The sequence below is a fragment of the Streptomyces smyrnaeus genome (assembly GCF_017676345.1).
GTDB lineage: Bacteria > Actinomycetota > Actinomycetes > Streptomycetales > Streptomycetaceae > Streptomyces > Streptomyces smyrnaeus.
Genome location: NZ_JAFFZM010000006.1, coordinates 169570 through 226405, shown reverse-complemented (window position 1 = coordinate 226405; position 56836 = coordinate 169570). Strand labels below are relative to the sequence as shown.

The 56836-nt window shown below is 72.2% G+C and carries 48 protein-coding genes (1 of these 48 cut by a window edge); 23 read left to right on the top strand and 25 right to left on the bottom strand.

Going from position 1 to position 56836, the window contains the following annotated elements:
• The first annotated feature begins 284 nt into the window (after positions 1-284).
• Complete coding sequence (locus tag JW613_RS12450) at positions 285-1469, top strand: C40 family peptidase (protein ID WP_372447935.1); 1185 nt, start codon at positions 285-287, stop codon at positions 1467-1469.
• Positions 1470-1495: 26 nt separating this feature from the next.
• On the opposite strand, the gene JW613_RS12445 is transcribed toward JW613_RS12450, so the two are convergent.
• Positions 1496-2323 carry a protein phosphatase 2C domain-containing protein gene (locus JW613_RS12445; RefSeq protein WP_209210852.1) on the bottom strand — a complete coding sequence of 276 codons (828 nt, stop codon included), beginning with the start codon at positions 2321-2323 and terminating at the stop codon, positions 1496-1498.
• 650 nt (positions 2324-2973) lie between these two features.
• On the opposite strand from JW613_RS12445, the gene JW613_RS35735 reads away from it, so the two are divergent.
• A complete protein-coding gene (locus tag JW613_RS35735) occupies positions 2974-5763 on the top strand; it encodes a nitrate- and nitrite sensing domain-containing protein (protein WP_307865871.1) in 2790 nt (929 codons plus the stop codon).
• Positions 5760-6458 carry a roadblock/LC7 domain-containing protein gene (locus tag JW613_RS36755; RefSeq protein ID WP_209210851.1) on the top strand — a complete coding sequence of 233 codons (699 nt, stop codon included), beginning with the start codon at positions 5760-5762 and terminating at the stop codon, positions 6456-6458. Before JW613_RS35735 ends, JW613_RS36755 begins: the two co-directional genes overlap by 4 nt.
• Positions 6459-6492: 34 nt before the next feature.
• Here JW613_RS36755 and JW613_RS12425 read toward each other — a convergent pair whose 3' ends face one another.
• Entirely contained in the window at positions 6493-7026 is a 534-nt protein-coding gene (locus JW613_RS12425; protein ID WP_372447939.1) for a MarR family winged helix-turn-helix transcriptional regulator, read from the bottom strand.
• 236 nt (positions 7027-7262) lie between these two features.
• Here JW613_RS12425 and JW613_RS12420 point away from each other — a divergent pair, with 236 nt between their 5' ends.
• On the top strand, positions 7263-8216 hold the full coding sequence (locus JW613_RS12420; protein ID WP_209210850.1) for a lysozyme: 954 nt from the start codon (positions 7263-7265) through the stop codon (positions 8214-8216).
• Positions 8217-8410: 194 nt separating this feature from the next.
• Here JW613_RS12420 and lon read toward each other — a convergent pair whose 3' ends face one another.
• Entirely contained in the window at positions 8411-10894 is a 2484-nt protein-coding gene (lon, locus tag JW613_RS12415; RefSeq protein WP_209210849.1) for an endopeptidase La, read from the bottom strand.
• Positions 10895-11028: 134 nt separating this feature from the next.
• Here lon and JW613_RS12410 point away from each other — a divergent pair, with 134 nt between their 5' ends.
• From JW613_RS12410 to JW613_RS12395, 4 genes are all read left to right on the top strand, one after another.
• A complete protein-coding gene (locus JW613_RS12410; RefSeq protein WP_209210848.1) occupies positions 11029-11730 on the top strand; it encodes a spermidine synthase family protein in 702 nt (233 codons plus the stop codon).
• Positions 11731-11800: 70 nt separating this feature from the next.
• Complete coding sequence (locus JW613_RS12405) at positions 11801-12595, top strand: response regulator transcription factor (protein ID WP_099884160.1); 795 nt, start codon at positions 11801-11803, stop codon at positions 12593-12595.
• Between the two features lie 34 nt (positions 12596-12629).
• The gene (locus JW613_RS12400; protein ID WP_245225524.1) at positions 12630-13859 is read left to right on the top strand and encodes a HAMP domain-containing sensor histidine kinase; all 1230 of its coding nucleotides are present in this window, start codon (positions 12630-12632) and stop codon (positions 13857-13859) included.
• Positions 13860-14083: 224 nt separating this feature from the next.
• A complete protein-coding gene (locus JW613_RS12395; protein WP_209210847.1) occupies positions 14084-17974 on the top strand; it encodes a multifunctional oxoglutarate decarboxylase/oxoglutarate dehydrogenase thiamine pyrophosphate-binding subunit/dihydrolipoyllysine-residue succinyltransferase subunit in 3891 nt (1296 codons plus the stop codon).
• A 112-nt stretch (positions 17975-18086) separates the two neighbouring features.
• Here the strand turns inward: JW613_RS12395 and fxsT are convergent, their stop codons facing one another.
• The 10 genes from fxsT to JW613_RS12345 all read right to left on the bottom strand — a co-directional run bounded on the left by fxsT (position 18087) and on the right by JW613_RS12345 (position 33497).
• On the bottom strand, positions 18087-21107 hold the full coding sequence (gene fxsT / locus JW613_RS12390; protein WP_209210846.1) for an FxSxx-COOH system tetratricopeptide repeat protein: 3021 nt from the start codon (positions 21105-21107) through the stop codon (positions 18087-18089).
• A gap of 60 nt (positions 21108-21167) precedes the next feature.
• Entirely contained in the window at positions 21168-22493 is a 1326-nt protein-coding gene (locus tag JW613_RS12385; RefSeq protein ID WP_209210845.1) for an aKG-HExxH-type peptide beta-hydroxylase, read from the bottom strand.
• Positions 22494-23143: 650 nt separating this feature from the next.
• Positions 23144-26413 carry an SAV_2336 N-terminal domain-related protein gene (locus JW613_RS12380; RefSeq protein ID WP_209210844.1) on the bottom strand — a complete coding sequence of 1090 codons (3270 nt, stop codon included), beginning with the start codon at positions 26411-26413 and terminating at the stop codon, positions 23144-23146.
• 7 nt (positions 26414-26420) lie between these two features.
• Positions 26421-27485 carry an AAA family ATPase gene (locus tag JW613_RS12375; RefSeq protein WP_099884148.1) on the bottom strand — a complete coding sequence of 355 codons (1065 nt, stop codon included), beginning with the start codon at positions 27483-27485 and terminating at the stop codon, positions 26421-26423.
• Positions 27482-29806: a VMAP-C domain-containing protein gene (locus tag JW613_RS12370; RefSeq protein WP_245225454.1), complete on the bottom strand. Its 2325-nt coding sequence runs from the start codon at positions 29804-29806 to the stop codon at positions 27482-27484. Before JW613_RS12370 ends, JW613_RS12375 begins: the two co-directional genes overlap by 4 nt.
• Before the next feature lie 241 nt (positions 29807-30047).
• Positions 30048-30449, bottom strand: coding sequence for a CU044_2847 family protein (locus tag JW613_RS12365; protein ID WP_209210843.1), 402 nt, complete (start codon positions 30447-30449; stop codon positions 30048-30050).
• 205 nt (positions 30450-30654) lie between these two features.
• A complete protein-coding gene (locus JW613_RS12360) occupies positions 30655-31800 on the bottom strand; it encodes a PadR family transcriptional regulator (protein WP_209210842.1) in 1146 nt (381 codons plus the stop codon).
• 1 nt (position 31801) lies between these two features.
• A complete protein-coding gene (locus JW613_RS12355) occupies positions 31802-32782 on the bottom strand; it encodes a DUF4097 family beta strand repeat-containing protein (RefSeq protein WP_209210841.1) in 981 nt (326 codons plus the stop codon).
• Positions 32783-32945: 163 nt separating this feature from the next.
• Positions 32946-33125 carry a DUF6104 family protein gene (locus tag JW613_RS12350; RefSeq protein WP_185018122.1) on the bottom strand — a complete coding sequence of 60 codons (180 nt, stop codon included), beginning with the start codon at positions 33123-33125 and terminating at the stop codon, positions 32946-32948.
• 156 nt (positions 33126-33281) lie between these two features.
• On the bottom strand, positions 33282-33497 hold the full coding sequence (locus JW613_RS12345; RefSeq protein ID WP_209210840.1) for a hypothetical protein: 216 nt from the start codon (positions 33495-33497) through the stop codon (positions 33282-33284).
• A gap of 156 nt (positions 33498-33653) precedes the next feature.
• Here JW613_RS12345 and JW613_RS12340 point away from each other — a divergent pair, with 156 nt between their 5' ends.
• On the top strand, positions 33654-34931 hold the full coding sequence (locus tag JW613_RS12340; RefSeq protein WP_307865870.1) for a sensor histidine kinase: 1278 nt from the start codon (positions 33654-33656) through the stop codon (positions 34929-34931).
• A 388-nt stretch (positions 34932-35319) separates the two neighbouring features.
• Positions 35320-35892 carry a transglycosylase SLT domain-containing protein gene (locus JW613_RS12335; protein WP_209210839.1) on the top strand — a complete coding sequence of 191 codons (573 nt, stop codon included), beginning with the start codon at positions 35320-35322 and terminating at the stop codon, positions 35890-35892.
• Between the two features lie 105 nt (positions 35893-35997).
• On the opposite strand, the gene JW613_RS12330 is transcribed toward JW613_RS12335, so the two are convergent.
• The gene (locus JW613_RS12330; protein ID WP_209210838.1) at positions 35998-36609 is read right to left on the bottom strand and encodes a TetR/AcrR family transcriptional regulator; all 612 of its coding nucleotides are present in this window, start codon (positions 36607-36609) and stop codon (positions 35998-36000) included.
• Positions 36610-36739: 130 nt separating this feature from the next.
• Between JW613_RS12330 and JW613_RS12325 the strand changes: the two genes are divergently transcribed.
• Positions 36740-36877 carry a hypothetical protein gene (locus JW613_RS12325; protein ID WP_180289757.1) on the top strand — a complete coding sequence of 46 codons (138 nt, stop codon included), beginning with the start codon at positions 36740-36742 and terminating at the stop codon, positions 36875-36877.
• A gap of 173 nt (positions 36878-37050) precedes the next feature.
• Here the strand turns inward: JW613_RS12325 and JW613_RS12320 are convergent, their stop codons facing one another.
• Positions 37051-37611: a DUF2269 family protein gene (locus JW613_RS12320; RefSeq protein WP_209210955.1), complete on the bottom strand. Its 561-nt coding sequence runs from the start codon at positions 37609-37611 to the stop codon at positions 37051-37053.
• A 102-nt stretch (positions 37612-37713) separates the two neighbouring features.
• Here JW613_RS12320 and JW613_RS12315 point away from each other — a divergent pair, with 102 nt between their 5' ends.
• Both JW613_RS12315 and JW613_RS12310 read left to right on the top strand, forming a co-directional pair.
• Positions 37714-38064, top strand: a complete 351-nt coding sequence (locus JW613_RS12315) for a PadR family transcriptional regulator (RefSeq protein ID WP_209210837.1) — start codon at positions 37714-37716, stop codon at positions 38062-38064.
• Entirely contained in the window at positions 38061-38834 is a 774-nt protein-coding gene (locus JW613_RS12310; protein ID WP_245225450.1) for a permease prefix domain 1-containing protein, read from the top strand. Before JW613_RS12315 ends, JW613_RS12310 begins: the two co-directional genes overlap by 4 nt.
• Before the next feature lie 32 nt (positions 38835-38866).
• Here the strand turns inward: JW613_RS12310 and JW613_RS12305 are convergent, their stop codons facing one another.
• The 3 genes from JW613_RS12305 to JW613_RS12295 are packed head-to-tail and all read right to left on the bottom strand — an operon-like array spanning position 38867 to position 41970.
• The gene (locus JW613_RS12305) at positions 38867-39883 is read right to left on the bottom strand and encodes an acyl-CoA dehydrogenase family protein (RefSeq protein WP_209210836.1); all 1017 of its coding nucleotides are present in this window, start codon (positions 39881-39883) and stop codon (positions 38867-38869) included.
• Positions 39884-39889: 6 nt separating this feature from the next.
• Positions 39890-41056 carry an acyl-CoA dehydrogenase family protein gene (locus JW613_RS12300; protein WP_209210835.1) on the bottom strand — a complete coding sequence of 389 codons (1167 nt, stop codon included), beginning with the start codon at positions 41054-41056 and terminating at the stop codon, positions 39890-39892.
• 2 nt (positions 41057-41058) lie between these two features.
• A complete protein-coding gene (locus JW613_RS12295) occupies positions 41059-41970 on the bottom strand; it encodes an enoyl-CoA hydratase (RefSeq protein ID WP_209210834.1) in 912 nt (303 codons plus the stop codon).
• Positions 41971-42080: 110 nt separating this feature from the next.
• On the opposite strand from JW613_RS12295, the gene JW613_RS12290 reads away from it, so the two are divergent.
• The 4 genes from JW613_RS12290 to JW613_RS12275 all read left to right on the top strand — a co-directional run bounded on the left by JW613_RS12290 (position 42081) and on the right by JW613_RS12275 (position 45684).
• Positions 42081-42875, top strand: coding sequence for an SDR family oxidoreductase (locus JW613_RS12290; protein ID WP_209210833.1), 795 nt, complete (start codon positions 42081-42083; stop codon positions 42873-42875).
• A 34-nt stretch (positions 42876-42909) separates the two neighbouring features.
• Positions 42910-43524 carry a TetR/AcrR family transcriptional regulator gene (locus JW613_RS12285; protein WP_209210832.1) on the top strand — a complete coding sequence of 205 codons (615 nt, stop codon included), beginning with the start codon at positions 42910-42912 and terminating at the stop codon, positions 43522-43524.
• 34 nt (positions 43525-43558) lie between these two features.
• Positions 43559-44722, top strand: coding sequence for an acetyl-CoA C-acetyltransferase (locus JW613_RS12280; RefSeq protein WP_209210831.1), 1164 nt, complete (start codon positions 43559-43561; stop codon positions 44720-44722).
• 140 nt (positions 44723-44862) lie between these two features.
• A complete protein-coding gene (locus JW613_RS12275; protein WP_209210830.1) occupies positions 44863-45684 on the top strand; it encodes a hypothetical protein in 822 nt (273 codons plus the stop codon).
• A 110-nt stretch (positions 45685-45794) separates the two neighbouring features.
• On the opposite strand, the gene JW613_RS12270 is transcribed toward JW613_RS12275, so the two are convergent.
• Together JW613_RS12270 and JW613_RS12265 are read right to left on the bottom strand one after the other, a co-directional pair.
• Positions 45795-46778, bottom strand: coding sequence for an SDR family oxidoreductase (locus JW613_RS12270; protein ID WP_209210829.1), 984 nt, complete (start codon positions 46776-46778; stop codon positions 45795-45797).
• Positions 46779-46792: 14 nt separating this feature from the next.
• Positions 46793-47551, bottom strand: a complete 759-nt coding sequence (locus JW613_RS12265; RefSeq protein WP_209210828.1) for an SDR family oxidoreductase — start codon at positions 47549-47551, stop codon at positions 46793-46795.
• A gap of 105 nt (positions 47552-47656) precedes the next feature.
• Here JW613_RS12265 and JW613_RS12260 point away from each other — a divergent pair, with 105 nt between their 5' ends.
• From JW613_RS12260 to JW613_RS12245, 4 genes are read left to right on the top strand one after another with little or no spacing between them, the layout of a single operon-like run.
• On the top strand, positions 47657-48424 hold the full coding sequence (locus JW613_RS12260) for an enoyl-CoA hydratase family protein (RefSeq protein WP_209210827.1): 768 nt from the start codon (positions 47657-47659) through the stop codon (positions 48422-48424).
• Positions 48425-48452: 28 nt separating this feature from the next.
• Positions 48453-49307, top strand: coding sequence for a CoA transferase subunit A (locus JW613_RS12255; protein WP_280635153.1), 855 nt, complete (start codon positions 48453-48455; stop codon positions 49305-49307).
• Positions 49304-50056: a CoA-transferase subunit beta gene (locus JW613_RS12250; protein WP_209210826.1), complete on the top strand. Its 753-nt coding sequence runs from the start codon at positions 49304-49306 to the stop codon at positions 50054-50056. The genes JW613_RS12255 and JW613_RS12250 overlap by 4 nt, the downstream gene beginning before the upstream one ends.
• Positions 50053-51156, top strand: coding sequence for an NAD(P)H-dependent flavin oxidoreductase (locus tag JW613_RS12245; RefSeq protein ID WP_209210825.1), 1104 nt, complete (start codon positions 50053-50055; stop codon positions 51154-51156). Before JW613_RS12250 ends, JW613_RS12245 begins: the two co-directional genes overlap by 4 nt.
• Here the strand turns inward: JW613_RS12245 and ybiA are convergent.
• Positions 51143-51706 (bottom strand): riboflavin biosynthesis intermediates N-glycosidase, encoded by a 564-nt coding sequence (ybiA, locus tag JW613_RS12240; RefSeq protein WP_372447938.1) that lies wholly within the window; start codon positions 51704-51706, stop codon positions 51143-51145. The genes JW613_RS12245 and ybiA overlap by 14 nt on opposite strands.
• Positions 51707-51981: 275 nt before the next feature.
• On the opposite strand from ybiA, the gene JW613_RS12235 reads away from it, so the two are divergent.
• Complete coding sequence (locus JW613_RS12235; protein WP_209210823.1) at positions 51982-52806, top strand: class I SAM-dependent methyltransferase; 825 nt, start codon at positions 51982-51984, stop codon at positions 52804-52806.
• 73 nt (positions 52807-52879) lie between these two features.
• On the top strand, positions 52880-53410 hold the full coding sequence (locus JW613_RS12230) for a DUF6624 domain-containing protein (RefSeq protein ID WP_209210822.1): 531 nt from the start codon (positions 52880-52882) through the stop codon (positions 53408-53410).
• Positions 53411-53447: 37 nt separating this feature from the next.
• Here the strand turns inward: JW613_RS12230 and JW613_RS12225 are convergent, their stop codons facing one another.
• The 4 genes from JW613_RS12225 to JW613_RS12210 all read right to left on the bottom strand — a co-directional run.
• Positions 53448-54410, bottom strand: a complete 963-nt coding sequence (locus tag JW613_RS12225) for a zinc-binding dehydrogenase (RefSeq protein WP_209210821.1) — start codon at positions 54408-54410, stop codon at positions 53448-53450.
• A 71-nt stretch (positions 54411-54481) separates the two neighbouring features.
• Positions 54482-55075 carry a Uma2 family endonuclease gene (locus JW613_RS12220; protein ID WP_209210820.1) on the bottom strand — a complete coding sequence of 198 codons (594 nt, stop codon included), beginning with the start codon at positions 55073-55075 and terminating at the stop codon, positions 54482-54484.
• A 110-nt stretch (positions 55076-55185) separates the two neighbouring features.
• On the bottom strand, positions 55186-56091 hold the full coding sequence (locus tag JW613_RS12215; protein ID WP_209210819.1) for a TIGR03620 family F420-dependent LLM class oxidoreductase: 906 nt from the start codon (positions 56089-56091) through the stop codon (positions 55186-55188).
• Positions 56092-56173: 82 nt separating this feature from the next.
• On the bottom strand, positions 56174-56836 hold the 3' portion of the coding sequence (locus tag JW613_RS12210) for an amino acid ABC transporter ATP-binding protein (protein WP_280635147.1). The gene runs 99 nt beyond the window's last position; the window shows 663 of its 762 coding nt (coding positions 100-762); its start codon lies off the right edge, out of view; it ends in the stop codon at positions 56174-56176.

Sequence of the window (56836 nt, the reverse complement as noted above, 5' to 3'; positions counted from 1 at the left end):
GGACGGGGGTATTGGCCGGCGATTTCCACCCGCCGGGGGCCCGGCGCAGGGCTTCGGTGCCACCGGACCAGCAGGGCAGCGGTTCACGGCCCTCCTCGCCCACCGCGCTCCCGGTCGTATCCGGACACGCCACTGACGCCGGGTCAGCGCCCGGACGTGTCTCGATCGGGTGAGAGACGTGCGCCCAGCCGCTCGGCTCGTCCTGAGCCGGTGGCCTTGCCCGTGCCACGATCGCGGCAGAGCGGTCGACGACGGGGAGACGCCGCTCAGGAACGAGGTGTGCGGTGTTGAGGGTGTTGCGGCAGACGAGGGCGCGGGCGGCGCGCGGAGGAGGGCTACCGACCACTGCGGCCAGGCCGCGCGGCGGCGCGGTACTGATCGGGCTCCTGCTGGCGGCCGTGACCGTGCTGGGGCCGGCTGCCTCGGTGGGTACGGGCGCGGCGCCGGCGGCGAGCGCGAGGGCGCCCGGGGCTCCGGGCCCCGGACCCGCACCGGGACCACCGGATGCGGGGCGCAAGTCCGTCAGCGAACTGCTGGGCGAGCTGAGCCAGCTGTACCAGCGCACCGAGGAGGCGTCAGAGGCGTACAACGGCACGGCCGAGAAACTCAAGGCCCAGCGCGCCGTGGCCCGCAAGGCACAGGCCAAGCTCTCCCGGGCCCGGTCCGTGCTGGCGACCGAGCGGCGGCGGGCGGGCGAGCTGGCCCGGCAGCAGTATCGAGGGGAGGGGACGGGGTTCCCGCCGGCGGTGCAGATGCTGCTCACCCGGGACCCCCACCGGCTGCTGGAGCGCGGGCATCTGCTGCAGCGGGCCGCTGACGACCAGGCCGCCACAGTGCGGAGGCTGAGCGACGGGAAGCGGCGGTACGTGGCGGCGGCCCAGCGGGCGCGGGCGGCGGTGGCGCGGCAGGAACGGCTGGCTGAACGGAAGAAGAAGCAGCGCAACGAGGTGCGCAAACGGCTCAAGAAGGTGGAGGGACTGCTCTCCTCGCTCGACGGGGACCAGCTCGCACGCCTCCACGAACTGGAGCGGGACCGCACCGACGCGGCCCAGCAGAAGCTGGTGGCCTCGGGCGCACTCGACCCCAGCGGCGCGATCCGCCCGGCTTCCGCACAGGGCAGGAAGGCTCTCGACTGGGCGCTGAAGCAGGTCGGCAAACCGTATGTGTGGGGCGCCGAGGGGCCACGGGCCTTCGACTGCTCGGGGCTCACCTGGCGGGCCTGGCGCCATGCGCACCGCGAGATCCCGCGCACCAGCCAGGAGCAGTGGCGGCAGCTGCCCAGGGTGCCGCTGAACAAGCTGCGCCCCGGCGATCTGGTGATCTATTTCAAGGGGGCGACACATGTGGGCATGTACGCCGGAGGCGGTCGCGTGGTGCAGGCGCCTCGCCCGGGAAGCGTGGTGCGGCTGACCCCGCTCGCGGTGGACCCGCCCATCGGAGCGGTGCGGCCGGACGGGCGGCGGGCATGAGGCCGGTCCCAGGACGGAGTGAGGGTTCAGTCCAGTTCGGCCAGGAGGACCGTGGCGTCGTCGTGCTGCTTGCCCCGGCGGGGGGACGAGTCCGCTTCGGCGGTGCGGACACGCTGGACGAGGGCGCGCGGGCCCTCTTTGCGGACGAGAGCGAACAGGCCCGCCCAGTCACCAAGGTGGAAGGTCTCCGTCCATCGGGTGGCGCCGTCGGTGAGGGCGAGCAGGGCGCTCACCTCCGCCCTCGGATGACTGCCCGTCACCGCGTGCGCGGCGACACCCGGGTCGGCGGCGGCCGTGAAGAAGCCGCTGCCGTCCGGCGCGTTGCGCAAGCCCTCGACGGCCCGCACGTAGGCCTCGCGGTCCGACTCCTCACCGGTCTGCCGTACGCGGTCGCGCAGTGCCCGCACGGCGGGCGGCAACGCGGCCAGGCGCCGGTCGAGAACGGGGTGGACCGTACCGTCGGCAGTCTCCACCAGGAGCGCGGAGTCGGACAGCACCAGGTGCTCGACCCGCTCCTCGTCCCACCGTGCCGCGACGACGGTCGCCTGAGGGGTACGCGGGTGAAAAAGATCACATGTCTCACGATGGGCGTCCGCCGTGCGGGCCAGCGCGACGGCGAGGCATTCGGCCAGAGTCATGTCCCGGCGCGACCCCGCCAGTTCGAGCAGCGCACCACCGAGCCGTGCCACGAACCACGGCACTCCGTGACAGCAACCGTCGTCACCCTCGGGCGGGGTGACGCCGTCCAGCACCACGAGCGCTCCCCCCGTGCCGGAGGCCGGCAAGGTGGCCGACACGTAATCCTCATTGAGACGTTGAGGATTGCCGGGCTCGGTGATCATGTCGATGCGCATGACGGCAGTCTGCCGGACAGCCGATTCCAGAGCGGCCGGTGAGTGGCGTGGCGACGGCGCCGAGTGTCGCACCAGGCCGGTGCGTGGCGGCACCACGGGCCTGGTGCGCGGTACCTCGCACCAGCGTGCACGCGGGCGCGGTCGGCCGGAAAACGACCGGACGCACAGCGGAATCTATCCCTCCGCAAAGTGCGGCAGGCATCTTGCCAGGACGCCGGACGGATTTCCAACCAGTACCCAAGGTGCGGACAGCGCCCGGCTCAGGTCGAGTTGTTCCGCCGCCGAGGAGTGAGGTTCACTCCTTCGGGTGGCCCAGCAGGGGATTCTCACCCGCCTCAGGAGCGCACTGCCAAGGTCGGTCGTCGAGTGTGGGGACACCGCTGCGGAGCACCGCGCGGCCGGAGGCCAGGAGAGAAAGCTGGGAACCGAAGGTCGCGGAGGGTGCCGGCGCGGGGGCGGGGCCACCCTCTCGCCACACACGTTGGACTGTGCCGCCCGGGCCCTCCGGGAGAGGCGGGACGAGATTGCGAGTGCGGGTGCGGAAGAAGCAACGTCTCAGAGCGGACGTTCCCCAGGCCACGGCGACCGGCCCCGGCGCCACAGCAGCGGCCTCCGCGGAGGCTGAGACCCAGGCGGAGACCGTCACTCCGGTGGGACGTCGGCGTGCGCGGGTGCGCAACAGGCTGCTGGTCTCCGTCGCGGTGGGAGCCGTGGCTGTCGTGGCCGCGGGGGCACCCACCCTCGTGGCGGGTTCTCAGGACACCGCCGACGCACAGGAACTCGTCGATCTGGCCCGGCTCAACCAGCAGGCCATCGCGCTGTCCCACTCCCTCGCGGACGAGCGGGACGGCATGGTCGAGTACATCGCGGCGGGCCGCAGCAGCAAGGACGGCGTCGGCGTCAGCGAGGCCCAGCGCAACCGGGTGGACCGCCAGGCCCGCGAGCTGCGCACCGCAGCCTCCTCCGCGGCGTCCGGCCCCACCGCACCCTCCGACTCCCCCCGCGCGGTCGCCAAGGCCCTCAAGAAGCTGCCCTCGATCCGGCAGCGCGCCATGACGGGCAAGGGCGACCCGCTGGACTCCTACGAGGCCTACTCCGGCGTCATCCAGACACTCCGCCAGCTCACACGCGGCGTCGCCGACGGCCTGCCCGCCCGGGCGGAGAACCGCACGGCGGCCGCTCTCCCCGACCTGGCGCGCGCGGTCGACCAGGCGTCGGCCACCCGTGGCCTGCTGGAAGCGGCGCTCACCGGGCAGGGTACCCAGCGAGCACTGGTGACGGCGGCGGGGCAGGCTAGGCTGCGGGAGCAGGCGGCACTCGCGGACTTCGAGGAGACGGCGGACACCAAGGCCCGCGAGAGCTACAGCACGACCGTCAACGGAGCGGACGTCACCGTCGCCGAGCGCTATCTCAAGGCGGTCACCGCGCGGAACCATCTGACGCCCAGTGCCCGCGCCGTGGACCGGGAGCGGTTCGACAGCTCCGTCTCGGCGCGCCTCGCCCATATGCGCGGGGTGCAGTCGTCGTTCGCGGCGGCGGAGGTCAAGCGGCTGGAAGGGCTGCGGGACGACGACGTGACAGCGCTTCAGCTGCGTGCCGGGCTGGTGGGCGGCTGCCTGCTGCTCGCCGTCGCCATCAGCGTCGCCACGGCCCGCTCCCTCACCCGTCCGCTGTCCGTGCTCAAACGCGGTTCGCAGCGGCTCGCCAAGGACCCGTCGGGTGAGGAGCCGATCACCTTCCGCGGCAGGAACGACGAGTTCGCCGACGTGGTGAGAGCGATCAACACACTGCGGGCCACCACCGCCGAGCTGCGGCGCCGGTCGGCCTGTGCGGAGCGGGAACAGGACCAGCTGGCCGTCGAGAAGGCGCAGCTGACGGAGAAGCACCAGCTGCTGGGCGAGGACTTCGCCGCCCTGCGGGCCGAGCTGGAGACGGTACGCGAGCAGTTGGCCGCCCCGGCGCCGCACGGTATCGGCGCGGACATGAGCGAGGGCCCGGGCACGGGCCCGGACGTGCGGCAGGAGGTGGGCGCCGGCTCCGACACGGGCTCGCGCCCCGACGCGGGCGTGCGCCCCGACGCCGGTGCGGCCGTGGTCGGTGCGGCGGCGGACCACAGGGCCTTCGCCGATCTGGGCACCCGCACGCTCACCCTGGTCGAACGGCAGCTCGGCATCATCGAGGGGATGGAGGAGAAGGAGGCCGACCCCGACCGGCTCGACACCCTCTTCAAGCTGGACCATCTGGCGACCCGTATGCGGCGGCACAGCGAGAACCTCTTGCTGCTGGCCGACGCCGAACGCACCGAGCGCGACATCTCCTCGGCCGCCCTGCCCCCGGCACCGCTGCTGGATGTGCTGCGCGCCGCCGTCAGCGAGATAGCACAGTACGAACGCGTCGAGTTGGGGGCGCTGCCGCCGGAGGCGCGGGTCAGCGGTTCGGCCGCCGACGACCTGAGTCACCTGATCGCCGAACTCCTCGACAACGCTGCGGCCTTCTCCCCGGTCGAGTCCGGGGTACGGCTGAGCGCCCGGCTCCTGGAGAGCGGCGAGGCCCAGGTGTCCGTGGAGGACGAGGGCGAGGGCATGTCCGAGTCGCTGCTCGCCGAGCTCAACGACCGGCTGAGCGAGCCGCAGGCGGCCTGGGAAGCGCCGGGGACGAGCAGCCCCTGGGGGCTGGGGATGTATGTGGTCGCCCGCCTCTCGGCACGGCACGGGATACGGGTGCAGCTGCGCAAGCCGGCGGCCCAGGGCACCGTCGCCGATGTCACCGTCCCCCGCGCGCTGCTGTCCGGGAGCGACCATCCCTCGGACGTGGCGGAGCACTCGCGGACCAACGACGAGGACCAGCACTCCTGGGCCGACGACCTGGCCCCGACCCAGGCGGAGGAGCCGGCGGCCCAGTCGACGTTCGAGTCGGCGGCCCAGTCGGCGTCCGGATCGGCGGCCCAGTCGATGGCCGAGTCGGCGACCGGATCGGCGACCGAGTCGGCGGCCGACCAGTCGGCCGTGCCGGCCGAGCAGCCGGGCTCCGTCACCCACCCGGGGCTGCCCCAGCGGGTCCGCAGGGAGACGCCCCGCGAGCCGAGCACGCCGCATCCCCGCAAGGGCGGTGTCACCGCCGAGGAGCTGCGGCGCAAGCTCGACATGTTCCAGCAGGGCGCCCGGGAAGGCCTGCGGGACGCCGGGAGAGGAGCCCACGCGGGGAGCGGGGACGGGGCGCACGTCGCTCCGTCGGCCCCCGGCACAGCCACTGAGCCCGGGCAGACCACACAGGAACAGCAGGCCCCGACAGAACGGCAGGCAGCACCGGCGCCGCAGGACCAGCGAGACCAGCAGGCCGACCAGGCGGCACGGGCCCGGCAGACCGAGGACACCGACCATGCGGAAGAGCGAGCGGGGGCGCAGGGTGACGGTGGTACCGCCAAGGAGGCACGTCAGTGAAGCCGCTCACCACAGATCCGTCCGGCAGCGCGGAGGCACGTAACCTCCGCTGGCTCCTCGACAAGCTTGTCGAAGAGGTACCGGGTGTCCGGTCCGTGGCCGTCGTCTCGTCCGACGGTCTGCTGCTGCTCGGGTCGGACCCCACTCTGGGGGTGGAGCACGGAGCGGCTGCGCTGGGCGCCGAGCACGAACGCTCACACGAGCCCGCGCCCGCACGCCAGTCCCCGCACCAGCCGGCGAACCCGACCCCGCACCAGCCCGCGCACCAGCCGGCGAACGCGACCGTATGCCCCGCACAGGGCGCCGAGCGGGTGACGGTCCGCGAGGAGTCCGGCGTCCATCGGAGCGGAATGCCGGTGCGACGGCGACGCGGTGGCGGCCGGGCGCGCGGTCCCAAGGGAACCAGTGGCGATCTGGCCACCCTTGTCTCCGGGGTCGCCTCGCTGACGTTCGCCGCAGCGGATCTGATGGAGGGTGGCACGGTGAAGCAGACCATCGTGTCCATGGACGAGGGGGCGCTGCTCATCATGGCCATCGGGGACGGCTCACTGCTGGGAGTGCATGCGACGGCCGACTGCGACATGGGTGCGGTCGGCTATCAGATGGGGCTCTTCGTGGGGCGGGCCGGCCATGTGCTGACGCCCGAGCTGCGGAGGGAGCTGAGGGGGGCGGTGGGCGCGGGCGCGGCCCGTTAGCGGGCCGCGGGCTGGGGCCGGCCTCACTCCTCCCTCACTCCTCCTGGTCCGCCAGTGAGTTGAGGCGGTGGAGGAGCCGGGCCAGCTCGGCGATCTCCCGGCGGTCCCAGGCGGCGAGCTTACGGGCGTACGACAGACGGCGTGCGTCGCGTACGCGGGTGAACCGTCGGCGGCCCTCCGGGGTGAGGCGGACGAGTGAGGCCCGGCGGTCCGCCGGGTCGGGGCGCCGGTCCACCAGTCCGAGCCCCAACAGGGCGTGCAGCTGGCGGCTTATCGTCGCCTTGCCGACACCGAAGTAGGCGGCGAGTTCGGTCGCCCGCTGCTCGCCCGCATCCTCGAGGCGTACCAGCAGCCCGTAGGCGGCGGGTTCCAGATCGGGGTGGACCTGGCGGGCCATCTCGCCCGACGAGGCGCGGGCCCGGCGCAGGAAAACGGCCAACTCGCGCTCGACGTCGAGGCATTCGGGCCCGAAGGGCTCAGCGGCGCCCGCCGCCTCCCCGTCGTCCGTGGAGTCCGTGAAGTCGGTGGAGTTCTTGTGCACGTCAGTGGTGTCTCCGGCGTCTTCCATGAAGAAACTTATCTCCAGCCAGCCCGATAGTCCCAGCTCCGCCAGTATTTCGCAGGAGTAGACCAACGGCAGACGGTAGGGCGTCTTCCGCGTGGCCGGTCTACGCGCGTACTTTCGTTCTGACATGACCACACCAGTGGCGTGTAGTTGCTCCGCGCGTCGCAGAGCAAAACCCCCCACATCGGTAAATACTACGCACGTACCAGACCCCCACCATCGAGGCTCCGGAGGCAGCGATGCCCAGCTTCAGATCCGGTACGGCCCGTCGCAGACGCGGAATGGCGGCTGTCGTCGGGATGTTCGTGTCCCTTCTCGCGCTCGTCCTGGCACTGCCGGGCGCGGCATCGGCCGTTCCCGGCAACGCGGACGGCGGTACGAAGTCGGCCAAGGCCGCCGAGTCCGGTAAGGCCGAGGAATCGGCCAAGGACGCCGAAGGCCTGCGTGGCAACCCCAAGGCCCCCGGCAAGCCCGGAGAGGCTTGGATGGGCGCCGGTGTGCAGATGCACGAGGCGGACTCCACCAACGGCAACCCGCCCGACAAGGACCGGGCGGGCCTGCTCGCGACGGTCCACGGAGTGGACGTCAGCAGCCATCAGGGCAACGTCGCCTGGTCGACCCTGTGGAACAGCGGAGTCCGCTTCGCCTACGCCAAGGCGACCGAGGGCACCAGCTACAAGAACCCCTACTTCGCCCAGCAGTACAACGGTTCCTACAACGTCGGCATGATCAGGGGCGCTTACCACTTCGCGCTGCCCAACTCCTCCAGCGGTGCCACGCAGGCCAACTACTTCGCCAGCAACGGCGGCGGCTGGAGCAAGGACGGCAAGACGCTGCCGGGCGTGCTCGACATCGAGTACAACCCGTACGGCGCGACCTGCTACGGCCTGAGCAAGAGCGCGATGGTGAACTGGATCAAGGACTTCACCAGCACCTACAAGGCGAGGACCGGGCGCGACGCGGTCATCTACACCACCACGAACTGGTGGACCCAGTGCACGGGCAACAGCAGCGCCTTCGGCAACTCCAACCCGCTGTGGATCGCCCGCTACGCCTCCTCGCCGGGCACCCTCCCGGCCGGCTGGGGCTTCTACACCTTCTGGCAGTACACCTCCAGCGGCCCGACCGTGGGTGACCACAACCTCTTCAACGGGTCGATGACGCGGTTGAAGGTGCTGGCGAACAACGGCTGACACCGCCACCTCCCCCGGCCGGGGGCGTGGGGGTCGCCCCCACACGACACCGCAACGGGTCGATGACGCGGCTGAAGGTGCTGGCGAACAACGGCTGACACCGCGTCTCGTGGCCCCGAGCGGCTGTGAGGCCCCCTCGCACATGAGTGGCCCCCGCCATGCGGCGGGGGCCACTCGGTTGCCGGTCGCGTCCGTCACGCCGCGACCGGCGTCTCCCGGGCGGGGGTCTGCGCGGGCGTCAGGGCCAGCTCCAGGACCTGGCGGACGTCGGAGACGGGGTGGACGTCGAGGTCGTCCAGCACCTCCGCGGGGACGTCGTCCAGGTCGGGCTCGTTCCGCTTGGGAATGACCACGGTGGTCACTCCGGCGCGGTGCGCCGCCAGGAGCTTCTGCTTGACGCCGCCGATGGGCAGTACCCGTCCCGTCAGTGAGACCTCACCGGTCATCGCCACCTCGGGCCGCACCTGGCGACCGCTGAGCAGCGAGGCCAGGGCTGTCGTCATGGTGATACCGGCGCTGGGTCCGTCCTTGGGCACGGCGCCTGCCGGTACGTGCAGATGGATGCCGCGCTCCTTCAGGTCGCCGACGGGCAGCTCCAGCTCCGCGCCGCGCGAGCGCAGATAGGACAGGGCGATGTGCGCGGACTCCTTCATCACGTCACCGAGCTGGCCGGTCAGGGTGAGCCCGGAGGCGCCCGTCTCGGGGTCGGCCAGCGACGCCTCGACGAAGAGCACGTCGCCGCCCGCGCCGGTGACGGCCAGTCCGGTGGCCACGCCCGGCACTGCCGTGCGGCGCTCGGCCGGGTCCTGTGCGGCCTCGGGGGTGTGCCGCGGACGGCCGATCAGTTCGCGCAGCGCCTCCACCCCGACGGTGTAGGGCAGCTCGGCCTCGCCCAGCTGGTGCTTGGCCGCGACCTTGCGCAGCACCCGCTGGACCGACCGCTCCAGGGAGCGGACGCCTGCCTCCCGGGTGTACTCGATGGCGAGCTTGCGCAGTGCCGCCTCGTCGAAGACGACCTCGCCGCTCTCCAGGCCGGCCCGCTCCAGCTGGCGGGGCAGCAGATGGTCGCGGGCGATGGTGATCTTCTCGTGTTCGGTGTACCCGTCGAGCTCGACGACCTCCATGCGGTCGAGCAGGGGCTGCGGGACGGCTTCCAGGACGTTGGCGGTGGCCAGGAAGACGACGTCCGACAGGTCGAGCTCGACCTCCAGGTAGTGGTCCCGGAAGGTGTGGTTCTGCGCGGGGTCGAGGACCTCCAGCAGGGCTGCTGCCGGGTCGCCGCGGAAGTCGGAGCCGACCTTGTCGACCTCGTCCAGCAGGACGACCGGGTTCATCGATCCGGCCTCCTTGATGGCACGGACGATGCGGCCGGGCTGGGCGCCGACGTAGGTGCGCCGGTGGCCGCGGATCTCGGCCTCGTCCCGGACGCCGCCGAGTGCGACGCGGACGAACTTGCGGCCCATCGCACGGGCCACGGACTCGCCCAGCGAGGTCTTGCCGACGCCGGGCGGGCCGGTCAGCGCCAGCACCGCGCCGCCCGCCCGTCGCCCACCGCCACCCGTGGAGGACGCGCTCCGCGCGGCATTGTCCGTCTGCCGCCCGCCGACGACGCCGAGGCCCCGCTCGGTGCGCCGCTTGCGTACGGCCAGGTACTCGGTGATGCGTTCCTTGACGTCCTGCAGCCCGGCGTGGTCGGCGTCCAGCACGGCCTGGGCGCCGGTGATGTCGTAGGCGTCCTCGGTGCGCTCGTTCCAGGGCATCTCCAGGACGGTGTCGAGCCAGGTGCGGATCCAGCTGCCCTCGGGGGACTGGTCGCTGGAGCGTTCCAGCTTGTCGACCTCCTTGAAAGCCGCCTTCTTGACCTCCTCGGGCAGGTCGGCCGCCTCGACGCGGGCGCGGTAGTCCTCGCTCTCGTCCTCGGGGTCGCCGTTGAGCTCGGCCAGCTCCTTGCGGACGGCTTCGAGCTGGCGGCGCAGCAGGAACTCGCGCTGCTGCTTGTCGACGCCCTCCTGGACGTCCTTGGCGATGGATTCGGCCACGTCCTGCTCCGCGAGGTGGTCGCGCAGGGCGGTCGTGGCGATCTTCAGCCGCTCGACCGGCTCGACGGTCTCCAGCAGCTTCAGCTTCTGCTCGGTGGACAGGAACGGGGAGTAGCCGGCGTTGTCGGCGAGCTGGCCGACGTCGTCGATCTGCTGCACCCGGTCCACGACCTGCCAGGCGCCCCGCTTGCGCAGCCAGTCGGTGATGAGGGCCTTGTACTCCTTCATCTGCTCGGTGACATGGCCGGGCAGGGGGTCGGGCACGGTCTCGGCGACCGGTGTGCCCTCCACCCACAGGGCGGCGCCGGGCCCTGTGGTTCCGGTGCCGACGCGGATACGGCGCAGTCCGCGGATGAGTGCGCCCGGGTCACCGTCGGCGAGGCGTCCGATCTGCTCCACCCGGCCCTCGACACCGATCTCGGCGTAGCTGCCCTCGACCCGCGGGACGAGCAGCACACGGGGCTTGTCACCGTCCGGCGCGTCCGAGGCGGCGGACTTCGCGGCGTCCACGGCGGCCCGCACATCGTTGTCCGAGAGATCCAGCGGCACCACCATCCCGGGCAGCACGACACCGTCCTCGGCGTCGATGGGCAGCACAGGCAGGGTGAGCGGTGTGGACTCCAGGGACTCAGCAGCCATGATCTCTCCCTAGGCAGGCAAGTTGAGTAGTACCCACTCAATGCTTTTGAGGCTGCTTGTGTTCCCCCGGATCCGGGAAGTTCTGTTCGCTGTCAGCGATCGAGGACGGGCGGTGTTCGTCCTACCCTGCCCCCATGCCGAACGCCGTCAACGCACCAGCCCACCAGCCGCCGGTCACGATCGAACGGCGGGACGGCCCCTACGGGGAGGTCGTACTGCGGCAGCGGGGGCCGCAGTACGAGATCATCGCCAACGGGTGCTTCCTGATGGACACCTCGGACGGCCGCTCCGAGCGGCTGCTGGTGCGCGCGGCCCTGGACGAGCTGGCCACCAGGACCGCGCCGCACGTGCTGATCGGCGGGCTCGGGGTCGGCTTCTCGCTGGTGGAGGCGGCGGCCGAGCCCCGGTGGGGCCATATCACCGTCGTCGAGCGGGAGCCCGCGATCCTCGACTGGCACCGGACCGGTCCGCTCCGGGAGATCACCGGCCGGGCGCTGGCCGACGACCGCACCGAACTGGTGGAGGCCGACCTGGTGGCGTATGTGCGCGAGTCGGCCGCCGCCGGGCGGCGCTTCGACGCGCTGTGCCTGGACATCGACAACGGCCCCGACTGGACCGTCACCGACGAGAACACCACGCTCTACTCCCCCGCCGGACTGGCCGCCTGCCGGGCGGCTCTCACCCCCGGCGGAATCCTCGCCGTGTGGTCGGCACAGCCGTCGCAGAGATTCGAAGGATGTCTGCGTAATGCGGGATTCTGCCGTGTTCGGACGGATGAGATCACAGTCGCCCGAGGCGTCCCCGACGTGGTCCACTTCGCGGCGCGACCGGCGTAGCCTAGGCCCGTAGCAGGCCCTTACGCTGCTGTCCCAGGAAAGCCGGAAAGAGCCACAGGGGCGGGGTCGTATGGACCAGAAGAACACCACTCAGACACCTGGCGGCGCTGCTGCCGCGACCACCCCGGGCGCCCAGCGTCGCATCCTCGTCGTCGAGGACGACCCCACCATCGTCGACGCCATCGCGCGGCGGCTGCGGGCCGAGGGCTTCCAGGTGCAGACGGCGGGCGACGGACCCGCTGCCGTGGACACCGCCGAGGCATGGCAGCCGGACCTGCTGGTGCTGGATGTGATGCTGCCCGGCTTCGACGGCCTGGAGGTCTGCCGCCGGGTACAGGCCCAGCGGCCGGTCCCGGTGCTGATGCTCACCGCGCGGGACGACGAGACGGACATGCTGGTCGGCCTCGGTGTGGGTGCCGACGACTACATGACCAAGCCGTTCTCGATGCGGGAGGTCGCCGCCCGGGTGCACGTACTGCTGCGCAGGGTCGAGCGGGCCACCCTGGCCGCGCACACACCGCGCAGCGGCATACTCCGGCTCGGGGAGCTGGAGATCGACCACGCGCAGCGGCGGGTCCGCGTCACCGGCGAGGACGTGCACCTGACGCCCACCGAGTTCGACCTGCTGGTGTGCCTGGCGCACTCCCCCCGCGCCGTGCTCTCGCGCGAGCAGCTGCTGGCCGAGGTGTGGGACTGGGCGGACGCCTCGGGCACCCGCACCGTCGACAGCCACATCAAGGCTCTGCGGCGCAAGATCGGCGCGGAACGCATCCGCACCGTGCACGGCGTCGGATACGCCCTGGAGACCCCCGGCCCGGAGGGCGCGACGGCGCCGGTGACGGGCGCCGCGACGGAGAGCTCCTGACGGCCGGCGGAGACGGAGCGACGTGTCCGTGTCCATGTCCTTCTCCCTGACGGCCCGCACGCGCTCCCTCGCGCGCTCCCTGGCCCGCCTGCTGCTGCGCGGGGCGGCCCGCTGCAGGCGGGCCGCCGTCCGGCACGCCGCCCACGCCTGGGAGCGGCTGTGGGAGGGGCTGCGCCCGGTGGACCCCTACCGGTCGGTCAAGGCGGCGCTGGGCTGGCTGGTGATCGTCTCCGTGGTGATCACCACGCTGCTGGCGCTGTTCGCCATGCAGTCGGCGACCGAGCTGCGGGTCATCACGATCATCTCCATCGTCGCCTCGCTGCTGATCACCCAGTTCGTGGCGCAGTCGCTGACCGCGCCGCTGGACGAGATGACCGACGCCGCCAAGGCGATGGCGAGCGGCGACTACTCCCGACGGGTGCGCGGCGAGCGGCGGGACGAGTTCGGCGAGCTGGCGGCGAACTTCAATCGAATGGCCGCCGATCTGGAGGCGGTCGACCAGCACCGCAAGGAGCTGGTGGCCAACGTCTCGCACGAGCTGCGCACCCCCATCGCTGCGCTGCGCGCGGTGCTGGAGAACGTGGTGGACGGCGTCTCGGACGCCGACCCGGAGACGATGCGCACCGCTCTGTCCCAGACCGAACGGCTGGGGCGGCTCGTCGCCCACCTGCTGGACCTCTCCCGGCTGGACAACGGGGTGGTGCCGCTGCACTCGCGCCACTTCGAGGTGTGGCCGTATCTGGCGGGTGTGCTCAAGGAGGCCAACATGAGCAAGGGCTCGGGCCACTCCCGCAAGGATGTCCACCTCCATCTGGATGTCTCACCTCCCGAGCTGATGGCCTACGCGGACCCCGAGCGGCTGCACCAGGTGGTGGCCAACCTGATCGACAACGCCGTCAAGCACAGCCCGCAGCACGGCCGGGTCACGGTCAAGGCCAGGCCGGGAGCGAGCTGGGGCCAGGGCGCGGGCGCCGGCTCCGGCGCTCCGGGCGACGGCAGCCTGGAGGTCGAGGTGCTGGACGAGGGGCCCGGCATCCCCGAGTCGGAGCGGGAGCGGGTCTTCGACCGGTTCAGCGGCGCGCACAGCGCCGACTCGGCCCCCGGCCGCAAGGGCGGGATCAGCCCGGGTGGCGGCACCGGACTGGGGCTGGCCATAGCGCGCTGGGCGGTGGAGCTGCACGGGGGCCGGATCCGGGTGGCCGAATCGCCCCGCGGCTGCCGGATACAGCTCACCCTTCCGGGGACGGGAGGGGCGCAGGGTTGACGTACCCTCGCAGGTGAGAACCCGCGGACGCGAAATATGGGCTGCCCGGTTCCCGGGCTGGGCCAAAACTGTGAGTGATTCCCGTCAATTTTGGCCCCGAAACCGCCGCCGCGATGTGACGTACGTGACCAAGAGCGGCCCGGACTCCACCAATCGTCCGGAGAGGCGTAGCCTTTATTTCCGCTGTCCACCACCTAAGGAAGCGGAAGAGGGCGGTTGCCGCCGTGTCGTCACAGTCCCCCAACAGCTCATCGAGCACCACTACGGAACGGAAGGACGGACAGGGCAAGGACCCTGGCCCGTCGTTCGGGCCAAACGAGTGGCTCGTCGACGAGATCTACCAGCAGTACCTCCAGGATCCGAACTCGGTAGACCGAGCCTGGTGGGACTTCTTCGCTGACTATCAGCCGGAGTCCTCAGACGGAAGCACGGCGCCGGACGGCGCGGGCACCCCGCGGGACAACGCCCCGTCGCCCGCGAAGGCCGCACCGGCCCAGGCTCCGGCCGCCGCCGAGCAGGCTGCCCCGCAGCCCGCGCAGGCCGGTGCCCCGGCGAAGGCTGAGCCTGCCGCGCCGAAGCAGCAGCCGAAGCCCGCCCAGCAGGCCCAGCCGCAGCAGGCCGCGCCCGCCGAGCCGGCGGCGCAGCAGCCCGCTCAGGCGGGCGGGGCGAAGGCTCCGGCCGGCAAGGCGGCGGCGCCCGCGGCCCAGGAGGCCGAGGGCCCGGAGTACCTGCCGCTGCGCGGCCCGTCCGCGGCTGTGGCGAAGAACATGAACGCCTCCCTGGAGCTGCCCACGGCAACGTCCGTGCGCGCGGTCCCGGTGAAGCTGCTGTTCGACAACCGCATCGTCATCAACAACCACCTCAAGCGCGCCCGTGGTGGCAAGGTCTCCTTCACGCACCTGATCGGCTACGCCATGGTGCAGGCGCTGAAGGCGATGCCGTCGATGAACTACTCCTACGCGGAGAAGGACGGCAAGCCCACCCTGGTCAAGCCGGAGCATGTGAACCTCGGTCTGGCCATCGACCTGGTGAAGCCGAACGGCGAGCGCCAGCTGGTGGTCGCAGGCATCAAGAAGGCCGAGACGCTGACCTTCTTCGAGTTCTGGCAGGCGTACGAGGACATCGTCCGCCGGGCGAGGAACAACAAGCTGACGATGGAGGACTTCTCCGGCGTCACCTGCTCGCTGACCAACCCGGGCGGCATCGGCACCGTGCACTCCGTGCCCCGTCTGATGCCCGGCCAGGGCCTGATCATGGGCGTCGGCGCCATGGAGTACCCGGCGGAGTTCCAGGGCACCTCCCAGGACACCCTCAACCGGCTGGGTGTCTCCAAGGTCATGACGCTGACCAGCACCTACGACCACCGCGTCATCCAGGGTGCGGCCTCGGGCGAGTTCCTGCGCCAGGTGGCCAACCTGCTGCTGGGCGAGAACAACTTCTACGACGAGATCTTCAAGGCGCTGCGCATCCCGTACGAGCCGGTGCGCTGGCTGCAGGACATCGACGCCTCGCACGACGACGACGTCACCAAGGCCGCACGCGTCTTCGACCTGATCCACTCCTACCGGGTGCGCGGCCACATCATGGCCGACACCGACCCGCTGGAGTACAAGCAGCGCAAGCACCCCGACCTGGACATCACCGAGCACGGGCTCACCCTGTGGGACCTGGAGCGGGAGTTCGCGGTCGGCGGCTTCGCCGGCAAGTCCATGATGAAGCTGCGCGACATCCTGGGCGTGCTGCGTGACTCGTACTGCCGCACCACCGGCATCGAGTACATGCACATCCAGGACCCCAAGCAGCGCAAGTGGATCCAGGACCGGGTCGAGCTGCAGCACGTCAAGCCGGAGCGCGAGGAGCAGCTGCGCATCCTGCGCCGCCTCAACGCCGCCGAGGCGTTCGAGACGTTCCTGCAGACCAAGTACGTCGGCCAGAAGCGCTTCTCGCTGGAGGGCGGCGAGTCCGTCATCCCGCTGCTGGACGCGGTGATCGACGCGGCCGCCGAGTCCCGGCTGGACGAGGCCGTCATCGGCATGGCCCACCGCGGCCGGCTGAACGTGCTGGCGAACATCGTGGGCAAGCCGTACGCGCAGATCTTCCGGGAGTTCGAGGGCAACCTCGACCCGAAGTCGATGCACGGCTCCGGCGACGTGAAGTACCACCTGGGTGCCGAGGGCGTCTTCACCGGCCTTGACGGCGAGCAGATCAAGGTCTCGCTCACCGCCAACCCCTCCCACCTGGAGGCCGTGGACCCGGTCCTGGAGGGCGTGGCACGCGCCAAGCAGGACATCATCGGCAAGGGCGGCACGGACTTCACCGTCCTGCCGATCGCGCTGCACGGTGACGCGGCCTTCGCGGGCCAGGGCGTGGTGGCCGAGACGCTCAACATGTCGCAGCTGCGCGGCTACCGCACCGGCGGCACCATCCATGTCGTCATCAACAACCAGGTGGGCTTCACCGCGGCTCCCGAGTCGGCGCGCTCGTCGATGTACTCGACGGACGTGGCCCGGATGGTCGAGGCCCCGATCTTCCACGTCAACGGCGACGACCCCGAGGCCGTCGTCCGGGTGGCGCGACTGGCGTTCGAGTACCGGCAGGCGTTCAACAAGGACGTGGTCATCGACCTGATCTGCTACCGGCGCCGCGGTCACAACGAGACCGACAACCCGAAGTTCACCCAGCCGCTGATGTACGACCTGATCGACCGCAAGCGCTCGGTGCGCAAGCTCTACACCGAGTCGCTGATCGGCCGGGGCGACATCACGCTGGAGGAGGCCGAGCAGGCCCTCCAGGACTTCCAGGGACAGCTGGAGAAGGTCTTCACCGAGGTCCGGGACGCCACTTCGGCCCCGGCCCCGGCCGAGGTCCCGGCGCCGCAGCCGGAGTTCCCGGTGCACGTGGAGACGGCCATCAGCCAGGAGGTCGTCAAGCGGATCGCCGAGTCCCAGGTCAACGTCCCCGAGCGGATCTCCGTCCACCCGCGTCTGACGCCGCAGCTGCAGCGCCGTGCGCAGATGGTCGAGGACGACACGATCGACTGGGGCATGGGCGAGACGCTGGCCATCGGCTCGCTGCTGATGGAGGGCACCCCGGTCCGGCTGGCCGGCCAGGACTCGCGGCGCGGCACGTTCGGCCAGCGGCACGCGGTGCTGCTCGACCAGAACACCGGCGACGACTACACGCCGCTGCTGTACCTGTCCGACGACCAGGCCCGCTACAACGTCTACGACTCGCTGCTGAGCGAGTACGCGGCGATGGGCTTCGAGTACGGCTACTCGCTGGCCCGTCCCGAGGCGCTGGTGATGTGGGAGGCGCAGTTCGGCGACTTCGCCAACGGCGCGCAGACGGTCATCGACGAGTTCATCTCCTCGGCCGAGCAGAAGTGGAACCAGACCTCTGGTGTCACCCTGCTGCTGCCGCACGGTTACGAGGGCCAGGGCCCGGACCACTCCTCGGCCCGGATCGAGCGGTTCCTCCAGCTGTGCGCGCAGAACAGCATGACGGTCGCCATGCCGTCGCTGCCCTCCAGCTACTTCCACCTGCTGCGCTGGCAGGTGCACAACCCGCACCACAAGCCGCTGGTCGTCTTCACCCCGAAGTCGATGCTGCGGATGAAGGCGGCGGCCTCCAAGACGGAGGAGTTCACCAGCGGCGGCTTCCGCCCGGTGATCGGTGACACGCTGGTGGACAGCGGTCAGATGGACCCGGCCAAGGTCCGCAAGGTCGTCTTCTGCTCCGGCAAGGTCTACTACGACCTGGAGGCCGAGCGGCAGAAGCGGGGTCTGACCGACCCCGACTCCGCCGACACGGCGATCATCCGGCTGGAGCGGCTCTACCCGCTGCCCAGCAAGGAGATCCAGACCGAGATGGCGCGGTTCACCAACGCCCAGAAGTACGTGTGGGCGCAGGAGGAGCCGGCCAACCAGGGCGCCTGGCCGTTCATCGCCCTCAACCTGGTCGACCACCTCGACCTGATCATCGGCTCGGAGCCCGTCCCGAACGCGGACCGGCTGCGTCGCGTCTCCCGGCCGTCCTCGTCCTCGCCCGCCGTGGGCTCGGGCAAGCGGCACGCGGAGGAGCAGGCGCAGCTCATCCAGGAGGTCTTCGAGATCTGAGCCGACCGGTCCGGTGACGGCCCGTCGTACGAAGCCGAGGGCCCCCGCCGCGCATTGCGGCGGGGGCCCTCGGCCGTGTGCGGGCCCGGCGCGTCCATGGGGCCCGGCCGGCTCAGCCCAGGTACGGCTCGTAGTCCCAGTACGGGCGGGTGCGCTGGCGGGCGGCGAGGGTGTGCTGGTGCTGGGCGCCCAGCGAGCGGGTGAACCGCTCCAGGGCGTCGCTCTCCAGCGCGCGGGCCTCCTCGCGGCGCCGCAGGGAGCGCAGATCGCCGGCGTGGGCCACCATGCACGAAAGGGTGAGGGGGTGGTCGGCGCCCAGCACCCGCCGGGAGCGCTCCAGAGTGTCGCGGCTCAGCTCGAAGGCGTCCTCCAGGGCTTCGCTGAAGTTGCGGCCGCCACTGGTGTTCAGGGCGCAGCCGAGCGTCGCGGGGTGGTCGGCGCCCAGCAGTGTGGTGAGCCCGGCCAGCGCCTGCTCGAACATGTTGAGCGCACCGTCCCGCTCGCCCTCCGCCTGCAGCACCAGCCCTGCGTTGGACTGCATCGCGGTGGGGACCGGGTGCGCGGGGCCCAGCAGGGAGCGGAAGGCGTCCTCCGCCTCGGTCAGCAACTCGCGGGCGAGTGCCAGGTCGCCGTGCTCCCGCAGGAAGTTGCCGTAGTCGGTCAGCAGCGAGAGCGTGGAGTAGTGGGTGCGGTTGTGCACCTGCTCGTGCTGCTCCAGCAGGAGCGCCATGGCGGTGGCGATGTCCTGGCGCGGGGTGCCCGCCCTGCGCTGGCACAGCAGCAGATTGTGCCGGGCCATGAGGGTCTGCGGATGCTGGGCGCCCAGCACCTGCAGATGCAGTCGCATGCCGAGCTCCTGGCGGGCCAGCGCCTCCTGGTAGCGGCCCATCAGCCGCAGATCTCGGGCGCAGGCGTTGCCGGAGGCGAGGGTGTTGGGGTGGCGGGCCCGCAGCACCTGCTCGCGTTTGCGGAGGGTGTCCAGGTCCGTTTCGTAGGCGTCCTCGTAGCGGCCCAGTAGCCGCAGGCCGACGGCGAGATTGTGCTGGGCCAGCAGGCTCGTCCACTCCTCCGGGCCGTACAGCCGAGCGGAGACCTCGACAACCTGCTTCTGCAGCTGCAGCGCTTCGTCGTACTGGCCGAGCAGCCGCAGGTCGGAGGCGAGGCAGCTGGTGGCGTCCATGACGGCTTCCTCGTGGGCGCCGTCGGAGGGCGGCATCTCGCGCAGCCGCTCCAGCCGGGCACTGTCGAACGCCTGTGCCTCGCGGAATCGGCCACCCCCGCGCAGCAGGTTCCCCTGCATGGTGGTGAGCGCCAGCATCTGCGAAGCCGTGGCGTCCAGGAACGTCTCCCAGTCCCCGCGAATGCTGTCGGCCAGCTCGGCGCCGAGGGTGTACTCACCGCTGGAGTAGCAGTAGCGCAGGCAGTTGAGCAGCATCTCCTGGACGCGGCGGTCCTTGCTGGAGGGGGCGCCCGAGGCGATCAGGTGGGGCAGCATCTCGGCGTAGCGGCCCCACTGGCGGCTGTCGTTGGGAGTGCTGGGGTCGGCCTCCACCAGCAGCCGGTGCACGGTTTCGCGATAGATGTCGTTCTGCCTGCCCTGGGTCAGCTCCGCGATGACGCGGTGGACGACCTGGTGCATATGGACGGAGTCGCTCTGGTCGCCGTCGCCGACGGCGGGGGTGCGGGCCTCGCGGGTGAGCACCGAGTAGTTGACGAGGGAGTCCAGCGCACGCGTCCAGCCCGACCGGTCCTTGCTGAACCAGCGCAGGGTCTCGGGAAGTTCGGCGGCCGGGATGCCCCGGGCCAGTCCCAGCGGGATGCGGCCGGGCGCGAAGACCGAACACAGGGAGAGCAGTTCCACAGCGCGCGGCTCGGACTTGCGCAGCTTGTTGAGCAGCATCGACCAGGAGGTCAGGGAGGAGTACGGGTAGTCGTCCGGCATGGTGTTGCTCTCCAGCCGGGTGAGCCCCACCCCCCGCACCATGCGCAGGTACTCGGGCACCTCCATGCCCTCCTCGCCCAGCCAGGCCGCGGCCTGCGCCAGCTGGAGCGGCAGGTCCTGGAACTCGTCGGCCACCTGGTCGGCCTGCTCGACGGTGATGTGCGGGGCACGGCGCATCAGATAGCCGGTGGACTCGGCGCGGCGGAAGGCGCTGATCTGCTTGATGTCGGTGAGAGACCGCCAGCTCTTGTTGCGGGAGGTGATCAGGACGTGGCCGCTGCCGCCCTGGGGGAGGTAGGTGGCGGCTTCCTCGGGCTCCTCCCAGCCGTCGAAGATCAGCAGCCACCGGCCGGACGGCTCGTTCCTGCGCAGCGCCTCGCGTACGGCGCGCACCCGCTCGCCGACCTCACCGGAACTGTCGAGACCGATCTCGGTGGCGAGCGAGCCGAAGGTGTCGCGCTGGGTGTTGCGCTGATCGCAGTTGACCCACCAGACGACGTCGTAGTCGGGTGCGAAGCGGTGCGCGTACTCCGCCGCGATCTGCGTCTTGCCGATGCCCGCCGTCCCGACCAGTGAGCAGACGGCGGCGCCGTGCTCGGCGTCCATCAGCCGCTGCTGGAGGTCGCCGAGGATGACGTCGCGGCCGGTGAAGCGGGCATTGCGGCGCGGCACCTCGCCCCAGATGGCGGGCGGGTCGTTCGGGTAGCGGCTAGCGTAGCCGGGCTGCGGGACGGGGATGCGGCGGGGCCGCAGTCCGAGCCGGTTGAGCAGCCGCCGTTCGGCCTCCTCCTCGCCGACGCCCCACAGGTTGACCGGCTCCAGCACCGCGGTGGCCGGCAGCAGCTCGCGGTTGGTCAGGTTGACGGCGGCGAACCGGTCCGCGTGCTGGGCGACATAGCCGCGCAGCACGGCGTTCCAGTCGGCCTCGGTGCGCGGACCGAGTTGGAGGAAGACATCGCTGATGACCAGCAGGACGCGGCCGGTGGCGAGCTGGAGGTCGCCCAGCGCCTCCTCCAGCGGTTGCTCGCGGTCCGGGTCCCAGCGCTGGAGCGTGGTGCGATGCCCATGGCTCTCCAGCCGGTGCGCGATCCAGTTGCCCCAGCCCCGGTGATAGCCGGGAAAGACCACCACGAAGTGCTCGGACTCCCCTCCGGGCGCCCCGCCCTGAGCCGGTTCCCGCTGAGCGACCATGCTTGCGTTCTCCCTCGTCCAGCAGCCGTCGCCGCCTCGCGGGCGACGTGTACGGCGAGATTACCCAAAGTGACCGTTTGTGAGCCTGTCGGCTGCGTTTTCGCTGTCGGCCGCGTTGCCCGCGCTGTCGGTGTTGCCCGCGTGCTCCGCGGACTCCGCGTCCCGGGCGGCCCTCCCGCCCGGGGAGCTCAGCCGCCGGTAGCGATGGCGCATGCCCTCCACGAACTCTGTGCCCTGACGGGTCAGTTGACCAGAGCCCAGAAGGAGGAAAAGAGCGTGGTCGACCTGGGCACCGTAGTCGGCTGCGCGGCGCCGGGCGGCCGCGCGCTCGGCGGGCGTCGCCGAGGCCCGGCGGGCGAGCCTGGCCCACAGATCGGCGAGGGCCAGATGCGCGTAGGTGCCCTGCACGACGGCGCCCAGCGGCCTGGGGTCGCTGCGCCAGCCGACGCGGTAGACGGCCTCGGCGGACTCGTCGTTGAGCCGTACGACGCCACCGAGGACGGCGAGCTTGCTGTGCTGCACCTCGTGCACGAGGACCTCGGCCATCTCCTCCGGCGTTCGCGGAAGGGTCGTCAGCACGGCCCAGGGTGCGGCCAGTCGGGTGGCGCTGGCCCGCCCGTCGGGCTTCCACAGCACGGGTACGACGGCGCGGACGAGGCTCGCCACCTCGGCGGCGCGCTCCGGGTCGGCGTCGCCCAGCAGATCCAGCGCGCGGCTCCACAGCTCCCGCCACTCGTATGCCTCGTCCGGGGCGGTCAGGGCGGCAGGCAGCAGTCCCGCGAGCCCTGCGCGGCCCGTCTCCCGCGCGAGGTGCGGGTCCTGGTCGTCGAGCACGGCGGGCCCGCCGGGCAGTGGGCCGAGGGGCCGCCAGCCCGTTGCCGGTGGCGCCGCACGGCTCAGCAGGTCGCCTCGCACGAGGGCGGTCGGCCGACCGTCCTGCGGGGTGAAGGTGACCGTGTCGCCGATCGCCTCCATGCGTACCCGGGGCGCGGTGGTCGCGTACGAGCCGAGGCCGGGGAGGACGAGTAAGCCGTCGTGCACCGGCAGGACGAGGCGGAAGTCGCAGCCGGCGGCGGTGGCCACCGTCGCGGCGAGCGTACCCAGACCCGCCAGCGCCGTGACGAAATCGTCGCCGGGCGCCGCCAGGGCGTGCGCCAGCCAGTTGCCCGCCGCCGGATAGCCGAGGACGCCGCGCGCCGCGGCGGGGTCGTGGTGCTCGGCGTCCTCCAGCAGCGTCCAGTGCTCGCGCAGCGCGCGGGCCGCGTGTGGGGGCAACTGGGTGCGCTCGGCCCTGGTCAGCAGCGTCTTGAGCAGGACGAGGCGTCTGCTGTGCAGCCAGCCGCCCAGTGCGGCGGCCTCTCCCGGCACCGGCCGCGTCTCCCCCATCCGACGAAGCTGGGGGCCCGGTATCTCAAAGGGGTTCATGACGGCCCACGCTGTCTCCCGGACCCGGAGGCGGGCCGGAGGTGCCGTGGACCGAGCCGAAGGTTGACCGGATCACACCCCGTTTCCCGGCTGCCCGGTGGCTGCCTGCCGGGGGTCCGCCGGAGTGTCGCCGCCTGCCGATACGGCCGGCTTCCCCGCCGGAGGACCGCCATACCCGCGACAGCTCCTCGGGGGTGCGCAGCGCACTCTCCACGGCGGCGGTGACGGCGGGATCGTCGCAGGTCCTGAGGGTACGCAGGGACACATCCGTCAGATCGGGCAAGGGCGACGGCGGTGCGGCGTCGGGCCCACGGCCCGGGCTGCGGGACGCGCCCTCGGTCCGCTTCGGCACGCTCTTCTCCTCCCTAGGACCCCCACCCGGGGGCGGTAACACGGATGATGTCTCTTTCCCGGGGCAGGTAGCCGGAAACACGTGCGAGGAGCGGGGCCACCGCATTCGGCCGGTCCTCGCCTTCCCCCGCGCGCCACATCAGGTCATCCCCCCGTTCCCCCGTCAGTTCCTCCCCGTTCTCCCGTCCGTTCCCCCCGGTTCCGCCCGCTGATGCCTCCCCCGGTCGGCGCGTCGGCGCACCCGGTTAGGTGCCTTGCGCTCAACCCGCCAGTTCGGCCACCCGGTCCCTGGTGTCGCGCACCTCGGCCCAGGGGAGGTCCGCCAGCTGCCCGGCCAGCAGCTGCCATTCGGCCTCCGCCGCGCGGTAGTCGGCCAGCGCCTCCTCGGCACGCCCCTGGGAGCGATGGAATTCGGCCCGGCCGTGCAGCGCCCTGGCGGCGGTGACGGAGCCGCCCTCGCGGGCGTCGGCCAGCTCCTCCAGCGCCCTGGTGAGATCGGCCGCCACCTGCTGGGACTCCGGAGCAGCCGCCGGGAAGAGCGTCCGGGCCCTGCCCAGCCGCAGCCATGCCTGCGCCCTGCTCTCCGCGTCGGGGCCCTGCCGGGCCGCCTGCTCCAGCAGATGGCAGCCCTCGTACAGGTCGGGCAGAAAACTCTCGCGTTCGTAGCGCAGCAGCAGCACCCGTCCGAGCAGCAGCGCGGCCCTGGCCACCGTCGGGCTCCCGGAGGGGGCGCGGGTGAGGGCCTCGCGCAGCAGCCCCTCCGCGCGCGACAGGTCGCCTGCTTCGGTGAGCAGCATCTCGCCCCATTCGATGAGCAGTTCGCCCCGCTGTGTGCTGTCGCGTCCCGACAGCCGCTCGGCCTCCGTGTACGCCTCGGCCGCCGCCTCCCAGTCACGGGTCTCGCGCAGCACACGGGCGCGCTCCCTGGCGCAGCGCAGCCGCAGCCCGGACCGCTCGCCCGCGAGGGCCTCGGCCTGCGCCAGCACATCGAGGCGCTCCTGCGGCGGGGCGCCGCTCAGCCGCAGCGCGGACGCCAGGTCGAGGAGGGCGCCGCAGCGCTGTGCCCGCGCCTCGTCGGATGCGCGGGAGTCCGGTGCACGGGAGTCGGGTGCCTGCGGGGCCACCTGGGCGGGCCGGGTCTCGGAGGTCGCGGGGGCACCGGAGGGCTCGGGGAACCCGGGCGCGCGGTCTGCCAGCATGTCGCTCGCTTCGCGGAGTTCGCTGACGGCCTCGGGGGCCGCCCTGTGGCGGTGTTCGGGTGCGGTTTGGGCCAGTGCGAGCAGCACCCGGCCCAGCCGGAGTTTACGGGTGCGCTCGGCGTCCGGCAGCAGTGCCCGTTCCGCCGTGTCTTCTGCCGCCGTGTCTTCTGCCGCCGGGTCTTCTGCCGCCGGGTCTTCTGCCGCCGGTTCCGCCGCCTGCGCGGTGGCTGAACCGGTGCGGCCCGCCAGCGAACGCAGCAGACCCTCGGCGCGCAGCAGATGCCGGGAGCCGCCGCGCACCTGCCACAGCGAGTGTTCGACGCCCGCGCGCTCCAGCAGGGTGCCCGGCTCGTTGTCCGTCAGCAGTTCGGCGGCGTCCCGCAGCAGCGGCTCGGGGCCCTGCGGGCTGCGGCGTACGGCAGCCGTACCGGCCAGTGCGTGCAGCACCCGGCCGAGTGCCAGCCGGGCCCGTGCGCTGTCGCGGTCGGCGGCACGTGCTGCCTCGCCGACGGAGCGGGCCCGGTGCAGCAGTTGGATGTCGCCCTGGGAGCGCCAGCGGCGCAGCAGTCGCTCGGTTTCGGCCACCTGGTCGGCCGCGGTCTGCTCGGGCAGGTAGAACCGGACGACCTCGGCGGGGATCGTCGCGAACATCTCGTCGCCGTCCTCCGCCTCGTTCGGCTCCGCACCGTCCCCCACGGTGCCCGCCGGCTCGCGGCCGGCGCGCTCGGACTCGCTGCGGCCGGTGAGCTGGGCGACGGCCATGGCGGCGAAGTTACGGGTGCCCTTACCGAAGCGCTGCGCCACATACCCGGACAGATGTTTGAGGATGAGTACGGCCGCGCCCTGGTCCAGGGACTGCAGCAGCAGTTCGCGCACCCCGGGCGCGAACGCGTAGCGCGGGCCGGGCAGGCTTCCGCGGCGGTCGGTCCCGTCCGGCTCGTCCTCCTCCGGCAGCCGGGTCAGCAGCCCGGACAGCAGCACCTCGGCCAGCTCCATCGGCCCGGTGTCGGGCAGCATCGCCTCCTGCACGAGATGGATGACCGGCAGCAGCAGCGGCACCACGGCCAGATGCACGGCCAGATCCAACGCCCCGGGTGAGGCGGTGTTGCGGAATTCGCGCAGCAGGGTACGCGCCGGTACCGCGCCCGCCGGGGTACGCGGCGCGGGCATCGCCGGGTGCCGGGGCAGCACCCAGGCGGCGGCACCGGCCACGGCGCGCTCGCTGTCGGTGCCCAGCAACCGCGCCCAGTTGCCCAGCGCCTCGGGCGTGGGCAGCAGCACCGGCACCGGCACGGCGCCCGCCGGCGGGGGCGGACCGTAGCTGTCGGGCTCGAAGGTGACGCGTCCGCCCGAGCCGCGCCCGCGCAGCAGCAGACCCGCTTCTGCGGGCAGCGCCGTACGCGGCCACAGCCGGGGCGGCAGCGGCTGTACGACGGCCAGCGGGGAGCGGCCCGACCAGTGGTGCAGCAGCCGCTGGGCGCGGCCGTCCTGCCACAGCGCGCCCACGCAGTCGCTGACCACGAGGGTGAGGCGCCGTCCGGTGGTGTCGCGGTACTCGTCGGCCGGCCGCAGCCGTGCGGTGCCGTCCACCGGCCCGGTACCGATGAGCGGGGCGCCGTCCCGGGCACGGTGCAGATAGCGCACCTGGACGTCGCGGAAGGCACCGAGCTGCTCGAAGGTCTGCCGCAGCCGCTCCAGGGTGGGCTGCCACACCGAGGCGGTGGGCGAGGCGTCCATGATGAGCTGGATCTCGCTGTAGCGGCGGACCTCTGTGCCGAAGACGGGCCGCACCGCGGTGGAGCGGGCGCTCAGATCGGCGGTGGCCGCCTCGTCCAGGGCGCCGGTGGCGGGCGGCAGCGGGGGCCGGTAGCCGTGCAAGGGGCGCAGTGCGTGCTGCAGTTCGAGCAGTCCGGACAGCGCCCCGGCCGCCGGCGCCCGGACCGGGAAGCCCGCCGGTGGTGCTCCGCCGTGCCTGCGCGGTGCGAACAGCGAGACCGGCGCGGTGCGCTCCGTGGCCGGTGGCGTCTCCGTCGGCTCGGTGGCGTCGTGGTCCTCGGCTGGTGGCATGGGAGGCTCCGGCTGCGGCGTCCGGGTCCCTGAGTAGCGGAGCCCGGTGGAGTCCACGTCGGGTTCCCCTGCAGTGCGCCCCAAACCGAAGCGGGCCAGCCACAGCGCCTCGGCGAGCTCCTCGGACGACGGATCCCAGCCGGCGGCCCGCAACCGCGCCACCAGCTCCGCCACGTCGTGCACGGACTGCCGCTCGGCCCACGGGGCCGCCGCGGACCGCGGATGGTCGGAAGGTTGCCGCGGCGGGGTCGACGCCGCACTCATGTGACGGTCACCTCGGGCGGTCGAGGGGGCGCAGCAGCATCTCGGCGAGCCGGTCGCGGGTGACCCGCTCGACACCTGAGGTGCGCTGTGTCAGGAACAGGGCGTTGAGCAGCTGATCGGTGGCGATCACCTGTCCCGGCTGGCGCCGCAGGAACCGCTGGACCAGTTCGGCGCCCTCCTCCAGCGCCTCCTCCCCCAGGTGCGCGGAGACCATCGCGGCGAGCTGCTCGTCGCCGGGTGGTTTGAGGTCCAGCTGGATGCAGCGGCGCAGCAGGGCGGCCGGGAAGTCCCGCTCCCCGTTGGAGGTGAGCACGATGAACGGGAAGACCGTGCAGCGTACCCGGCCCCCCTCGATCCGGACCTTCTCGCCGTCCGCCGTCAGCACCTCGGCGACCGGCTCGCGGTCGGCGATGCGCTCCAGCTCCGGGATGGTGAACTCGCCGTCCTCCAGTACGTTCAGCAGGTCGCTGGGCAGGTCGATGTCGCTCTTGTCCAGCTCGTCGACGAGCAGCACCCGGGGCAGCGGTGCCCTGTCCGGTTCGGCGGGCCGGGCGGGCAGCAGCGCGGTACCGAGCGGGCCGAGGCGCAGATACGACCCGATCGGGGGACGGGCGGGCGGGGTACTGCTGTCCCCGGCCACGGCCCGGTCCAGCTGGACGTCCTGAAGGCGGCCGATGGCGTCGTAGTGGTAGAGACCGTCCTGCAGTGTCGTGCGGCTGACGATGGGCCACCGCAGCACCCGGCCCAGGCCCAGCTCGTGGGCGACCGCGTGCGCGAGGGTGGATTTTCCGGTGCCCGGGTTGCCGGTGACCAGCAGCGGACGCCGCAGATACAGCGCCGCGTTGACGGCCTCGACCTCCTCGGGCCGCGGATGGAGGCTCTCCACCAGCCGTCGCCTCGCGCCCAGCCGTCGGGCGGTGTCGGCACCCTCCGGGTCGTCGCCACTCGCCCCGCCCGGGGAGTCGGGCCCGGTGCCGGCTCCGGTGAAGTCACGCCAAGGCGGCGGCTCGGGCAGCTCACGCACACCTTCGTGCGGGACACCCGCACCGCGGTAGATGCGCCAATCGCTCACGGTGTGCTCCTCAACGCTGTCGGCGGCCTGGGCATGAGCGGTGGTTCGCGCAGCGGTCCGTCCCCCGAGGTCCTGTGGGGCGGATCGTAGAGCAGGACGATATGCCGTGCCCAGGCCGACGAACGATCAATTGGCGCACTGCTGACGCCAGTTGCGCCATCCGTGTCGTCGGTCAGGTCGGCGTTCCTGTTGCGCAGCGCTCTGATGTGCAGCGGCAGCTGCCGGGCCGAGGGAACTTCGCGCAGCAGTTCGGCGGCCCGCTCGTGGAATTCGGCGCAATCGCGGTGGTCCTGGTCGTCGCTGTAGGAGTGCCGCCACAGCGCCATGGCGTGGCCCGCACCGAGCGCCGCCGCCATGGCGCGCGCCCCCGGGCCGCTGCCCGTCCCCGCGCAGTACACCGGCACGGCACCGGGCGGTGCCGCCAGCAGCCGCCCGTAGGCGGCCTGCCCGCCCTCGGGGGCGGAGGCGTCGTGTCCCGCCTCGGGAACCTCGCGGCGCAGCGGCACGGCCTCCATGGGGCCGCCCAGCACGGCGGCGGCGCGACTGCGGCACTCGGGAGTGAAGCCGTGGTCCTTGCGCGACCTGTCGCGCACCACGACCAGCCTGCGCTGGCCCAGCGGCAGCGTGTGCGGGTTGAACGGGTCGGACGGGTCGTAGGGCCGGGCCCGCCAGGCGTCCACCGGCTCGTCGAACAGGGCTCGCGGCAGCAGGAACTCCACCGCCGCCAGATGGTCGTCCACGTCGCACTGGTCCAGGGCCTGGGACAGGGCCCCGCGCACTGCCTCCTCCAGCCGGGAGCGCGGCACCTCCTCCCGGCTCTGTTCGACGGTGATCTCCTCGCGCTCCGCGTCCTCGGCCGGAGAGGAGTCCCCGGCCTCGACGACGGCGCCGAGGGCCGGGGCCGCACCGCCGTGGAGGTCGTCCTTGTCGGCGGGCCGGACCAGCGCCACCCGCCACGCGTGCCGTCCCGAGCCGTAGATGTCCGGCTCTATCTCCACCAGCACATCCGCGCGTGCCGCCGACGCCGGACGGTGACCGTCAAGCACGCCGGGGACGCGGGCGCGGATGACATCGTTGAGCAGCGTCCGCGCCGTGCGCTCCACCCACTCGCGCAGGTCGGCCAGCGCACGGATCGCACGAGGCGTACGCGCCTTGCCCGATCGGGTGAGCGCGGCCGTCACCTTCGCGGCGTACAGCACCACCGCCTCCAGCGCGAGGTCGGAGGAGGGCTCCACCTCCGCCGTGCTGTCGTCCCGCGGGTCGTAGAGCAGCCCGGCGCCCTCCCGCCAGGAGCGGGGATCGTGGTCGCGCAAGGTGTAGGGCCAGCGCAGCACCATGTTCCGGGCCTCGTTGGCCAGTTGCAGCACCTGCCCGGCACCGGTGGGCGGCTCCACCTCGGCGAAGAGCGCGTACAGCTCGGCGCGCCGGTCGACCGTGAAGCCGTAGGCGGGCTCCCCGCCGGAGGGGCCCAGCCTGGCGTGCTGCCGGTGCCAGCTGTGGCCGAAGCCGTTGTAGCGCCTCAGATGGTGCTTGTCGTGCGCCGACAGCACCTCGTGCAGCACGCGTGCGCCGCGCGGCCCCGCGTCGCACAGCTTGCGGAGCGCGGTGATCGGTGTGGCCAGCCCCGAGCCCGGCCTGCGGCCCGTGCCCTTGCTGACGCCGAGCACCGTGCCGCGCCGCTGGTCGAGCACGGGCCCGCCCGAGCAGCCCTCGGTCAGCTGGTCACCGCTGAGCATGAGCGGACGGCCGACGACCCCGGTGGCCTTCCCCAACCCGGTGAAGAACATCTGCTCGCCCCTGACCTCCGACGGCGCCCAGCCGTACAGCCCGATGTCCGCCGGGGTCAGCACGGAACGGTCGCTCAGCCACAGGCAGTCGGCGTCCTCGGCGCCAGGCACCCGCACCAGCGCCAGATCGGGGAACGGCCAGGGGGCCGGGGGCGCCTGGGGGTCCTCGGGCAGCGGCAGTCCGAACGCCAGCTCGCCGAGGAGGACGGTGGCACCGGCGCCGGCGGTGCCACCCATGCCGGCTGCGCCGCCGACGGCGGCGTCAGCGGCGTCGGCGGTGCTGTCCCCGATCGTGATGCCGATGGCGCGCTCCCCCCTCCATATGGGCGCGGCACCCTTGCCGACGACATGGGCGCACGTGAGGACCCATCCGGGCGCGACAAAAAAACCGGTCCCCCAGAACGCACGCCGGTTCCTGTCGCGGCGACGGCTGTCGTCGCTTGTCCCGCTGCTTCCGTCGTACCCCTCGGGGGGTGCCCCGATGCGCACGACGGAAGCGCGAACGGAGTCGGCGAGGCCCGCGGGGGCGTTCATACGGCACAGGGCGCGCACAGCAGCACGCCGAATCGTGACCGCCCGCCCCGTGCGGCTCGCACTCCTGTCACAGCGCTCCCCCCTCTACGCCCCGTTCCCCCGCGGCTTCCCTGTGTGAGGTGTATGAGGTAGCAGGCTAGTCGCCGGGTCCGACAGACGGGAGGGGCGGGGCCCCCAACCGGGCACGCCCTTCCACGACTTGGCCGCCGGCCGTCGAGGCCGTCCGTTCGTCCGCCCGCGCTCATCCGCCCTGCGGGGCCGGAGCCGGACCACCGGCGACCGGAGGGTCGGCCGGCGCCTCGGGCCTGCGCCAGGTCAGGGTGACGGAGACCGCCCCTTTGGCCTCCCCCTCGGCGAGCACGGCGGCGAGGGCCTTGCCCGACTTGACGGCCAGTTCGATGCCGAACGTCGCACTGACCTCGTCCGGACCGGCATGCCGGGCAGCGGCGAGCACCGCGGCACCCACGCCGCCGATCACCTCGTTGAGCTGCTGGGCCCGCGCGATGAGCTGATCGCGGATGCCGACGTCGTCGTACTCGAACTCCTCGGCGCCGGAGGGCACCTCGTCGTCGTCCAGGACGTGCACCCGAGCCAGCACCGTCTCCCCGCCCGGCAGTGTGATCTCCCGGATCTCCCGCTCCATATGCGCCCCTCGCTTCCCCGTTCGCGCCCGTCCACGCTGCTGCTCCGCCGCCTGCTCCGCGACTGCGCTGCTCGCGTCAACGTGCCCTGCCCGAGGTCACATTGAACCCCGGTCGGCCCATCGGCGCGACCGGAACCGGGGGCGGGGGCGTGCCGGAATGCGGGCGCGGTACTAGACTGCCAGGGTCTCGGGGGGCGGGAAGAGGTCAACTCCCGCCCGTGCCGAAGCCGTCCGCTCCCTCTCTGCCCGGGGCCGTGGGCCCTGCCCCTCCACCCGGGCCGCGGAGTACCACACCGATATGGGCCGCCGCGGTGGACAGCTGGCGGCGCACCTCGCGCAGTTGGGTGTCGCTCACGCCGTGGTCACGAGCCGCGTCGCGCACATCGTCGCGGAAGCGGTCCAGCAGGCGTTCGAGGTCGCGTACCGGGTCGCCGGTCGGATCGGGGAAGGGCACCTCGGCCTCGGCGGCCGGTTCCGTACCGGACGGGTGATCCGTGCGCGCATCCGCCGGGCGGTCCGGTTCCGGTCCTGCCGACTGCGGCCGGGCCTGCGAAGACCCGGGGGGCGCCTGGCCGGTGAGGCGGCTCAGATCACCCATCTCGCGGGCCAGTTCGGACATGCCGTCGCGAACGGCGCCGGGCCAGTCACCCGCTCGCATCCGGGTCTGCACCTGCTCCTGCACCTGGCGGGCGATACGCCGCACCTCGGCCAGCGCCTCGGTGTGCGCCTCACGCTCCTTCTTGGCCTGACGCCGGGCCTGCTGGGCCTCCTCCTTGGCCTTGCGGGCCTGCTCCTTCCACTCGTCCTTGGCGCGGCGCATCTCCTCCTTGGCATGCCGCCACGCCTCCTTGTCGCCCCAGACGCCGTCCCAGCCGCTCTCCCAGCCGTCGTCCCAGCCGGGGGGCTCACCGGTGCCGGGCGGGGTGCCGGTGCCGGGCCGGGCGCGGCCTGCCTTGGTACGGCCGGGTGCGTTCCGGGCCTGCTCCCGCATCTCGCGGCGCAGGTCGCTCGCCGTGCCGCTGACGTCCTCGCGGATGTCGGCGGCGAGCGCGGCGACGGAGTCGCGGATCTCCACCTCCAGCTCGGCGAGCTCGGCCTGCCGGTCCGCCAGTTCCGCGCGGCCGGCCTCGGTGATCGAGTAGACCTTGCGGCCGCCCTCGGTGGTGTGGCTGACCAGGCCCTCGGCCTCCAGCTTGGCCAGCCGCGGGTAGACGGTGCCGGCGGACGGCGCGTACAGCCCCTGGAAGCGCTCCTCCAGGAGGCGGATCACCTCGTAGCCGTGGCGCGGCGCCTCGTCGAGGAGCATCAGCAGATAGAGGCGCAGGCGGCCGTGTGCGAAGACGGGAGGCATGTCACAGGTCCTTCGCCGGAGAGGGGTTGCCGGGATGCTCGGGCGGATGCGGGCCGCCGACCGCCGTGGCGTCGTTGCCGGTGGAGCCGGACGTGCCGGATGAGCCGGATGAGCCGGACGGCTCGTGCAGGGTGTCGTCACCCGGTGGGCGGCGGAGGAGTGCGAGGCCGCCGGAGACGTTGGAGGCGTGCAGGACGCCGCGGCCCGCACCGAGCGTGCCGGTGATCCGGTGGTCTCCCCAGCCGCCGGTGGCCAGCCCGTCGAAGGCACTGGAGACGGCGCCGCCCGCGGTGCGCGCGTCCACTGTCAGATCCGCGTCGTCGGGCAGCCTGAGGGCGAGTTCACCCGAGACGCTGGAGAGCCGTATGTCGGCGGGGTCGTCGGCGCGCGGGGACCGGGCGGAGCGCGGGGAACACAGATCGAGGATCATCGCGCCGCTGACCGAGTCCGCCTTGATCTCGCAGGCGGAGGCGTCGATGCACGTCAGATCGCCGGAGACGGTGGAGAAGTGCAGTGAGCCGGAGAGGCGTTGGGTCTCCACGTCGCCCGAGACGGTCTCGGCCGTGACCGGACCGGACAGACCCACCAGCGTGGTGCTGCCGGAGACCCCGGCCACCCGGGTGCGGCCGCGTACTCCGGAGACGACGGCGCTGGCCGCCACCACGCCGACCGACAGCGCGACCTGCGCCGGGACCCGGACCGAGACCTCCACCTCGCGCCGCCAGCCCTTGCGGTCCAGCCACTTGAGGAAACCGTTCCAGGGCAGGTCGTCGTAGGCGAGGACGAGTTTGCCGCCCTCCCGCCGCACGAGCAGCGGCGGACCCTCCACCTTGCCGACCTCGACGCGGGTGGTGGCATCGGGAGTGCCTACGACGTTGACGGTGCCGTTCACCACACGGACGTCCAGTTCGGTCACCGGATCGTCGAACTCGATCCGGCGTGGCTCGCCGATCTCCCACGAGCAGTCGTCGGGTACGGGCACTGCGGCCTCCCCAGGCTCGGGCGCTGCGGCGTACGGGCGCACGGCACTCACGCGCAACGACATATCGCGTCTCTCCTGAACACGATATGTCGCGTATCGCGAGAGGTGCAAGCCTCCCGCTCCCTCCGCTGTCGCGATCCCGCGCTTCCCCTGTGCCCCCTCGTCACTCCTCGTCCTCGTCGTCCAGCCGGGCCAGCCAGGTGGCCAGCCGCTCCACCGGCACCTCGAAGTCCGGGTTCAGGTCGACGAAGGTCCGCAGCTGCTCGGACAGCCACGCGAGACTGACCTCTTCCTCGCCGCGCCGCTGCTCCAGCTCTTCGATGCCACGGTCGGTGAAGTACACGCTTCTGCTCCTGGTCAGGTGCCTACAAGGGGGTGAGGGCGCGGCCTACGCCTCCGCCTCAGAATATGCCGGGTCCGCAGCCCCCGGTTCTCGGGACCTGGGGCCGGCCCGGCCGCATTCGCCCACCGTGTCGACCGCGCCGTGCCCACCCTCGTGTCAGCCGCGCCGTTTCACCGCGTCCGAGGCGGCGCCGACCGCGATGCCCAGGACGATCAGCAGGACGCAGGCGTACACCTCGTAACCGTCCAGAAAGCCGAACCGGTGGAGGGCCGCCCACGGGAGGTTGAACCGGCCGTCGGTCACTTCGTGCACGAGGCCGCCCCCGCCCTGGACGATGAGAACGAACGAGACGAAGCCGAGAAATTTCTTCATGGCAGCAGGCTGGCCGTAGCGGCGTTCTCCAGGGATCGGCCTTCGGGGGCGGCGGGGACGACGGAAGTCTGCGATGCGGCGCACCGGGGTCATACCAAAGTCGATACCTCCCGCCGACCGGCCACGACCGCACACGGCAAGCCGTAGATTCGCCGCATGGGGCTGCTGAAGATGGACCGTACGGGGCGCCGGATCCGCTGGACCCCCCGCACGCAGTGGTCGGTCCGCCAGTTGGCCGGTCGGGTGCGCCGGGCGGGGCAATCCGCAGGTGTGGGCGTCGAGCGCCGGATGAGCCGCCGCGGGGGCCGGGAGTGGGCCGCCGACATCGGCGCCTTCGTCTTCGCCGGCTGCTTCATGGTGCTCAGCGCGGACGCGGTATGGGTGGACCCCGGCACCTCTCCGACCGCACTGCTCCTCGACCAACTGGCCGGCGGCCTGGCCTGCGCGGCGGTCTTCCTGCGGCGCCGCATGCCGGTACCACTCGCCACCGTACTGCTGCTCGCTGAGCCCTTCTCGCACTTCACGACCGGTCCGATCCTTGTCGCCCTGTTCACCGTCGCGGTGAACAGGGCGCCGAGGGTGACGGCCCTGCTGTCGGTGCTGGCATTCGGGCCGGTACCGATCTTCCTGGCGAGCGGACCGGCAGCCGACGACCCGCGAACGGCGTCGGCCCTCACCTACTTCGCGCTCCTGGCCGGAGCGATCGGCTGGGGTCTGTACGTACGGTCCCGACGCCAACTCGTCCTCTCGCTGCGCGAGCGGGCCGCCCGTGCCGCCACCGAGGCGCGGCGCGAGGCGCGGGAGGACATCGCACGCGAGATGCACGACGTGCTGGCGCACCGCCTCTCGCTGCTGAGCGTGCACGCGGGCGCCCTGGAGTTCAATCCCGGCGCCTCCCCGGACCAGGTGGGACGGGCGGCAGGCGTGATCCGCGACAGCGCGCACCAGGCCCTGGAGGACCTACGGGAGATCATCGGCGTACTGCGCGCACCGGACGCCGGCGACCGCCCCCAGCCGGTGTTGGCCGACGTCGAACAGTTGACGGCCGAGTCGCGGCAGGCGGGCTCCCGCGTGACCCTCGCCATGGACGTGGCGGGCGGCCCCGACACGGCCCCGCCGGTGGCGGGCCGTACGGCGTACCGCATCGTCCAGGAGGGCCTGACGAACGCCCGCAAGCACGGCCCGGGCCCCGACGCCCCGGTCTCCGTGACCGTACGGGGCGGCTCCGGCAAGGGCCTGACGGTCGAGATCCGCAACCCCGCGCGGCGCGACGCTGCACAGCGCGACAGCACGAGCACCGGCACCGCGATCCCCGGCGCCGGACAGGGCCTCATCGGACTGAAGGAGCGCACCCTGCTCGCGGGCGGCACCCTCGAACACGGCTGGGACGGCACCGACTACCGGCTCTACGCCACCCTCCCCTGGCCGCGCTGACCGCCGGCCGGACCCCGAGCCCGGTGCTGGTCCCCGCCGGTCATCTCGCCGAACTTCCGTACAGCGTGTGCAGTTGATCTTGCCGCTGGTGAACGGGGACGAGCGCCGAGGGGGGGTGTTGTGTGAGGCCGCCCATAGGAGCCAGATCACTTACGAGGCCGGATCGTATGTCCGGTTTGCGAGGATCCGGGGCGGGGGGTGCGACGGCTCGATCGAGTCGGGTATGTCGCACTACGTGGGGTCGTAGGTCACACAGTTGTCGGGCCGGGGAGCCGGTTCCCAGGGGGGGTGCCAGGTCGCGACGAGACCGGGACAAGCGCACCGCACGGTGCGGCCCCCCGGGGATGCGCGGCCGGATACGTCCCCCACTGGAAGGCTCTCCGCTCGCATGCGTACTGCTCTTCGCTCGCTCAAGCCCGCCCGCCTGGCCACCACCGGCCTGACCGCCCTGGGCGCGGCCGGTATCGCCACCACCGCCCTGGCCGGCACCGCCCACGCGGCCCAGGCCCCGGCCAAGCCCGCCACCAAGCCCGCCGCCGTCGCACACGCCCACGACGCCAAGGCCACCAAGGCAGCCAAGGACGAGAAGGCCGCCAAGGCCGAGAAGAAGGACGAGAAGAAGGCTGGTGGCAAGGAGTACGCGGACAACCTGGACGGGTGGATCCGCGAGGCCCGCGCCATCATGAAGGAGCACGGCATCCCCGGCTCCTACGAAGGCATCAAGCGCAACATCATCCGCGAGTCGGCCGGTGACCCCAACGCGGTCAACGACTGGGACATCAACGCCAAGAAGGGCACCCCCTCCAAGGGCCTCCTGCAGGTGATCCAGCCCACCTTCGACCGCTACCACGTCGAAGGCACCCCCGACGAGCTGACCGACCCGGTCGCCAACATCGTCGCCGCCTGCAACTACGCCGCCGACCGCTACGGCTCCATGGACAACGTCGACTCCGCCTACTGACCAGCAACACCCCCGCAACACCACACCACGCATGCGAACAGGAGCGGGCGGGAGGAACACCACCTCCCACCCGCTCCTTCGCATATGCCGTGGTGTCCTTGGCCGTCAGTCGGAGGGCCCGGCGGGCCTGTCGGGTGCGGCGGGTCCACCGAAGACGCGGGGGACCATGGCCTGGATCAGGCTGTCGACGTCGTAGGGCTCACGCAGGATGTCGGGAATCGTCATGTCGTCGACCAGCAGGCCGGCCATGGCGAGATAGAGGAGGGCGACGCCCAGGTCGTCGCCGGGCATCCCGACTTCGCGGTGGTAGGCGATGAGGCCCTGGAACTCCTCCCGCAGGAACCCGGACAGTTCCTCGTACAGCTCCGGCCGTCGGGTCGCCTCCAACCGCAGCTCCAGCATGGCGAGATAGCTGCTGCGATCGGCGCGCATGCGCTCCACCAGATCGCGCATCAGTTGGACTTCGAGCGCGAGTGTGCGCGGGGCGCTCATCCGTTCGGCCAGGGCCGCCTCGTCGGGCGTGAGCCGCTCGCGGGTGCGGCGCATGACCTGGGTGAGCATGTCGCCGCGGTGGGCGAAGTAGTTGGACGCGGTGCCTGTCGGTACGCCCGCCTCTTTGTCGACGGCGCGCAGCGTCAGCCCGCGCGAGCCCTCGCGGGCCAGCACTTCGATGGCCGCGTCGAGCAGCGCGGTACGCCGCTCGGTGTTCTGCCGCATGACGGCTTCCCTGCCTCTCTCGGGGGCTTCCGGGATTTCCCCGAACTCTCTTGCACCACTTCATTTGAAGTACTACGGTCGAACCACTGCAATCAGAGTAGTACAAACGAAGCACTTCAAGGGAGTCAGTATGCGAGGTCAGTTCAACGGCACCGCCGGCCGCCCGGAGTTCCGCAGCGAGCAGCGCCACCAGCCCTGGCGCAAGCCCCTCAGGCCGCACTCCGTCCCGCGCCCCCGTCCCCTGCCCAAGCCGGGCACCCGGCGCTGAGCGGTCCCCGGCCCCGGCGCCCGGCCCTCTCAGCCACAGCCAGATCTGGAGGTCCGGGCAGCACCGGACCTCCAGGAGGGCGCCATCAGTCCGCCCGCACATCCGAGGCGGCGGATCGCCTTTTCAGTGCACTGCCCCCGGCCGAGCACGTACGAAATGTGCGGTCGGAACGGTCATGCCCCCGTCGTCGAGCCCGGGCGGACGATCATCAGGACGACCACGATCGCCCACAGCAGGTTGAAGATGCCGGTCACCATGGCCAGCTGGGCCGCGGCGGCCCGGGGGTCGGGTATGACGGGAACCGCTTCGCCCTCGTCGAGGCCGATGCCCGCCGCACCCAGCATCCGGGCCTGACGGGGCAGGACGACGGCACCCAGGAGGATCGCGGCGAGGGTCGTCAGGATGAGGGAGGCCACCAGCCATGCGTCCGAGAGGACGCCGAGCTGGGCGCCGGTGGCCATCCCGAAGACCGGGACTGCCACACCGAACAGGGCGTAGCCCCGGCAGATGCGGTGCAGCAGCGCAGCGGCTGCCGCCCCGCGCCCCTTTACGGCGCCGCCATCAGAACCGGCTCCGGTGCCATCACCGGTGCCATCACCGGCTCCGGCACCGGCAGCGGCAGCGGCAGCCGGCAGATCTCTTGCGAAGCGCGGAAACATCGACGCGGCCACCGCGATCGGCCCCACGGCCAGGATCGCCGCGAGTACATGGAGGGAGAGCAGCAGCTTGGTCACCGAGGACCCCCGATTCGACAGCTTCATAGGTTGGCAGCCAACACAAATGGATTGGCGGCCAATAGGTAGCACACCAATACGTTCCTTGCCTACACTGGCCCCATGAAGACGGAAGCGGTACGAGGACACCTCGACGGACTGCTGCTGGCCGTGCTCGAACCCGGGCCGCTGCACGGGTACGCGATCATCACCGCGGTGCAGGAGCGCAGCGGGGGCGCGCTGGAGCTACGGACGGGCACCGTTTATCCGGCGCTCAAGCGGCTGGAGCGGCTGGGGCTGTTGGCCGGCGACTGGCAGTCCACCGGAGAGCGGCGCCGACGCTGCTACACGCTCACCGACGCCGGACGCCGGACGCTCGCCGAGGAGCGCACCGCATGGCGCGAGTTCACCGAGGCGATCGGCGCGGTCCTCGACACACCCGCGCGGCCCGCACGGATCCGGCCTGCGACATGAGCGACGGCAGCGACCTGAGCGACGGCAGCGACAAGAGTGGCGGCAACGACATGCGCGACCGCTGCGACACGGGCGGCAGCAACAGACAGCATCCACACCCACACCCGCCCCCACATCCCGACCCGCTGGTCGCCTACACCGAGGCGCTGGGCGCCGCGCTGCTGGGCCCGGCACGTGCCAAGACCCGTATGCTCGCGGAGATCCACGACGGGCTGCTGGACGCCACCGACGCCTACGTCCAGGAAGGGCTTCCCCGCACCGAGGCGGCCCACCGTGCGGTGCGGGACTTCGGACCGGTGGCCGTACTGGCGCCGGAATGCCAGCGCGAGCTGACAGTCGCACAGACGCGCCATACCGCGTGCGCGGCAGCACTGTGCGCCCCCTTCCTGCTGGTCTGCTGGGCGTTGGCGCGCACCGCCGTCGGCCCGTCGGCCGCCCCTTTGGCGCTGCTGGCCACGGTGAGCACCCTGCTGGCCGCATTCACCCTCGCCACCACCGGTGGCGTACTGGCACGCCGGTTCCCCGTCCCCCGGACCCTGCCCCGCATGGTCGCCTGGACGGGGACGGGGGCGAGTGTCGGCATGGCGGTGGCCGCCCTGGCGCTGGCCTGCACCGCGTTCATGACCGCGCAGTGGCCGCTGCTGGCACCGGCGGGCGCGCTGGCCGCCGTCTCGCACGCCGTGCTGAGCACCTCGGCCCGCGTCAGCCGCCGCCGCCTCGCGCCCGCCGCCGCGCTCTCCGAGCGCGAACCCGGCTCCCTCACGGGGTGAAGCTCCGCTCGGCGTCCCGGGGTGGGCGCGGGTCAACCCGGCAGTGGCCCGCCGGTGAGCACGGCGGCGCGGCAAGCGGCCAAGGTGCCCCAAGCGGTCTGCAGGGCACGGGCCTTGCGCAGCAGAAGGGTCAGGTCGTACTCGTCCGTGTAGCCCAGCGCGCCGTGCACCTGCAGCGCCGTACGTGCGGCCAGGTGAGCGGCGCGCGAGCAGGCCGCCTTGGCCGCGGGCAGATCGCGGGGGTCGGCAGCCGCGTCGCCCCGTACGGCCAGCGCGCCGCCGTACAGCAGGGGCCGTGCGAACTTAAGCGCCACGGCGACGCTCGCCAACTGGTGCTTGACCGCCTGGAAGGACCCCACCGGACGCCCGAACTGCCGCCGTTGCCCGGCGTACGCCACGCTCCCCTCCAACAGCGCCTCGCCCGCCCCGAGCAACTGCGCGGCGGTCAGCAAGGTGGCGAGCGCCCGGATCCGCCGTGGGTCGGCGGACACGGCTTCGCCGGGCACACAACGCACCAGATGACGGCCGGGGTCCACGGAACGCAGCGGCGTGCCCACGGCCGCGGCGGTGGTCAGGCCCCCGGCGACGAGTACGAACGTCAGGTCGGCGACGTGTGCGTCCACCGCGTAGCCGACCCCCGGGCGGGTCTCCGCGCCGGGACCGGCGGCTGACGCACGATCGGTGGCCGTCGCCGGATCGGTGACCGTCGCCAGGTGTTCGCCGGTCAGGAGGCGGGCGGGCCACGGGGTGCTGGGATGCAGTCCGGCGGCGAGGGCGACCGTCTCCACCAGAGGGCCGGGGACACCGGCGCGGCCCGTCTCCACGAAGGCGGAGGCGAGTTCGGGCGGGTACCAGCCGAGGCCTCCTTGCTCCTCCGGGACGGCGAGTGCGGGCAGGCCGGTGTCGGCGAGGGAGCGCCACAGGGCCCGGCCCGGCCGCTGGTCGCCCGCCGCCCAGGCGCGGGCGGCCTCGTGGGGCCCGGCGTCGGCCAGCAGGCGGCGGACGGTTGCGGCGTAGCCGCGGTGCTCCCGGTCCGGTACGAAACGCATCGCGGCTCAGCGTCCCCTCGGCAGGCCGAGCAGCCGCTCGGCGACGATGTCGCGCTGGATCTCGTTGGTCCCGGCGTAGATCGGCCCGGCGAGGGCGAAGGTCCAGCCGTCCAGCCAGCCGGACTCCGCCAGTCCTTCGGCGATCTCGGCCGTGCCGGGGCCGAGCAGGTCGAGCCCCGTCTCGTGCAGGTCGATGTCGAGTTCGGACCAGAAGATCTTGTTCATGGAGGCGCTGAAGGGCGGGGCGGCTTCGTCTTCCGCTTCCCCGGAGGCCGCCGCATACCCCGCCAGCTGGTACGCGCGGGCCCCGATCCAGGCGTCGGCCACCCGCTGCGCGACTGCCGTGTCGCCGGGGTCGGCCCGTTCCCGCCACAGGTGTCGCAACCGCTCGGCGGCTGCGGTGAAGCGGCCCGGCGAGCGCAGGGCGAGGCCGCGCTCGTTGCCCGCCGTCGACATGGCCGCCCGCCAGCCCTGCCCCGGCTCGCCGATGACGTCCTCGTCCGGCACGAAGACGCGGTCCAGCAGGATCTCCGCGAAGGCCGGCCTGCCGTCCAGCCTGGCGATGGGCCGTACGGTGACGCCCGGCGCGTCCAGCGGGAACATCAGATAGCTCAGCCCTCGGTGCCGTTCCTGTTCCGGGTCGGTGCGGAAGAGGCCGAAGGCGCGGTCGGCGAAGGCGGCGCGGGAGGACCAGGTCTTGTGACCGCTCAGCAGCCAGCCTCCGCCGTCCCGTTCGGTGCGCTCGGCGCGGGAGCGCAGCGCGGCCAGGTCGGAGCCGGCTTCGGGTTCGGACCAGGCCTGCGCCCAGACCGTCGTACCGGCGGCCGTCGGCGGCAGGATGCGTGCCCGCTGCTCCTCGGTGCCGTGCGCGAAGAGGGTGGGGGCCAGCAGGTTGATGCCGTTCTGGCTGACGCGGCCGGGCGCGCCGGCCGCGTAGTACTCCTCCTCGAAGATCAACCACTCGGTGAGGGTCGCTCCACGGCCGCCGTACGCACGCGGCCAGGAGACGACCGACCAGCCGTACTCGTACAGCTCGCGCTCCCAGGAGCGGTGTGCGGCGAAGCCCTCGGCCGTCTCCAGGGACGGCAGCGGTTCGTCGGGCACATGTGCCCGCAGCCAGGTTCGGGCCCCGGCACGGAAGTCCTCCTCGGCGGCGCTGAATTCCAGGTCCATGCTCAGGCCCCGCCCCTGGTGCCGGGGCCGGGTTCCGATGGGGGGTCCTCCGCGCCACGGGCAGCCGCAGCGCGCATCGTGCGCGCGTCCATCCCGCCCAGCGGGTCGCTGCCCGTCTCCGCGTTGTGCGCATGCGCGAGGTGGTGCAGGCCGAAGACCGAGTCCAGTCCGCTGTGCAGGCCCATCAGGTCCTCGGCCTGGTTGACGGCGCGCTTGGTCAGGGCGAGGCCGAAGCGGGGCATCTCGGCGATGCGGGCCGCCAGCGCCTCGGCCTCGGCGGTGAGTTCGGCGCGCGGGACGACGCGGTTGACCATGCCGATCTCGTATGCGCGCCGGGCGGTCATCCGGTCCCCGGTGTAGAGGAACTCCTTGGCGATGCGCGGGCTCATCACCCACGGGTGGGCGAAGTACTCGACGCCGGGGACGCCCATCCGTACCACCGGATCGGCGAAGAAGGCGTCCTCGCTGGCCACGATCAGATCGCACACCCAGGCGAGCATCAGCCCGCCCGCGACACAGGCGCCCTGCACGGCGCAGACGACGGGCTTGGGCAGCTCGCGCCAGCGCCGGCACATGCCCAGGTAGACCTCGGACTCGCGGGCGTAGCGGGCCTCGGCGCCCTCCTTGCCGACGTGGTCCCACCACAGTCCGGCCTTCCGGGGGAACGACAGGTGTGCGTCCCGGCCCGGGGTGCCGATGTCGTGCCCGGCGCTGAAGTGCTTGCCGGCACCGGCGAGAACGACGGCGTGCACCGCGTCGTCGTCGGCGGCCCGCTGGAAGGCCGCGTCGAGTGCGTAGGTCATCGCCGAGTTCTGGGCGTTGCGGTACTCCGGGCGGTCGAGGGTGACGCGGGCGACGGCGCCGAGGCGCTCGTACGTCACCGCGTCCGGGGCTCCTGGGCGGTCGTCGGGCATGAGCGCGCTCCTCGGACGAAGCTTCAGCTTCCCTAACAAGTGTTTGGTAGGTTAACGTGACCGGGCCGACCCGTCGAGAGCCACCCGTCGCGAGCCACGAGGGGCCCCGTATGAGCAGCAGCGCACCCGCCTGCCCGGTACCGCACGGCCTGTTGACCGACCGCTTCGTCGTCGTCACCGCGGCGGCCGGCAGCGGGATCGGCGGGGCGACGGCGCGCCGCGTACTGGAGGAGGGTGCGGCGGGCGTCGTCATCGGCGACGTGCACGAGCGCCGACTCGGCGAGACGCGGCAGGCGCTCGCCCGGGAGTTCGGCCCGGCGCGGGTACAGGCCGTCCCCTGCGACGTCACCGACGAGGACCAGGTGGGCGCGCTGCTGGACGCCTGCACGGCCCGGCACGGCCGCATCGACGTCCTCGTCAACAACGCCGGTATGGGCGGTACCGCCGAACTGGTCGGGATGACGGACGCGCAGTGGTCCCGCGTCCTGGACGTCACCTTGAACGGCACCTTCCGCTGCACCCGCGCGGGGCTGCGCGCCATGCGCGACCAGCCCGGCGGCGGCGGAGTGATCGTCAACAACGCCTCGGTCGTCGGCTGGCGTGCCCAGCGCGGCCAGGCGCACTATGCGGCGGCCAAGGCCGGCGTGATGGCGCTGACCCGCTGCGCGGCACTGGAGGCGGCGGACTTCGGGGTACGGGTCAACGCCGTCTCACCCTCCCTGGCGATGCATCCGCATCTGGCGAAGGTCACCACGCCCGAGCTGCTGGAGGAGCTGACCTCCCGGGAGGCGTTCGGGCGGTACGCGCAGCCGTGGGAGGTCGCCAATGTCATCGTCTTCCTGGCCAGCGACTACGCGTCGTACATGACCGGCGAGACGGTCGCCGTGAGCAGCCAGCATCCATGACCGGCCGCCCGGCAGGCCGACGGACAATGGACCCATGGTGACGCCGAAGAAGACCGCCACCGGCGCCGAGCGCCGGGCCGAGCTGCTGGCGACCGCGGCCGAGGTGTTCGCGGAGCTGGGCTACAACGCGACCACCGTCCGCACGATCGCGGACCGCGCCGGGATGCTGGCGGGCAGCCTCTACTACCACTTCGACTCCAAGGAGTCGATGGCCGACGAGATCCTCAGTGCCTTCCTCACCGATCTGTGGGCGGGCTACCAGCGGATCGAGGAGGCCGAGCGGGGGCCGCGCGAGACGTTCGAGGGGCTGGTCGCCGAGTCGTTCCGGCAGATGGAGCGGCACCGTCCGGCCGTCGCCATCTATCAGAAGGAAGCCCGCCATCTGGCCCCGCAGGAGCGGTTCCGGTATCTGGCCGACTCCCAGGAGCGCTTCCAGAAGCTGTGGACGCGGACCCTGGAGCGCGGGGTGGCCGACGGCAGCTTCCGGGCCGACCTCGACATCCCCGTCGCCTACCGGTTCGTCCGCGACACCGTCTGGGTGGCGGCGGTCTGGTTCCGGCCCCAGGGACGCAAGAGCGCGGCACAGATCGCCGAGCAGTACACCTCGATGGTGCTCGACGGAATCGCCACCCGCCCGGTGGCCGGATGACCGATCGAAAGCTGACTCAAGGAGCGTGACCGGCATGTCCCACGGTGAGGCATACATCGTCCAAGCGGTCAGGTCGCCCGTCGGCAAGCGTGGCGGGGCACTGGCCGGGGTCCACCCCGCCGACCTGGGCGCACACGTGCTGCGCGCGCTGGTGGAGCGGGCCGAGGTGGACCCGGAGGCGGTGGAGGACGTCGTCTTCGGCTGCCTGGACACCGTGGGGCCGCAGGCCGGTGACATCGCGCGCACGGCGTGGCTGGCCGCGGGGCTGCCCGAGTCGGTGCCCGGCGTCACCGTCGACCGGCAGTGCGGCTCCTCGCAGCAGGCCGTGCACTTCGCGGCCCAGGCCGTGCTGTCCGGCACGGCCGATCTGGTGGTCGCGGGCGGCGTGCAGAACATGTCGCAGGTCCCCATCGCCTACGCCTCCCGGCAGGCGGGCGCCCCGCTCGGCCTCACCGAGGGCCCTTTCCAGGGCTCCGAAGGCTGGCGGGCCCGCTACGGCGACGCGCCCGTCGACCAGTTCCACGGCGCGGAACTGATCGCCGAACAGTGGGGCATCAGCCGCGCGGAGATGGAACGCTGGGCGCTGCGCTCGCACCAGCGGGCGGTACGCGCCATCGACGAGGGCCGCTTCGAGCGCGAGATCGCCCCCTACCAGGACCACGCGGTGGACGAGGGGCCGCGGCGCGGCACCAGCCTGGAGAAGATGGCCGCCCTCGATCCGCTGGTGGCCGGCGGCCGGCTGACGGCGGCGGTCTCCTCGCAGATCTCGGACGCCTCCGCCGCCGTACTGCTCGCCTCCGAGGAGGCCGTACGCACCCACCACCTCGTCCCCCGCGCCCGGGTGCACCAGCTGGCGGTGCGCGGCGAGGACCCGATCCGCATGCTGACGGCGCCGATTCCGGCGACCGCGCACGCCCTGAAGCGGGCCGGGATGACGCTGGAGGACATCGATCTGGTCGAGATCAACGAGGCGTTCGCCTCCGTCGTCCTCGCCTGGCTGCGGGAGACCGGCTGCGACCCGGAGAAGGTCAACGTGAACGGCGGCGCCATCGCCCTGGGCCACCCCCTCGGTGCCACCGGCGCCAAGCTGCTGACCACCCTCCTGCACGAACTGGAGCGCACGGGCGGCCGCTACGGGCTGCAGACCATGTGCGAGGGCGGCGGCCAGGCCAACGTGACCATCGTCGAACGCCTGTGACAGACGAACGCCTCTGAACGAACGCCTCGGACGAACCCCGGAAAACGGCCGCTTACGGGGGCGGGCGGGCCGGGCCCGGGACGGGACGGGACGGGACGGGTCACGAACGGCACAGGTCGCGGCTTTGAGATCGTAGGTCCATGTGTGTCTCCATGGGCCCGGCCGAGTTCTCCGGCACCACGCTGTACATGGGACGGCTGCACCACGCCCGGCACGGCCTGGTGCACGTCCTCGGCTACCAGAACACCGCCGTCAACCGCGCCGACGGCCCCAACGCCATGCTGCTGCACCTTCCCGCACAGGGCATGACGCAGGACAACTTCCTGGATGTAGGCCGCAGTTCGGACGTGCTGGAGCGGATGGTGGAGGCCGTGCGGCCGAGATCCGTGGCGGCGGGCGGCATGGCCTGGATGGGGTCGGCCCCACCGGCGGACGAGGTGCAGGTCTTCGAACACGACATCTACACCGTGCTGCTGGCCTCGGACCCCACCGCGCTGCCCGCGGCGCTGCACCGGGTGCCCGCGCACAGACGACCGGCCCTGGACCCGGAGCTGACGCGGTTCTACGCCGAGCGCTATCCCGAGTACGCGATGGCCGTGTGCTGCTTCGACAACGCCGAGGCGGCCAAGGCCAAGCCGCTGCTGATGTGGTACACGCCGCTGGACCCGGACGTGCTCACGGCGCCCGCGCTGGACGCCCACACCGGGCGCCCGCCCGGCATGGTGGGGCAGGTCCCGGTCGACCACTGGGTGCTGTTCGGCAGCGACGAGGCGCCCACGGGCTGGGGCGAGCCGGTCGACCACGACCGCGGAATGCGCCACCGGCTGCACGAGTTCCTGCCCGCCGAGGTGCGCGGTGAGCACTTCTCCGGGCTGCTGCCCAACGGCGACTTCGCCCTCCACCACGCGGACCTGCTGGCCGGCGGCCGGGCCAGCAGGATGACCGGCGCCGTGGGGCGGTGAGGGGTGCCCCTGCCCCTGCCTCTTGTGTGCGGACTGTGGGTGCTTTGTGGCTGTGGGGGCACCTCCCGGCCGAAGGCTGGGGGAGCAGTTCCCCGCGCCCCTGACCGGGCTCACTCCGCGCCGTACACCGGCTCCGGGGCGGGTGACCTGCGGAGCAAGCCCCGGACGGCGGTGTCCAGTTCCGCCGCCTCCCAGCGGGCACCCTTGTCGGTGCACGCGGCGCGGCGCCAGCCGTCCATGACGGTGATCCGGCCGCCCTCCGCCTCGAAGACGCGCCCGGTGACACCGTCGGAGGCGTCCGAGCCGAGGTGGACGACGAGCGGTGACACGTTCCCCGGGTCCATGGCGTCGAATCCCCCGTCCCGGGGTGCGGCCATCTCCTGTGCGAACGTCCGCTCGGTCATCCGGGTGCGGGCCGCCGGTGCCACCGCGTTGACCTGGACGCCGTAGCGGCCGAACTCGGCGGCGGCGACCAGGGTCAGCGCGGCGATACCGGCCTTCGCCGCGGCGTAGTTGCCCTGCCCCACCGCACCCAGCAGTCCGGCGCCCGAGGAGGTGTTGACGATCCGGGCGCGGGGTGTGCGGCCCGCCTTCGACTCGGCACGCCAGTGGGCTGCCGCGTGCTTCATCGTCAGGAAGTGCCCTTTGAGGTGGACCCGTACGACCGCGTCCCAGTCGTCCTCGTCCAGGTTGACCAGCATCCGGTCGCGCAGGAACCCCGCGTTGTTGACGAGCGTGTCCAGGCGGCCGAAGCGGTCGAGCGCCGTACGGATCAGCCGCGCCGCTCCCCCGCTGTCGGCCACGTCGTCGGTGCTGACGGCCGCCTCGCCGCCCCTCTCGCGGATGTCCGCCGCCACTTGCTCGGCGGGGGCAGGGGCGGGGGCAGGGCCTGGGACGGAGGCGGAGGTCGCGGCGGCGTCCGCTGTGCCCGCGCCGTCGAGGGCGACGCCCAGATCGTTGACGACCACCTTGGCACCCGCACGGGCGAAGGCCAGGGCGTGCGCGCGGCCCAGGCCCCGTCCCGCGCCGGTGACGACGACGACACGGCCCTCGGCCGGGCGGTCAGGAGTGGGGCTGTTTCGCTGCTGTGGCATGACGACCTCCGGACTCAGGGTCTGTTGACGTTCGCGGCGTCCAGGAAGGCGGGCCGCTCGCCGCCGCCGTGCACCGCGAGGGAGGCGCCTGAGATGTAGCGCGCGGCGTCCGACGCCAGGAAGACGCAGGCGTCGCCCACCTCTTCGGGCTCCGCCAGCCGCCCCATCGGCACGGTGGCCGCGACTGCCGCGACGCCCGCTTCATCGCCGTAGTGCAGCTCGGTCAGCTCTGTGCGGGCCATCCCCAGCACCACGGTGTTGACCCGCACTCCGTCCCCGGCCCACTCCATGGCCATCGACCGCGCCAGATTCTCCAGCCCCGCCTTGGCCGCCCCGTAGGCGGCGGTGCCCGGCGACGGGCGGCCTCCGCTGACGCTGCCGACCATCACGACGGCGCCACCGCCGGGCTGCCCGCGCATGACCGTGTACGCCGCGCGGGAGAGGTGCAGCGGGGCGAGGAGGTTGAGTTCGACGACACGGGCGTGGTGGCGCGGCGCTCCCTCGGACAGCGGCCGGTAGGGGGTGCCGCCCGCGTTGTTGACCAGTACGTCGAGGGAGCCGTGGTCGCGGGCGACGCGGCTGCACAACTCCGCCGCCGCCCGGGGATCCCGCACATCGAGGGGGAGGTAGCGGGCCTGCCGGCCCGCGGCCGTGAGGGGGCGCGGGGGCGGGTGGCGCGCACAGACGACGACCTCCGCGCCGGCGCGGAGGAACGCGCGGGCGATACCCGCACCGACCCCGCGGGTTCCTCCGGTGACGACAGCGATGCTCATGGCTTCGGCCCTTTCGCGGGGACGAGTGCGCTGCTAGCTTGCTCTCAACTGCACCAAACAAACGTTAGGTGGATACGTTAGGTGGAAAGGTAGCTGATCCCCGCGATGTCTGTCTCCACCTCCACACCACGCGACGGCGTCGCAGTGGTCACCGTCGACCACCCACCCGTCAACGCCCTCCCGGCGCGCGCCTGGTACGACCTGGCGGAAGCCCTCACGGCGGCGGGCCGCGACCCCGCGCACCGGGCGGTGGTACTGACCGGCACCGGCCGGGGCTTCAACGCGGGGGTCGACATCAAGGAGCTGCAGCGCACCCCGGGCCACGGCGCCCTCATCGGCGCCAACCGCGGCTGCGCCGCCGCGTTCGCGGCGGTGTACGAGTGCGAGGTGCCGGTCATCGCGGCGGTGCACGGCCACTGCCTGGGCGGCGGCATCGGCCTGGTCGGCAACGCCGACGCGGTCGTGGCGACCGAGGACGCCACCTTCGGCCTCCCCGAGCTCGACCGGGGAGCCCTGGGCGCGGCCACCCATCTGTCCCGCATGCTGCCCCCGCAGCTGGTGCGCCCGCTCTACTACACGGGCCGCACCGTCACGGCCCGCGAACTCCACCACCACGGCGCCGTCTGGGCCCTCGCCCGGAGCCGGACCGCGCTGCTGGAGGTGGCGTTGGAGCTGGCCGACCGGATCGCCGCCAAGGACGGACTGCTGCTCCGCCTCGCCAAGGAGGCGCTGAACGGGATCGACCCGGTCGATGTGCGCCGCAGCTACCGCTACGAACAGGGTTTCACCTTCGAGGCCAACCTCGCGGGGGTCTCCGACCGGCACCGGGACGCCTTCCTCGACGCCCGGCCCGACGAAGGGAGCCGACCGTGACCGACGAAGGGAGCCGACCGTGACCGGCCTGGACAAACGGCTCTCCCTGCCCGAATTCGCCGGGCGGATCACCTCCGGTATGACCGTCGGCATCGGCGGCTGGGGCGCGCGGCGCAAACCGATGGCACTGGTACGTGCGCTGCTGCGAACCGGCGTCAGGGATCTGACAGTCGTCTCCTGCGGCGGCCCCGACGTGGGACTGCTGGCGGCGGCGGGCCGGATACGGACACTGATCGCGCCGTTCGTGACGCTCGACTCGGTGCCGCTGGAGCCGCACTTCCGGGCCGCCCGCGAGTCGGGGGCCCTGTGCTTCGAGGAGTGGGACGAGTCGATGTTCCTGTGGGGGCTGACGGCGGCGGCGCACCGACTGCCCTTCATGCCGGTACGCGGCGGCCTCGGCTCCGACGTGCCGCGCCGCAACCCCCGGCTGCGTACGGTCACCTCGCCGTACGAGGACGGCGAGGAGCTGCTGGCGGCCCCCGCGCTGGACCTGGACGTGGCGCTGGTGCACATGAACCGCGCCGATGTGCGCGGCAACGGGCAGTCGCTGGGCCCCGATCCGTACTTCGACGACCTGTTCACCGAGGCGGCCCGGCACACCTATCTGTCCTGCGAACAGATCGTGGACCGCTTCGCCGGGCCACCGCAGTCGCTGCTGGTGCAGCGGCAGAACGTGACCGGCGTACTGCACACCCCGCGCGGCGCGCACTTCACCAGCTGCGCCCCCGACTACGGGCGGGACGAGGCCTTCCAGCGCGCCTATGTGCGGGCCGCCGGCGATCCGGGCACCTGGCGGGAGTTCGAGGCGCGCTTCCTGGCCGGGGACGAGCACGCCTATCAGCGGGCGGTGGACGGCCGGGAACCGGAAGAGGCAACCGCATGACCACACCGACAGGCGCGACCCGCGCCGAGATCTGCGTCGTCGCCTGCGCCGAGGCCTGGCGCGGTGACGGCGAGATACTGGCCGCGACGGCGGGCACCGTGCCCGCGCTGGGGGCCCGGCTGGCACGGCTGACGTTCAGCCCGCACCTGCTGCTGACCGACGGCGAGGCGATGCTGCTGAGCACACCGCAGGACCCCGGACGGATCGAGGGCTGGCTGCCGTACCGCAAACATCTGTCCCTGGCCGCGCGTGGCAAACGGCACATGATGATGGGCGCCGCTCAACTCGACCGGTACGGCAACCAGAACATCTCCTGCGTCGGCGACTGGGCCCGCCCCCGGCGGCAGCTCCTCGGTGCGCGCGGCGCGCCCTCCAACACCGTCAACCACCCCGTCTCCTACTGGGTGCCCCGGCACTCGCCGCGGGTCTTCGTGCCCCGGGTGGACATGGTCAGCGGCGTGGGCTACGACCGGGCGGCTGCCCAGGGCCCGGCCGTGGCCCGCTTCCACGGGCTGCGGCGGGTCGTGACCGATCTGGCCGTGCTCGACTTCGCGACCCGGGACCACCGGATGCGGCTGGCGAGCGTCCACCCGGGCGTCGGCACCGACCAGGTGCGCGAACGGACGGGGTTCGCACTGGCGGTGGACGGCGAGGTGCCGACCACCAGGGAGCCGACCGAGGAGGAACTGCGGCTGCTGCGCGAGGTACTGGACCCGCACGGCACCCGCGACCGCGAGGTGCGCACATGACCCCGCCTTGGGACGCAGCAGGCTCCGACGCCCCGCTCCGCACCCCGTTCACCTCGCTGGTCGGGGTGCGCCACCCTCTCGTGCAGACCGGCATGGGCTGGGTGTCCGGGCCCCGGCTCGTCTCCGCCACCGCCGAGGCGGGGGCGCTGGGCATCCTGGGGTCGGCGACGATGACGCTGCCGCAGCTGCGCGACGCCGTCCGGGAGGTGAAGTCCCGCACCGAAGCGCCGTTCGGGGTAAACCTGCGGGCCGACGCCGGCGACGCGGCCGACCGGGTGCGGCTGCTGATCGACGAGGGCGTCCGGGTCGCCTCGTTCGCCCTGGCGCCCTCCCGGGAGCTGATCGGACAGCTCAAGGACGCCGGGGTCGTCGTCCTCCCGTCCGTCGGCGCCGTACGGCACGCGAGGAAGGTCGCCGAGTGGGGCGCGGACGCGGTCCTGGTGCAAGGCGGCGAAGGCGGCGGACACACCGGGCAGGTCGCCACCTCCGTGCTGCTGCCGCAAGTGGTGGACGCCGTCCCGGTACCGGTCGTCGGCGCCGGCGGCTTCCACGACGGACGCGGGCTGGCAGCCGCGCTCTGCTACGGCGCCGCGGGCGTCGCCATGGGCACCCGCTTCCTGCTCACCCGTGAGTCGACGGTGCCCGAAGCGGTCAAGGCCCGCTACCTGGCGGCGCAGGTCACCGATGTCACCGTCACCACGAAGGTGGACGGGCTGCCGCACCGGATGCTGCGCAGCGAGATGGTCGCGGCCCTGGAGTCCGCCGGCAGGGCCGCCACGCTGCTGCGCGCGGTGCGCCATGCCGCCGCGTTCAAGAAGCACTCGGGCCTGTCGTGGGCGGCGATGCTGCGGGACGGCCGCGCCCTGCGGCACGGCAAGCAGCTGTCCCTCGGCCAGCTGCTGCTCGCCGCCAGCACCCCGATGCTGCTGAAGGCCGCCATGGTCGAGGGCCGTACGGAAGCCGGGGTGATGGCCGCCGGGCAGGTCGCGGGGGTGATCGACGACCTGCCGAGCGTCGCCGAGGTGGTGGAGCGGACAGTCGACCAGGCGGCACGGCTGCTGCGCGAGCCGGCCGTCGGCGGCCCGCCTACGGCTGTGTGACCGCCAGTTCCTCCCGGGCCTCCATCAGCGCGAAGCCCAGCAGATTGAGCCCCGCCCAGCACTCCGGGTCGGCGGCGCCCGCGTCGTCGGCCGCCAGCCCGATGCCCCACACCCGGTCCAGCGGACTGGCCTCCACCAGCACCCGACCGGCCGTCCCCAGCAGAAAGTCCCGCAGCCGCGCGTCCTGCCCGAACTTCGCCCTACTGGCTCGTACGACGATGCCGTACCGCTCTCGCGCCCAGCACTCCTCGTCGAAGCCGCGCACCTGCCGACCGAGTGCCTTGGCCGCGCCGGGATGCGGCGCCGCCAGCACGCGCCGCTGGGTTACCGCGTCACCGAACAGCCGCGCCTTGGCGGCCATCATGTAGTGCTCGGCACTGGCGTACTCCACCCCGTCCACGGTGAACCGGGCGGGCCACCACTGGCTGAGGCAGCCGGGGCCGACGCCGCCGCCCCTGGGCGGGCGGTGGCCCCAGAAGAAGAGGTACTTGACGCGGTGGCCCCGACGCACCGCCGCACGCAGCTCTTCACGATCGCGTACGGCCGTCACGTCCACCGCTCCCCCTGCCGCTCCACGTCCTGCTCTCCGCGTCCCATGCACGCCCGCCCGCACCTTGGCACAAGGTCACCCGTGTGGCCCAGTGGATTTCCATGAGGGTGCGAATCCCTCCTCCGGGTGGTGGTGAGGGCCGTACGGCGCAACTCGCCGGACCGCCGGCAGGCGCGGCTGCCGACACTGACAGCACTGCGTTGTCATACAAATATGGACGCAGCGGAATCCTTCGAGCGGCCCGCCCGCACCTACGTCTCGTCTGCGGAGTCCCCATGGCCAGCAGGAAGAACCTCGTAGCCGACCGGACAGCCCTCGCCCACAAGGCCCGGTACGCCCTGACCCACCCGCAGCGCATCCCGGGCCACCTCCGGCGCGCGGGCCGGGACCGGTGGCTGGCCTTCAAACACCGCGACCACGTCAGCTACTACCGCGCGATCATGGCCTCCGACACCCGGCGCAGCCCGGACGCCGCCGTGGGCAGCCCGAACCGTGCCGAGTGGCTGAGACTGGGACAACTCCAGTTCGACTATCTGCGCAGCCACGGTCTGAAGCCGTCCGTGCGGATGCTCGACATCGGCTGCGGCAACCTCCGCGCCGGCTGGCGCTTCATCTCCTATCTGGAACAGGGCAACTACTACGGCATCGACATCTCCCCCGATGTGCTGATCGCCGCCAAGCGCACCCTCACCGAACGGGACCTGCAGGCCAAACTGCCGCACCTGACACTCACCCAGGACCTGACGCTGGACTTCCTGCCCGACGCGCATTTCGACGTCGTCCACGCGCACAGCGTCTTCTCGCACTCCCCGCTCGACGTCATCGAGGAGTGTCTGGCCCATGTGGGACGGGTGCTGGCACCCGGCGGCTTCTTCGACTTCACCTTCGACCGCACGGTCGGTACCGAACACCAGGTGCTGCGCGAGGACTTCTACTACCGCACGGAGACGCTGACCGGGCTGGCCGAACGGCATGGCCTGAACGCCCGCTTCATGGACGACTGGGAACTCCTCGGCCACGGCCAGTCGAAGATCCGTGTCACGGCCGAGCCCGCCACGTCCTCGGACTCCGTTGCGGCCTCGCCGTCTGTTCAAGTATGACGGCTCCAAGGGGCTCTCGTCACCGTCTTCCAGGACGATATCCGGCGCGGAATCAGCCCCTAGAGTCGCTGCCATGACCGCGCTCGAACAGCACTCCGAACTCAGCCACGAACTGCTCACCATGAAGGCCGCGGACCAGGCCGCCGCGCCCAAGGCCAACAGCGACGACCCGGCCCAGCAGCTCGCCTGGCGGCGGCTGACAGCACAGCACGGCGACCGGCTGCGCACCCTGCTGGAGCAGCACGGGCACTGGCCGACCGCCGAGGAGGTCGGCGAGGAAGCGGCCCTGGGCGCCTGGCTGGTGGCCCAGCACGCGGACCGGCAGCTGGAGGTGCAGCGGCTGGCCCTGCGGCTGCTGGAGCGGGCCGTCGAGGACGGCTCCGCCGGGCCGGAAGGCCCAGGAAGGCTCGCCTTCCTCCGCGACCGGCTGCACGTCAACGCGGGCCTGCCGCAGCGCTACGGCACCCAGATCCAGGGCGTCACCGCCGACGGGGCACCGATTCCCTGGCCGGTCGAGGACCCGGAGAAGCTGGATGCCCACCGGGCGGAGGCAGGCATTCCGCCGTTCGCGGAGTACACCGCGCAGTACGCACCGAAGAGCTGACCCGGACCGCCGCAGGGCAGCGCCACCCGCCGGGGGATCAGACGGTCAGCACCACCTTGCCGAACAGATCACCCTCCGCCATCCTCGCGAAGCCCTCGCGGGCGCGGTCCAGGGGAAGCACGGAGTCGATGACGGGCCGTACGCCCTTGGCGGCGCAGAAGTTCAGCAGCCCCGCCAGCTCCTCCTTGGTGCCCATGGTGGAGCCGACCACCTTCAGCTCCAGGAAGAAGATCCGGTTCAGCTCGGCGGCGGGCGGATTGGGGCCGCTGGTGGCGCCGGAGATCACCAGAGTGCCGCCGGGGCGCAGCGACTTGACCGAGTGCGACCAGGTGGCGGCGCCCACCGTCTCCAGTACGGCGTCCACCTTGTGCGGCAGTCGGGCACCCGCCTCCACGGCGGCCTCGGCCCCGAGCTCCAGCGCCCGCTTCCGCTTGGACTCCTCCCGGCTGGTGGCGAAGATCCGCAGTCCCGCGGCGGCGCCCAGCACGATGGCGGCGGTGGCCACCCCGCCGCCCGCCCCCTGCACCAGCACGGAGTCCCCCGGCCGGGCCCCGGCGTTGGTGAACAGCATCCGGTACGCGGTCAGCCAGGCCGTCGGCAGACAGGCCGCCTCCTCGAAGGACAGCTCCTTCGGCTTCGGCAGGACGTTCCACTGCGGTACGGCGACCCGCTCGGCGAACGTGCCCTGATAGCGCTCGGTGAGGATCGACCGGGGCTCGCGGGGGCCCACCCCGTGCCCGGTCTGCCCGATGACGGAGTGGAGCACGACCTCGTTGCCGTCGTCGTCGATCCCGGCCGCGTCGCAGCCGAGGATCATCGGCAGCGACTCCTCACCGAGCCCCACGCCGCGCAGCGACCACAGGTCGTGATGGTTGAGCGATGCCGCCTTCACCGCCACGGTCATCCACCCGGGCGGCACCTTGGGCTCCGGCCTCTCCCCCAGCTCCAACCCGTCGAGCGGCGCTTCCTTGTCGATACGAGCGGCGTAAGCAGCAAACATGCCCCGACGCTACGCCGCACTGTCCGCCCGGGGACAGACCAACCAGCTCCCGAGCGACCCATCTCACGCCGTCAGCGCACGTAGTCCTTGAACTTCGTCGTATCCAGGGTGAAGTCGACCGGATCGGGCAGCTCGACCGGTTCGCCGAAGGTCACGGTGTGGGTGTCGCGGTAATGGCCCCGTTCCGGACCGCTGTGCACGGTGACGGTGCAGGAGTCCCGGTCGATCAACAGGTAGACCGGGATACCGGCGGCCGCGTAGGCAGATGGCTTCTCATATCTGTCACGCCGGTCGGTGTCGTGGTCGTACGAGGTGACCTCCACCGTCATCAGGACCCCTTCGGCATCGGCCCACTCTCCTTGCCCGGAGAAGTGATCCGTCGGCGCAAGAACTCCGTCCGGCCGTGCACGCCCCTTGCGGTACGCCTCGACCACCAGCCCCTGCTCCGGATACAGAAACAGCTCCGGACGGTGCTGCATGCACCGCGTCAGCAGCCACCTGATGATCTCGCTGTGATCTCCGTCCGGCACCTTCTTGACCCCGATCTGTCCGCCGAGGAACTCCAGCGTGACGGTCTCGGGGGCCCCGGAGGCGAGTTGCTCGAACTCCTCCACGGCCATCTGCCCTGCGGGCTTGTGCGCGTTCCGCTCGACCATAACCGTCATGTTGGCACCTCCTTCCTTGTCGGGGACAGTCTTGGCGGACCAGACGGCTTGTCGTACCGATTCACCCGTCCGGTACTCCTAACGGGTGATCCACTCGCTTCCCGGCGGCGTCAGCCGTTCAGCGGCATGGCCCCCGCCAGGGTGCGCCACTCCTCGCGGGGAAGTTCGGTGCCGACGTTCGGAGTGACCACCTGCAGCGCGACATGGTCGGCGCCGGCGGCGAAGAACTCGTCCACTCGGGCGCGGACGGCCTCCGCGTCACCGATGGCGTAGACGGCGTCGATGAGGCGTTCGCTGCCGCCGTCCTCGAAGTCGGACTCGGCGAAGCCGAGGCGCAGCAGGCTGTTGCGGTAGTTGGCCAGGCCCAGATAGAAGGAGAGGTATCCGCGCGCGGTCGCATAGGCCTCGGCGCGGTCGGCGCCCGGACGCTGGAGGACGACCTTCAGCTCGGGGGCGAGCACCGGGTCGGCACCGAGGATGTCGCGGGCTTCCGAGGTGTGCTGGGTGGTGACGAGGTAGGGCAGGGCGCCCAGCGAACGCTCCGCCGCCAGCCGCAGCATCTTCGGCCCGAGCGCCGCCAGCGCGCGCCCCGCGGCGGGCACCGGGCGCGCGGCGTTGTCGAGCACGTCGAGGTAGGAACGCATGGCCGAGTAGGGGCGATCGGCCAGCGGGTGGTCGAGGGTGTGACCGGTCTGCGCCTCCGCGTGGCTGACGCCCAGGCCGAGCAGGAAGCGGCCGCCGTACTCGTCCGTCAGCTGCGCGTGCCGGGCGGCCACCTCGGGGGCCGCGTGCTGCCAGATGCTGAGGATGCTGGTACCGACCGTCGCCCGCGAGGTCGCGGCCAGCAGTTGGTGCGCCATGTCCGGCGAGGGGCTGCCGCCGATCCAGAGGGTGCCGTAGCCCAGCTCCTCCAGTTCGACGGCGGCCTCCTCGACCTGCGGCCGCCGTTCGGCGTCGTCCGTACGCAGCGCGCCCGCCCAGATGCCGACCCTGCCGAGATGTGCGTTGTATGCCATGGCGGACACAGCATCACATCGGCGCCCGCTATTCCAGCAACGGCGGCCACACGCACAACGTCAGCCGCACCGCCGACGCCCCCTACAGCACCTTCGACAGGAACGACTTGGTTCGCTCGTGCTGCGGGTTGCCCAGCACGTCCTTGGGGTCGCCGGACTCGACGACGACGCCGCCGTCCATGAACACCAGTGAGTCGCCGACCTCCCGCGCGAAGCCCATCTCGTGGGTGACGACGACCATCGTCATACCGTCCCGGGCCAGCGCCTTCATCACGTCGAGCACCTCGCCCACCAGTTCGGGGTCGAGCGCGGAGGTCGGCTCGTCGAAGAGCATCAGCTTGGGATCCATGGCCAGCGCCCGGGCGATGGCGACGCGCTGCTGCTGGCCGCCGGAGAGCTGCGCGGGGTAGCTGTCGACCTTGTCGGCCAGCCCCACCCGGTCCAGCAGCTCGGTGGCCCGCCGCCGGGCCTCGGACCGCGGGGTCCGCTTGACCTGGACGGGCGCCTCCATCACGTTCTCCACCGCCGTCATGTGCGGGAAGAGGTTGAAGCGCTGGAAGACCATGCCGATGTCGCGCCGCTGGGCCGCGACCTCACGGTCCCGCAGCTCGTAGAGCCTGCCGCCCTTCTCGCGGTAGCCGACGAGCGTGCCGTCGACGTACAGCCGCCCGGCGTTGATCTTCTCCAGGTGGTTGATGCACCGCAGGAAGGTGGACTTGCCGGAACCGGAGGGGCCGACGATGCA

Bases quoted from the DNA above. Each gene is read 5' to 3' on its own strand.
- JW613_RS12215 (WP_209210819.1), bottom strand. From the start codon at position 56,091: ATGGCATACAACGCACATCTCGGCAGGGTCGGCATCTGGGCGGGCGCG.
- JW613_RS12325 (WP_180289757.1), top strand. From the start codon at position 36,740: ATGCGAGGTCAGTTCAACGGCACCGCCGGCCGCCCGGAGTTCCGCAGC.
- JW613_RS12310 (WP_245225450.1), top strand. From the start codon at position 38,061: ATGAGCGACGGCAGCGACCTGAGCGACGGCAGCGACAAGAGTGGCGGC.
- JW613_RS12230 (WP_209210822.1), top strand. From the start codon at position 52,880: ATGACCGCGCTCGAACAGCACTCCGAACTCAGCCACGAACTGCTCACC.
- JW613_RS12235 (WP_209210823.1), top strand. From the start codon at position 51,982: ATGGCCAGCAGGAAGAACCTCGTAGCCGACCGGACAGCCCTCGCCCAC.
- JW613_RS12340 (WP_307865870.1), top strand. From the start codon at position 33,654: ATGGGGCTGCTGAAGATGGACCGTACGGGGCGCCGGATCCGCTGGACC.
- JW613_RS12220 (WP_209210820.1), bottom strand. From the start codon at position 55,075: ATGACGGTTATGGTCGAGCGGAACGCGCACAAGCCCGCAGGGCAGATG.
- JW613_RS12345 (WP_209210840.1), bottom strand. From the start codon at position 33,497: ATGAAGAAATTTCTCGGCTTCGTCTCGTTCGTTCTCATCGTCCAGGGC.
- JW613_RS12285 (WP_209210832.1), top strand. From the start codon at position 42,910: ATGGTGACGCCGAAGAAGACCGCCACCGGCGCCGAGCGCCGGGCCGAG.
- JW613_RS12370 (WP_245225454.1), bottom strand. From the start codon at position 29,806: ATGAACGCCCCCGCGGGCCTCGCCGACTCCGTTCGCGCTTCCGTCGTG.
- JW613_RS12300 (WP_209210835.1), bottom strand. From the start codon at position 41,056: ATGGACCTGGAATTCAGCGCCGCCGAGGAGGACTTCCGTGCCGGGGCC.
- JW613_RS12330 (WP_209210838.1), bottom strand. From the start codon at position 36,609: ATGCGGCAGAACACCGAGCGGCGTACCGCGCTGCTCGACGCGGCCATC.
- JW613_RS12260 (WP_209210827.1), top strand. From the start codon at position 47,657: ATGTCTGTCTCCACCTCCACACCACGCGACGGCGTCGCAGTGGTCACC.
- JW613_RS12400 (WP_245225524.1), top strand. From the start codon at position 12,630: ATGTCCTTCTCCCTGACGGCCCGCACGCGCTCCCTCGCGCGCTCCCTG.
- JW613_RS12280 (WP_209210831.1), top strand. From the start codon at position 43,559: ATGTCCCACGGTGAGGCATACATCGTCCAAGCGGTCAGGTCGCCCGTC.
- JW613_RS12410 (WP_209210848.1), top strand. From the start codon at position 11,029: ATGCCGAACGCCGTCAACGCACCAGCCCACCAGCCGCCGGTCACGATC.
- JW613_RS12380 (WP_209210844.1), bottom strand. From the start codon at position 26,413: ATGAGTGCGGCGTCGACCCCGCCGCGGCAACCTTCCGACCATCCGCGG.
- JW613_RS12365 (WP_209210843.1), bottom strand. From the start codon at position 30,449: ATGGAGCGGGAGATCCGGGAGATCACACTGCCGGGCGGGGAGACGGTG.
- JW613_RS12305 (WP_209210836.1), bottom strand. From the start codon at position 39,883: ATGCGTTTCGTACCGGACCGGGAGCACCGCGGCTACGCCGCAACCGTC.
- JW613_RS12275 (WP_209210830.1), top strand. From the start codon at position 44,863: ATGTGTGTCTCCATGGGCCCGGCCGAGTTCTCCGGCACCACGCTGTAC.
- JW613_RS12315 (WP_209210837.1), top strand. From the start codon at position 37,714: ATGAAGACGGAAGCGGTACGAGGACACCTCGACGGACTGCTGCTGGCC.
- JW613_RS12360 (WP_209210842.1), bottom strand. From the start codon at position 31,800: ATGCCTCCCGTCTTCGCACACGGCCGCCTGCGCCTCTATCTGCTGATG.
- lon (WP_209210849.1), bottom strand. From the start codon at position 10,894: ATGGCTGCTGAGTCCCTGGAGTCCACACCGCTCACCCTGCCTGTGCTG.
- JW613_RS12265 (WP_209210828.1), bottom strand. From the start codon at position 47,551: ATGAGCATCGCTGTCGTCACCGGAGGAACCCGCGGGGTCGGTGCGGGT.
- JW613_RS12290 (WP_209210833.1), top strand. From the start codon at position 42,081: ATGAGCAGCAGCGCACCCGCCTGCCCGGTACCGCACGGCCTGTTGACC.
- fxsT (WP_209210846.1), bottom strand. From the start codon at position 21,107: ATGGTCGCTCAGCGGGAACCGGCTCAGGGCGGGGCGCCCGGAGGGGAG.
- JW613_RS12270 (WP_209210829.1), bottom strand. From the start codon at position 46,778: ATGCCACAGCAGCGAAACAGCCCCACTCCTGACCGCCCGGCCGAGGGC.
- JW613_RS12445 (WP_209210852.1), bottom strand. From the start codon at position 2,323: ATGCGCATCGACATGATCACCGAGCCCGGCAATCCTCAACGTCTCAAT.
- JW613_RS12420 (WP_209210850.1), top strand. From the start codon at position 7,263: ATGCCCAGCTTCAGATCCGGTACGGCCCGTCGCAGACGCGGAATGGCG.
- JW613_RS12385 (WP_209210845.1), bottom strand. From the start codon at position 22,493: ATGGGGGAGACGCGGCCGGTGCCGGGAGAGGCCGCCGCACTGGGCGGC.
- JW613_RS12425 (WP_372447939.1), bottom strand. From the start codon at position 7,026: ATGGAAGACGCCGGAGACACCACTGACGTGCACAAGAACTCCACCGAC.
- JW613_RS12295 (WP_209210834.1), bottom strand. From the start codon at position 41,970: ATGCCCGACGACCGCCCAGGAGCCCCGGACGCGGTGACGTACGAGCGC.
- JW613_RS12250 (WP_209210826.1), top strand. From the start codon at position 49,304: ATGACCACACCGACAGGCGCGACCCGCGCCGAGATCTGCGTCGTCGCC.
- JW613_RS12245 (WP_209210825.1), top strand. From the start codon at position 50,053: ATGACCCCGCCTTGGGACGCAGCAGGCTCCGACGCCCCGCTCCGCACC.
- JW613_RS12335 (WP_209210839.1), top strand. From the start codon at position 35,320: ATGCGTACTGCTCTTCGCTCGCTCAAGCCCGCCCGCCTGGCCACCACC.
- JW613_RS12225 (WP_209210821.1), bottom strand. From the start codon at position 54,410: ATGTTTGCTGCTTACGCCGCTCGTATCGACAAGGAAGCGCCGCTCGAC.
- JW613_RS12405 (WP_099884160.1), top strand. From the start codon at position 11,801: ATGGACCAGAAGAACACCACTCAGACACCTGGCGGCGCTGCTGCCGCG.